The 57,671-nt window shown below is 32.5% G+C and carries 41 protein-coding genes (2 of these 41 running past the window's edge); 6 read left to right on the forward strand and 35 right to left on the reverse strand.

Going from position 1 to position 57,671, the window contains the following annotated elements; all coding sequences use genetic code 11:
* The 12 genes from QO263_RS18590 to QO263_RS18645 all read right to left on the reverse strand — a co-directional run.
* On the reverse strand, positions 1-416 hold the beginning of the coding sequence (locus QO263_RS18590; protein WP_285624775.1) for a phosphoenolpyruvate carboxykinase (ATP). 646 nt of this gene lie to the left of the window's left edge; the window shows 416 of its 1,062 coding nt (coding positions 1-416); its start codon is at positions 414-416; its stop codon lies beyond the left edge, outside the window.
* A 1-nt stretch (position 417) separates the two neighbouring features.
* Positions 418-1,653, reverse strand: coding sequence for a glycosyltransferase family 4 protein (locus QO263_RS18595; protein ID WP_285624777.1), 1,236 nt, complete (start codon positions 1,651-1,653; stop codon positions 418-420).
* A gap of 4 nt (positions 1,654-1,657) precedes the next feature.
* On the reverse strand, positions 1,658-2,851 hold the full coding sequence (locus QO263_RS18600) for a LegC family aminotransferase (protein WP_285624780.1): 1,194 nt from the start codon (positions 2,849-2,851) through the stop codon (positions 1,658-1,660).
* 75 nt (positions 2,852-2,926) lie between these two features.
* Complete coding sequence (locus QO263_RS18605; protein ID WP_502928726.1) at positions 2,927-3,544, reverse strand: sugar transferase; 618 nt, start codon at positions 3,542-3,544, stop codon at positions 2,927-2,929.
* A 3-nt stretch (positions 3,545-3,547) separates the two neighbouring features.
* The gene (locus QO263_RS18610) at positions 3,548-4,549 is read right to left on the reverse strand and encodes a lipid II:glycine glycyltransferase FemX (protein WP_285624785.1); all 1,002 of its coding nucleotides are present in this window, start codon (positions 4,547-4,549) and stop codon (positions 3,548-3,550) included.
* 137 nt (positions 4,550-4,686) lie between these two features.
* The gene (locus QO263_RS18615; RefSeq protein ID WP_285624787.1) at positions 4,687-6,018 is read right to left on the reverse strand and encodes a tyrosine-protein kinase domain-containing protein; all 1,332 of its coding nucleotides are present in this window, start codon (positions 6,016-6,018) and stop codon (positions 4,687-4,689) included.
* A 155-nt stretch (positions 6,019-6,173) separates the two neighbouring features.
* A complete protein-coding gene (locus tag QO263_RS18620; RefSeq protein ID WP_285624791.1) occupies positions 6,174-7,412 on the reverse strand; it encodes an amidohydrolase family protein in 1,239 nt (412 codons plus the stop codon).
* Positions 7,413-7,565: 153 nt separating this feature from the next.
* Complete coding sequence (locus QO263_RS18625; protein ID WP_285624794.1) at positions 7,566-8,354, reverse strand: IclR family transcriptional regulator; 789 nt, start codon at positions 8,352-8,354, stop codon at positions 7,566-7,568.
* Between the two features lie 131 nt (positions 8,355-8,485).
* Positions 8,486-9,271 carry a tyrosine-protein phosphatase gene (locus tag QO263_RS18630; protein WP_285624795.1) on the reverse strand — a complete coding sequence of 262 codons (786 nt, stop codon included), beginning with the start codon at positions 9,269-9,271 and terminating at the stop codon, positions 8,486-8,488.
* Between the two features lie 125 nt (positions 9,272-9,396).
* Complete coding sequence (gene galU / locus QO263_RS18635; RefSeq protein ID WP_285624797.1) at positions 9,397-10,278, reverse strand: UTP--glucose-1-phosphate uridylyltransferase GalU; 882 nt, start codon at positions 10,276-10,278, stop codon at positions 9,397-9,399.
* A 193-nt stretch (positions 10,279-10,471) separates the two neighbouring features.
* Positions 10,472-12,085, reverse strand: a complete 1,614-nt coding sequence (locus QO263_RS18640; protein ID WP_285624800.1) for an S-layer homology domain-containing protein — start codon at positions 12,083-12,085, stop codon at positions 10,472-10,474.
* Positions 12,086-12,153: 68 nt separating this feature from the next.
* On the reverse strand, positions 12,154-17,322 hold the full coding sequence (locus QO263_RS18645) for a CehA/McbA family metallohydrolase (RefSeq protein ID WP_285624804.1): 5,169 nt from the start codon (positions 17,320-17,322) through the stop codon (positions 12,154-12,156).
* Positions 17,323-17,606: 284 nt separating this feature from the next.
* Here QO263_RS18645 and QO263_RS18650 point away from each other — a divergent pair, with 284 nt between their 5' ends.
* From QO263_RS18650 to QO263_RS18665, 4 genes are all read left to right on the forward strand, one after another.
* A complete protein-coding gene (locus QO263_RS18650) occupies positions 17,607-18,749 on the forward strand; it encodes a YibE/F family protein (protein ID WP_285624808.1) in 1,143 nt (380 codons plus the stop codon).
* 172 nt (positions 18,750-18,921) lie between these two features.
* Positions 18,922-19,683: a MerR family transcriptional regulator gene (locus tag QO263_RS18655; RefSeq protein ID WP_285624810.1), complete on the forward strand. Its 762-nt coding sequence runs from the start codon at positions 18,922-18,924 to the stop codon at positions 19,681-19,683.
* A 63-nt stretch (positions 19,684-19,746) separates the two neighbouring features.
* Positions 19,747-20,478: an ABC transporter ATP-binding protein gene (locus QO263_RS18660; protein WP_285624812.1), complete on the forward strand. Its 732-nt coding sequence runs from the start codon at positions 19,747-19,749 to the stop codon at positions 20,476-20,478.
* Positions 20,465-21,208, forward strand: a complete 744-nt coding sequence (locus tag QO263_RS18665; protein WP_285624814.1) for an ABC transporter permease — start codon at positions 20,465-20,467, stop codon at positions 21,206-21,208. The genes QO263_RS18660 and QO263_RS18665 overlap by 14 nt, the downstream gene beginning before the upstream one ends.
* Positions 21,209-21,408: 200 nt before the next feature.
* On the opposite strand, the gene QO263_RS18670 is transcribed toward QO263_RS18665, so the two are convergent.
* From QO263_RS18670 to QO263_RS18680, 3 genes are all read right to left on the reverse strand, one after another.
* A complete protein-coding gene (locus QO263_RS18670; RefSeq protein ID WP_285624817.1) occupies positions 21,409-24,549 on the reverse strand; it encodes an AAA family ATPase in 3,141 nt (1,046 codons plus the stop codon).
* A 1-nt stretch (position 24,550) separates the two neighbouring features.
* Positions 24,551-25,717 (reverse strand): exonuclease SbcCD subunit D, encoded by a 1,167-nt coding sequence (locus tag QO263_RS18675; RefSeq protein ID WP_285624820.1) that lies wholly within the window; start codon positions 25,715-25,717, stop codon positions 24,551-24,553.
* Positions 25,718-25,886: 169 nt separating this feature from the next.
* Positions 25,887-28,421: an aminotransferase class III-fold pyridoxal phosphate-dependent enzyme gene (locus QO263_RS18680; protein ID WP_285624823.1), complete on the reverse strand. Its 2,535-nt coding sequence runs from the start codon at positions 28,419-28,421 to the stop codon at positions 25,887-25,889.
* 201 nt (positions 28,422-28,622) lie between these two features.
* Between QO263_RS18680 and QO263_RS18685 the strand changes: the two genes are divergently transcribed.
* Entirely contained in the window at positions 28,623-30,296 is a 1,674-nt protein-coding gene (locus tag QO263_RS18685) for an MASE3 domain-containing protein (RefSeq protein WP_285624826.1), read from the forward strand.
* A gap of 2 nt (positions 30,297-30,298) precedes the next feature.
* Here QO263_RS18685 and QO263_RS18690 read toward each other — a convergent pair whose 3' ends face one another.
* Positions 30,299-31,162, reverse strand: a complete 864-nt coding sequence (locus tag QO263_RS18690) for a DUF4438 domain-containing protein (protein WP_285624828.1) — start codon at positions 31,160-31,162, stop codon at positions 30,299-30,301.
* Between the two features lie 152 nt (positions 31,163-31,314).
* Here QO263_RS18690 and QO263_RS18695 point away from each other — a divergent pair, with 152 nt between their 5' ends.
* Entirely contained in the window at positions 31,315-31,449 is a 135-nt protein-coding gene (locus QO263_RS18695; protein WP_285629358.1) for a hypothetical protein, read from the forward strand.
* A 51-nt stretch (positions 31,450-31,500) separates the two neighbouring features.
* Here the strand turns inward: QO263_RS18695 and QO263_RS18700 are convergent, their stop codons facing one another.
* From QO263_RS18700 to QO263_RS18790, 19 genes are all read right to left on the reverse strand, one after another.
* On the reverse strand, positions 31,501-33,387 hold the full coding sequence (locus QO263_RS18700; protein ID WP_285624830.1) for a polysaccharide biosynthesis protein: 1,887 nt from the start codon (positions 33,385-33,387) through the stop codon (positions 31,501-31,503).
* Between the two features lie 235 nt (positions 33,388-33,622).
* Positions 33,623-34,810: an N-acetylglucosamine-6-phosphate deacetylase gene (nagA, locus tag QO263_RS18705; protein WP_285624833.1), complete on the reverse strand. Its 1,188-nt coding sequence runs from the start codon at positions 34,808-34,810 to the stop codon at positions 33,623-33,625.
* A 12-nt stretch (positions 34,811-34,822) separates the two neighbouring features.
* Positions 34,823-36,157, reverse strand: a complete 1,335-nt coding sequence (locus QO263_RS18710; RefSeq protein ID WP_285624836.1) for a family 4 glycosyl hydrolase — start codon at positions 36,155-36,157, stop codon at positions 34,823-34,825.
* 5 nt (positions 36,158-36,162) lie between these two features.
* Positions 36,163-36,918, reverse strand: a complete 756-nt coding sequence (locus QO263_RS18715) for a MurR/RpiR family transcriptional regulator (protein WP_285624839.1) — start codon at positions 36,916-36,918, stop codon at positions 36,163-36,165.
* A 2-nt stretch (positions 36,919-36,920) separates the two neighbouring features.
* Positions 36,921-38,492 (reverse strand): PTS transporter subunit EIIC, encoded by a 1,572-nt coding sequence (locus tag QO263_RS18720; protein WP_285624842.1) that lies wholly within the window; start codon positions 38,490-38,492, stop codon positions 36,921-36,923.
* A 234-nt stretch (positions 38,493-38,726) separates the two neighbouring features.
* Positions 38,727-39,752, reverse strand: coding sequence for a DarT ssDNA thymidine ADP-ribosyltransferase family protein (locus QO263_RS18725; protein WP_285624845.1), 1,026 nt, complete (start codon positions 39,750-39,752; stop codon positions 38,727-38,729).
* Between the two features lie 14 nt (positions 39,753-39,766).
* A complete protein-coding gene (locus tag QO263_RS18730; RefSeq protein WP_285624848.1) occupies positions 39,767-40,621 on the reverse strand; it encodes a macro domain-containing protein in 855 nt (284 codons plus the stop codon).
* Between the two features lie 339 nt (positions 40,622-40,960).
* Positions 40,961-42,277, reverse strand: coding sequence for a reverse transcriptase domain-containing protein (locus QO263_RS18735; RefSeq protein ID WP_285624850.1), 1,317 nt, complete (start codon positions 42,275-42,277; stop codon positions 40,961-40,963).
* 425 nt (positions 42,278-42,702) lie between these two features.
* Complete coding sequence (locus QO263_RS18740) at positions 42,703-43,158, reverse strand: VanZ family protein (protein ID WP_285624853.1); 456 nt, start codon at positions 43,156-43,158, stop codon at positions 42,703-42,705.
* Positions 43,159-43,167: 9 nt separating this feature from the next.
* The gene (locus QO263_RS18745) at positions 43,168-43,656 is read right to left on the reverse strand and encodes a COG2426 family protein (protein ID WP_285624855.1); all 489 of its coding nucleotides are present in this window, start codon (positions 43,654-43,656) and stop codon (positions 43,168-43,170) included.
* A 110-nt stretch (positions 43,657-43,766) separates the two neighbouring features.
* A complete protein-coding gene (locus tag QO263_RS18750) occupies positions 43,767-46,748 on the reverse strand; it encodes an O-antigen ligase family protein (protein WP_285624857.1) in 2,982 nt (993 codons plus the stop codon).
* A 48-nt stretch (positions 46,749-46,796) separates the two neighbouring features.
* Positions 46,797-48,107 carry a GumC family protein gene (locus QO263_RS18755; protein WP_285624859.1) on the reverse strand — a complete coding sequence of 437 codons (1,311 nt, stop codon included), beginning with the start codon at positions 48,105-48,107 and terminating at the stop codon, positions 46,797-46,799.
* A 1,451-nt stretch (positions 48,108-49,558) separates the two neighbouring features.
* Entirely contained in the window at positions 49,559-51,103 is a 1,545-nt protein-coding gene (murJ, locus tag QO263_RS18760; protein ID WP_285624862.1) for a murein biosynthesis integral membrane protein MurJ, read from the reverse strand.
* 48 nt (positions 51,104-51,151) lie between these two features.
* Positions 51,152-52,363 carry a glycosyltransferase gene (locus QO263_RS18765; RefSeq protein WP_285624864.1) on the reverse strand — a complete coding sequence of 404 codons (1,212 nt, stop codon included), beginning with the start codon at positions 52,361-52,363 and terminating at the stop codon, positions 51,152-51,154.
* A 5-nt stretch (positions 52,364-52,368) separates the two neighbouring features.
* Positions 52,369-53,715, reverse strand: coding sequence for a hypothetical protein (locus QO263_RS18770; protein WP_285624866.1), 1,347 nt, complete (start codon positions 53,713-53,715; stop codon positions 52,369-52,371).
* 176 nt (positions 53,716-53,891) lie between these two features.
* Complete coding sequence (locus QO263_RS18775) at positions 53,892-54,881, reverse strand: glycosyltransferase (RefSeq protein ID WP_285624868.1); 990 nt, start codon at positions 54,879-54,881, stop codon at positions 53,892-53,894.
* The gene (wecB, locus tag QO263_RS18780) at positions 54,878-56,005 is read right to left on the reverse strand and encodes a non-hydrolyzing UDP-N-acetylglucosamine 2-epimerase (protein WP_285624872.1); all 1,128 of its coding nucleotides are present in this window, start codon (positions 56,003-56,005) and stop codon (positions 54,878-54,880) included. Before wecB ends, QO263_RS18775 begins: the two co-directional genes overlap by 4 nt.
* A gap of 17 nt (positions 56,006-56,022) precedes the next feature.
* The gene (locus QO263_RS18785) at positions 56,023-56,874 is read right to left on the reverse strand and encodes an SDR family oxidoreductase (protein WP_285624874.1); all 852 of its coding nucleotides are present in this window, start codon (positions 56,872-56,874) and stop codon (positions 56,023-56,025) included.
* Positions 56,875-56,893: 19 nt separating this feature from the next.
* Positions 56,894-57,671 carry the 3' portion of a polysaccharide biosynthesis protein gene (locus QO263_RS18790; RefSeq protein ID WP_285624877.1) on the reverse strand. 281 nt of this gene lie beyond the right edge of the window, so only the last 778 of its 1,059 coding nucleotides appear in the window; its start codon lies beyond the right edge, outside the window — the gene reads right to left on this strand; its stop codon occupies positions 56,894-56,896.

Genomic DNA, 57,671 nt, shown 5'->3' on the forward strand with positions numbered 1-57,671 from the left:
TTTACCAGCAAAAGCCCTGATACTAAATCTGTTAATATGTATCCTAGTGAATGTAAATTCATAAATCTATACTTTATGTACTTAAAATAATTTTTGCTGACTATTACATTCAGTTGATTATTATTTTCTACTTCAATTGAATATCTTAGCTTAGAGCTTAAGAGAAAGCTTCTATCATAATAAATCTTGTTTTCATTTTTCCTAGCAAAGAAATGACTATATTTATCATAATCACTTATATCCATTGCTTTATCAAAAACGTCCTTAGTCTTCCTTATATCTAAAGTCACCTTTATTCTACATCTGTTAAATTCAGCCTCAGTTGACTCAGGAGCTACTTTACCATAAACCCATTTGAATTTGTTTGCATTAGTTTTAACTCCAAGAAGTCCATCTACATACACATAGTAATTCATATCACACCTCACATGATTGATTGTCTTTAGCACTTATTTCTTTAACTAAATCTACTATGGCATTATAGCTTACTTTCCTGTCAAAGCACTTCTCTGCAAGCAATCGTGAATTCCGTGAATATTTTTTCATTGTTTCTTTGCAGCTTATCATCTTTAAAATAGAATCCCTCAATGAATTGATGTCTTCAGGAACATAATTGATACCTATTTCCTTATTATTTATTAAATCTAAAACTTCTTTTTCTTGACATGAATTTAGAATAGGAAGTCCAGATGATACATAATCGCTTAACTTATTTGTTATTGTCTGCTTTGCACTTCCTCTTATAGCATTTAGTGCAATATCAGATTTTTTCAAAATGTGAATCATTTTTTCGTATTTGATAAACCCATAAAAATACACATTTTTGTCATATACACCTAATTCCCTTGCTAATTTGATTAGCCTTATATCATCAGGACCAGTGCCTAAAATATTTAATTTAATATTTTTGCATTTCTTTAGCTGAGCAAAGGCTTTAATAGCAGTATCTATATCATAGCTATGGCTTAATGTCCCTATATAAGTAACCCAAATGTCTTGTTCATTTTTATTAATTTTCTCTTCCTTAGAAAGAACAGCATCAAACTTTTCAAGCTCTGCCCCAATATAGACTGGTATGAATACCTTACACCTAGTTCCTTTTACATTTGCCCTCTCTGCATATGTTTTAGACACACCAATTACGCCATCTGCCATTTTATAAATCCTATTAGCAAGCTTAGTAAAAGGCCACATTAGTAATTTTACTAAAAGCTTTTCCGTATCAATAGCTGATGATATGGATTCTGGCCATGTGTCCTGTATATCTATAATGAAAGGTATTTTGTTTTTTCTGGCATATCTACCCACAGCATGTGCAGCACTCATCGTAGGATATGCTGAGTATATTACATCTGGCTTTGGCATTCTTTTTATAAGCTTTTTTATATTACATGCAAATTCTATATGACTAATGATTCTTTTCATTGAAACATTTTTTTTATATCCAGCTTCATGTATTATTTCTACTCTATAAGGATATTCCTTAGAAACTTGAATATCTATATGCTGTTTTTTCATATGACTAAAATCATTAGTAAAAAGAATAACTTCCATGCCTTCAATATTTAATCTATTAGCTAAATATTGAAATCTGTCCCTCACTCCCACTATGTCTATATCAGCAAATGGTGCTACTATCCATATCCTTTTCATATGGCTAATCTCCTCGCATAACAGTTTTTTTATTGCCTTTTAAAGCTTCAATAACTACTTCAATATCTTCTACCTCAAGATTAGTGCTGCATGGTATATTTATAAGGTTTTCTTCAAAAATAAGAGCTTTTTCTATTCTATAGCTTTCATTATCCAAATAAGGCTTCTGTTTGTGTATCAATCTCCATAAAGGCCTAGTCTGAATATTACTGTCAATTAGCCTTCGTAATAATTCATCCCTATCTATACCATACCTTTCTTTGTCTACCATGACTGAATAAAACCAGTGATTTGCCCTTGTATCTTCTCTAAAATGCAATAATGTCAATCCTTCTATTCCTTCTATCTCTTCCTTATATAAATTGTAATTTCTAATCTTTGTCTCAACAAAGCCCTCTAGTCTATCTATCTGAGCAGACCCATAGGCTGCTTGAATGTTAGTCATACGGTAGTTATAGCCTATGTCATCATGTATGAAATGCAGCGAATCTGTTTTAGCCTGAACACTTAAAAATTCTATTTCATCCAGCAGCTCCTGATGATTGGATACTACCATTCCTCCGCCACCTGTAGTGATTATCTTATTAGCATTAAAGGAATACACCCCAATGTCTCCAATGGTGCCACAATGTTTTCCTGCATATTTCCCCTCTAGATAATAGGAACCTAATGCTTCAGCAGAATCTTCAATTATCCTCAGGTTATATTTTTCTTTAATGGTCATCAACTTTTCCATATCCACTGGGTTGCCAAATACATGAACTAAAATTATAGCCTTTATCTGTTTACCTGTTTTCTTATTGACTACTTTTCCATCTGCATAAGTACACTGATTTTCTAAAAATTCTTCTAGCTTGTTCATATCCATATTCAAGGTATCGTCGCAATCCATAAATATTGGCTCTGCATTTAAGTATTTTACTGGATTTACTGTTGCTATAAATGTAAGAGTAGGCACTATAACTTCATCTCCCTCCCCAATGTCTAATACTCTTAATGCCAGATGAAGGCCTGCAGTGCCACTTTGACAAGATACTGCTCTTTTCACACCAACATATTCTGCAAGCTTTTCTTCAAATTCCTTTATAAATCTCCCACCAGTTGATACCCAACCAGTCTCTATTGTTTCTTTTATATTATCCAATATATCCATCGATAAATTTGGAACTGATAGTGGTATCATTCTAGAATCTCTCATAGGTCACCCCTTTAATTATTTAGAATATAGGCAATCAATAGTTGTTTCAGCTTCATAACCGATAAGCTGCCGTATCTACAGTACTTTAGAACCAGTAAACTCCTCCATAGTATAATCATCATTTTGATTAATATCTTTTCTTATAAAAACCTTATATATAGTTAACCAAAGTATCTTTAAATCCAATATCAAGCTAACGTTATCCACATACCATACATCATATTCAAATTTCTGTTCCCAAGTAAGCTTATTCCTGCCATTTACTTGAGCCCAGCCTGAAATACCCGGCATTACTTCATGCCTTCTCATTTGCCGTGGCGAATAGTATTCCAGATATCCAACTAATAGTGGTCTGGGACCTATGAAGCTCATTTCTCCACGTAAAATATTAAATAGCTGTGGAAGCTCATCTATACTCGTTCTTCTTAAGAATGATCCAACTTTTGTAATTCTCTCTATATCATTGAGTGCTCTGCTATCGTAAGTCTCAGTCCTCATGGTTCTAAATTTATAAATCCTGAATATTCTCCCATGCTTACCTGGTCTCTTTTGGGTAAATAGAATAGGACCATTTGATTCAAGCTTTACTGCCATAGCCGCAATTATCATAATGGGTGATGTAACTATCAACAATATAAGTGCAAAAATAAAATCTAATATTCTTTTAGTAATTATATAAGTCTTCACTGGTATCACCTACCTAATAACTGGTGAACGGTACAAAGGAAAATAACTTCCATTCAATTTACCTAATTGCATATGCTTCTCTACTAACCTGTCATATGTCTTTTGGTTTCGTATTTTTTTCCCTAAATAAAAATCAATCTCTCCATTTTCATTTAAAGTCTTCTTAAATCTAAGCAAGCTATCATCAGGTCCGCTATATCCTCCACCTAAGTGAAACTTCTTATAGCCATTTTTACAGCCCCACCTAGCTACTTCAAAAAATAAAATATTATTAGGTGACATTGAATAGTACTCTGGGTCTGTAGCACCTAAATGGTAGTGAATATATTCATCTCCAATTAGAATTAACATACTGGAAATTGTCTTTCCGTCATAAATCGCATTAAATATTTTAGAAGAATTATTCTCCTCATTTATTAGCTTGTAAAAATATGATTTGTCGAAATAATACATAGAATCAGCTGAATTTTTATCCATTGTTTTATAATATAATTCAATAAATTTAGAAATGCTTTTATCAGATGTGTCTTCTTCTACATTTATATTGTTTTTTTTAGCTTTTCGAATCCTATTTCGAGAGGTTAATTTCATATTGTCCCAAATTGCTTCCTCGCTAGTTAAATCAATATATATTGTCTTTCTATTTAAAGAAATATCATATACACTGTCAAAATAAATATGATTCTTCACCAATGGATGGAATCTAATAAACTCCGAAACTATGTTGTTTTCTTTACAATAATCTTCAAAGTCCTTATTAAAATCTGCAGTCAATTTATCTAAGGATTGTTCTTTGTAATTTATAATAATAGGTCCACCATATCCATAAGGTGTTGTTATATCATATAACTCCTCATTAAAGCTATCAGTACTAATTTCCCTTTTTAAAAACATATACGATATTTCACCGTCTTTTGAACAATATGTGTATTTTTCTAAAACATTTTTGTCCTTTTCCTCGTATAATCTTCCATAACTTTCTTTAAAGTATATGTCTAGCTTGCTCCTCAAAAAAAACTCCCCTTCTTAAATCAACTAGCCAAATATGATATGCCTAAAATACATTAGCTGCTTTTTTATAATACCTACATTTTGTTAACTAGTCTGACTGCTCACTTCACCATTTTTGTAATATTATAAAATAGTAGCTACAGATAATGATAATTGTAATATTTGCCCTTTTTTAAGGGTATTTTGTTCATCACAACACCTAGTATATTTCCATTTACTATTTGAATTAACTTTTTAGTGTCTATTGCTAAATTAATGATAGATTGACCTACAGCGCTAACTATCATGACACCGTCACATTTAGCAGATAGCACGGTAGCATCTGTCACTAATCCCACTGGCGGAGCATCTAATAAGACCATATCATAGTCATCTTTTACACTTTCTAAAAAATCCTTCATTTTTTTTGAGCCTAGAAGCTCTGCAGGATTTGGAGGAATAGGTCCTGAGGCCAGTATGTCTAAACCACCTATCCCTGTAGATATCAAAGCAGCCTTATAATCAAGATTTTCTGAGAGGATATTAGTAATGCCATCAGAATTAGATATTCCAAAAATCTCATGTATTCTTGGCTTCCTAAGGTCTGTATCTATTAAAAGTATTTTTTTATCTGTCTGTGCCACTGTAATAGCTAGATTAGAAATAATTGTACTCTTACCTTCATTAGAGCTAGAACTGGTAATTACTATGCTTTTAATATTTTCATCAACGTTTGAAAATTGAATGTTTGTTCTAAGTGTCCTGTAAGCCTCTGATACAGGAGATTTAGGAGTACTATTTGCAATTAGCTCTTGCTTTGAACTTATGGGTATCATCCCAATAACAGGAAGCTCAAGATATTTTTCAACATCTGCTGCGGTTTTTATGGTGTTATCAATATAATCTAAAAAAGTTACCACCGTTATACTAATGATAAAACCAAGTGCTCCAGCTATTGCCATATTTAAAATAGGTCTAGGCCTTACAGGTTTTATAGGTACTTCTGCTTTGTCTATAATTTGGATATTTTCTATTTTCATAATATTAGCTATATTTTTCTTAAAAACTTCGGCAATTTCATTTACAATTCTTGCAGCAAGCTCAGGACTTTTATCATCTACAACTATTTTTATAATTCCAGTATCTTTAACTAATGAAACATTCGTTTTTTTTCCAAGTTGATCTGTACTAAGGTTTAATCCTAAATTTTCAATGACTTCATTAGATACTAATTTACTTTTCATTATCTCTCCATATGTGGATGCAAGCTTTTGATTTACAAGTAAGTCATCATACTGTATAACCCCATCTGATATAACACCCATATTCTGCTTGCCCAGCATAAGTGTAGTAAAGGTCTCGTATTCAGGAACTAAAACAAAATAGCTAACTAAGCCACTGGCGGCTAAAAACAATATAGTTATAAGTATAATAATCCACAACCTTTTCCAAATAATATAGAAGTATTCTTTTAGCTTGATTTCTTCCATGAACAGTACCTCCACTCTTAATTTCATTAGGTTAAAAAATATAATAAATAACTAATCCATACACTAGTTTATTAGGCTCTGAGAAAAAATATATTTTGTCCAAAAAATAAAAAAATGACAGAGAAGCTATCTCTGTCAATATCAATCAATAAATCTTATTTAAAATATAGCTCTTTCTGACTTTCACTTTTTGCAATAATTCTTCCACCCTTTATTACATACAATCTTGTAGGCTGTAGTCTTATAGCATCATTAGTAGTAAAGGCATCCAGTATAACTATATCTGCATCCTTGCCTTCTTCTAAGCCGTAGCTTTGAAGTCTTAAAATCTTTGCCGCATCATAGGTTATCATATCAAATACTTTTTCAATTTCATGAGGAAGGCTCATTTGAGCAGCATGTGCTGTAATTAAAGCAATTTGAAGCATATCAGCACTGCCAAATGGATAGAAGGTATCCTTTACACAATCTTGACCAAAGCTTACATTTACACCTGCTTCTAATAATTCTTTAACTCTAGTAATTCCACGTCTAATAGGCTGTTTATCATTTCTTCCCTGTAGCATCAAGTTAGTTACTGGATTTGTTATCACATGAATTCCAGCATTTTTTACTTTATCAATTACATATTTTGCATAATGATCATCATAGGCTGCAAGAGCACAAGTATGCCCTGCTGTAACTCTGCCTTGCCATCCCCTTTTAATAGTTTCATCGGCTAGCATTTCTAATGTTCTATAAAATGGGTCATCAGTTTCGTCAACATGCATGTCCACATCAGCATCATACTTTTCTGCTATATCAAAGCATAACTCTATATGCCTTTTGCTATCCTCAGGTGTATTCTCATTGGCAGGCATACCTCCAACAATATCCGCTCCCATCTCCATTGCTTCCCACATAAGCTTGTCACATCCAGGGTCCTTTATAATACCCTCTTGAGGAAAAGCTATTGTCTGTATATCCATTATGTCCTTATACTTGTCTTTCGCAGCTATTACACCTTCCAATGGCTTTAATCCGCCAATTGTATCTATATCTACATGAGTTCTCATACTTGTTGTACCATTTAAAGCTGCTCTCTTTATAACATCTCCAGCTCTATCTACTATATCCTCAATTGTATACTTAGATTTTTTATCCCAAATAATTTCTATAGCTTCCTTCAATGTACCAGTTTTGTTAGGTTTGACTACATCAACTATATTAACCTTATCCAAATGAATATGGGGGTCAATAAATGAAGGCACAGTAAGCTTACCCTCTGCATCTATTTCTTGCTCTGCTTTTTCAGATAAATTGTTAGCTAATGCTTTTATTTTCCCCTTTTCTATACCTATATCCCAAAGACCTTCCTTGCTTCTAAGCTTTGCATTTCTAATTATAAGATCCAATTATAATCTCTCCTTTTTCATATTGTGAAATATATATTTCATATTGTGATATCATTTTTTTCTATATTCTATAAATATGAGTAAAATCCTGCTTTTTAAAAAATATTTTTCAAATAAAAAAGCTCTATTGCAAAAACAATAAAGCTTTTTGTCCTAATAGAATACTTCTCCCATTACCTCTGTAATCTGTTTAGAAGTAAGCATTAGTTCCTTGGATATAGATTTGATTTTTTCTTCATCTACTCTTGTACTAGGAGCAATAGTAGATATGGCACATATAACTCTTCCACTATGATCAAAGACTGGCACTCCTACTGCAGTAATCATTTGCTCATATTCATCATTTTCTATGGTATAACCTCTCTCTCTCGATATAGATAGGTCTTTTAAAAGACTTTCCGGATCCATTAATGTATTGGGAAGATACTGTTTAAACTTTACTTTAGCTATTAGTTTTTTCAATTCCTCTTCTTTGATATAGCTTAAAAATACCTTTCCTGCTGCTGTACATGTAAGTGGAATTCTTCTTCCTATCATAAGAAATGCTCTAAGGGTATGCTGTGATTCGCAGCCTGTAATACATATAGCCTCATTTCCATCTCTAATAAATAGATTAGTTGTTTCACCAGTTCTTTTAACACATTCCTCTAGTATTGGTGTAACTCTATAGAAATATTTTTCTGGCTTTCTTCCACCTAGCCATGAAAAAAATATTTCTGGACCTATATCGTATTTCTTTGTAATTTGATTTTGACTTATAAAGCTTTCTTCCATCAAGGTTCTCAGCAAACGGTGAGCAGTACTGACATTGTATCCTAAATCCTTTTCTATGTCTGTAAGAGATACTTCACTATCTGAATCTATAATATATTTAAGTATTTTCAAGCTTTTTTGCACAGATTTAATCAATCCACTACTAGCATTATCATTTTTTCTCTCCATATAGTTGCACTCCCTTCGTAAATATTAACGTTTTTAATTGCATCTCTATAATCGTATAACATTACTATTATCATAATTCTTTAACAGGAGTCAATCAACATGAAATTTTTTAAACGTTTCACTATAAATTATTACCCTATAAACCTTTTGAGAAGTTTTTTTACACCTTTTTCTGGTTTATATAGCTTTGGTTCGTCAGTTTCTATATCAGTTCCCGTGATTACTGCCTCAGGATTAATCTCAGTAATCTTTAAAGTTTTTTCTCCGCCTATTAAGTCATTTAATATATCTAATACTTCATTAATTCTATAATACCTTTTACTCGGTTTATGAGCATCTGTTCCAACAAAATGAATCATATCATGCTTAAGGAGCACTTCAGCTGTATTCTTTACACTTTCTCCATACATACCTAGTAAACTTGGTAAATTAAGCTGTGCTAGAGCACCTTTTGATATAAGGGTATGCAAAATATTTGGATTCTCAATTATTTTAGTATTTCTTTCAGGATGGGCTATGATAGGAGTTATCCCTTTCAACTTGAGGTTATATATCATTGTCTCTATATAAATAGGTATATCATGCATAGGCAATTCAATTAGCATATAGTTTGAGCTGTTAAGAGTAGCTATTAAACCTTTCTCTAAAAGCTTCAAGGCATCACAAGTGGAGTATACCTCGCAGCCAAGATATATTTTCATATCAATATTTCTTTTTTCAAGCTCAGAGTTTAATTTTTCTAAAGCTTCTCTATTGTAGCTAGAATCCTTATAACCTACTCCTTCAATATAATGAGGTGTAGCAAATATAACCTCTATACCATTCTCTTTTGCCATTATAGCCATATTTATAGCTTCTTCCATGCTATTTGCACCGTCATCAATTTCAGGGAGTATATGACAATGGATATCATACATTCAATCAACCCCTTCCACTAAAATATATTATCACTTATTTTGAAATATTTACTGAGTTGAACATCAATCTGGACTTATTAATTAAAAAGCTCCTTTAAAGAATTAATCCTTTAAAAGAGCCTTTGCTAATTTGTGTTTTTTTCCTTTTCTACTATCTTAAATAAATAATCTAAAAACTCATCTCGTAAATCTTCACGTCTCAAGGCATACTCTATAGTAGCCTCTAAGAAACCCTGCTTATCTCCTACATCATATCTTCTTCCTTCAAAGCTATATGCATACATGGCTTCTCTTTGAGCTAATTCTTTTAAAGCATCAGTTAGCTGAATTTCTCCACCCTTTCCAGGCTCAGTATGCTCTAGTATTTCAAATATGGCAGGATTAATAATATACCTTCCAAGTATGGCCACATTAGAAGGAGCATCTTCTACATCGGGCTTCTCCACTAATCCCTTTACCTTATATACTCTACCCTCTATGTGTTTTCCATTAACTATGCCATACTTGCTTACATCTTCTCTAGCTACTTCCTGTACTCCAAGAATAGTTGTCTTGTACTCATCATAAGCTTCTATCATTTGCTTTAGACAAGGTTTATCCGCATAAACTATATCATCGCCTAACAGAACAGCAAAGGGTTCATTTCCTATAAAGCTTTTAGCACAATGTATTGCATGACCTAACCCCTTTGGTTCCTTTTGTCTTATGTAGTGAATATTCACCATATCGGAAATCTTTCTTACCTCTTCTAATAGCTCATTCTTACCTTTTTTCTCTAACTCAAGCTCTAATTCTACAGATTTATCAAAATGGTCCTCTATACTTTTCTTATTTCTGCCTGTTATAATTAATATTTCTTCAATACCAGATTCTACAGCCTCTTCAATAATATATTGCAGAGTTGGCTTATCTACAATTGGAAGCATCTCCTTCGGCTGTGCCTTAGTCGCAGGTAAAAATCTAGTTCCCAGACCTGCTGCCGGGATGATAGCTTTACGAACTTTCATAGTATTATCTTACCCTTTCTATTTTAATTTATATTATTTAATATAAGTAACATTAGTATTATAAATAATAACTTTATCTAATCTATAATTCAACAAAAACTATTTTTTCCCTTCCATGTATTTCACAAGAAAAAGGGATTCAACTATTTAAGACTAAGTCTTGTAGCTGAACCCTTCAAATTTTTAGTAGTTATTATAATCTATCTAATAAATCTAACATTCTGTATATTATTACTGCCGCTTGAGCTCTTGTAGCCTTTTCTTGTGGCCCAAAAGTTCCATTCCCTAATCCTTTAACTAATTCTTTGCTCGCTGATATTTCAACTGCTTCCTTTGCCCATTCTGATATTTCTCCATAGTCTGTAAAGCTTGGTGCCCCACTTGTATAGCTTTCATTTGGTTTTATATATTTTAGTGCTCTCACTATAATCGCAGCCATCTGTTCTCTAGTTATTTGACCATTTGGATCGAATTTTCCATCATGACCCGTTACTATCCCTAAGCTTGCCGCTGTTTCCACTGACTCTTTGTACCAAGCTCCTGCTTTCACATCGCTAAAACTTACTATTTTGCCTTCGGGTTTTAGTTTCAATCCTTCCACTATAAGTTTTGTAAATGCTGCCCTTGTTATATTATCATTTGGAGCATAGTTTTTATCATCTACACCATTTATTATATGCCTTGCTGCTAGTATCTCTATTTGCTTTTGTGCCCAAACTACATTACTTACATCATTGAAGGTTTTTCTATATTCTATTACTGCAATTTTACCTAATTTATCTATAGCAACTTTTATTTCTCCCTCTTTTACTACTTTACCCCCGATGTATTCCCATACTTTTGCGACTTCATTAAAATAGTATACACCAAGCTTTTGTGGCTCCGTTACCTTGCTTATATCATATTTAATGGTCAGTGTAAGTGGCATATCCAGTCTTTTTGAGGACTTAACGTCGAATATATCTGATAATAGTTGATATTCTGCTGAAGATAAGTAGCTAACTATTTCTTCAGCTTCTTTTTCATCTAATATCTCTACTATTAGAGATGTTTTTAAATCTCCCTCAACTACTATTAATCCAAGCTCTATAGGTGATTTTTCTTTTTTCTCCTCCTTTGGTTTTAATGGTGCAGGATCATCATAATCTGGTGGACTTGACTGCTTTATCACTTTCATTTTAAAAGTAGCTGACAGTTCTCCTACTTTGGCTGTAATTATTACTTCTCCTTTTCCTTTTCCTGTTACAAGTCCGTTACTGTCTACTGCTGCTACCGAAGCATTTGAACTTGACCACTGAACGTCTTCTAAATCCTCCTTAGTAGCATCTGAGCCATCACTCATTTTACCTTTTAAACCTAACTGTATCTTCTCATTTACCTTTATCTCGGTTTTACTTCCTGTTATAGTTATACTTTCTAGAATAATGGTAGAGATTTCTTTTTTTATTTTGAAAGAAGCTATTTTTTCTACACCATAGCTTTTTAGCTTAATATAGTAAGTCCCATTCTCAATAGACTTTACCATCCTAAATCTAACATTAAATTTGCCTTGGCTATCAGTGGTATATTGGTCAACATCATATATAGATTTGCCATCTTCATTTTCGACTGCCATGGTTATCAAAGCGTTAGGAGCTGGGACTCCATTATTATATACAGTACCAGTACCCGCAACATATTCATCTATATTATAGTCAGTTTTATTTAAACTAAAGTCCATAGTATATATGCTTTCCCCAAAGGCTGGTAATCCATTTACTGCAATCAAAGCAATAACTAATAAACAAATTAATATTTTCTTTGACAATTTTTCCTCCTCCTATCTTATTTAAATGGTTTAGTGTTATTAGTGAAAAGGGCAATGCCCTTTTCACTTTACTTTACTGTAAACTCAACAATTCCTACTTCTGATAGAGGAGCTTTGTTAGTAAAGCTATCCCATACATATACCTTGGCAGTATGTTTTCCTTTACTTACACCATTTACATGGAAGCCCATAGATAGAGTCTTTAATCCTCCAACATTAAGCTCGACACCATTCATAAATCCTATAGCATATGTTCTGTCTTCAGAGTCAACTAGTTTGAAAATAACTGTTCCGCTCTTTGACTCCTCTGATTTATTGGTGATAACCGTATTTACCATTACCATATTACCTAGCTCAAACTCTGTTCCTAGATTTCCGTTAACATCTGATGTCTTAACTATTTCAATGCCTATTGGGTAGCTGGTTTCTTCTATTCTTACTATTTCTGTTGTGTTTCTTACCCTAAGTCTAGCCCCTACAGAATCAGTTGAGGCTAGACCTATAGCACTTACAGTATCTCCTACCCTTATAGCTGGGTCCCATATACCTAATTTTTCCCCGTTTTTTGTCCCGTCACCTATATATCCCTCTAGATATACTCTTGCTTCACCTGTACCATCATCTATATATAAGCTATTACCCTCAGCATCTATTCTAGTTACTTTACCTTGTACTCTTACTAACCATCCTTCATTATCTTTTAGCATACTATTTTTTGTACTCATTAGCTTAGGTTCTATTACTTGTATTGCACTATCAAGTACTACTAAATCAGTATTTTCATTCTTAATTTGAAGCTGATAATCTCCCTGATATTGACCAGCAGTGCCTGTGACTCGTACCTTTGCACCTAAGGGCAGCTTTGTTTGAGATACTCCAAATACTGTTATACCTCCTGTTTCATCTTGAACATATATTACTTCGAAGAAAGCATTATTTAATTCATGCTCTTGTGAGTATGCCTCTGACATAGAAGTTATTCTTCCCTCTATAATAAACTTTTCACCAAAATTACCTGGCATTCCATCTCTTACTTCTTTAATGGTCTTTACTTCTGACTCTGGTTTCAGCTCTAGCCAGTCTAATACTTTATCTGCTATTTGAATATTGGAATATCTATTATCTCCTGACATCTCAAAGTCAGAAAAGAATGTAGTGCCAGAAGCTATTATTTTTGCTCCACTTGAAAGCACTTCTGCCGCTAACCCATATACATTTCCTGCTGCTATTTCAATAAATCCTATAGGAGTGTTACCAGCATTTTCATTTTTAGTAGTAGAATGGCCTTTTACTATAAAATCTACATTTTCATCATTACCACCATCTTTTAATAATACTGAACAGCCACTATAGAAGCTATATAAATCTTCCTCATTTAAACCGGAAGTCAATTTGTATTTTGTTGATGTATATGTGTTAAAGTATAGTCTATATTGTTGTCCGCCATTTTGTGTATAGTCCACTACCTGGTCAGAATTAAATATAATATTTGAGCCTATGGCATTTAATAGTTTATTACCTTGGATGGAGTTTTGATAATCGTCTTTTCCATCATTGTAGTTTGCTCTAGAGGTAACTATTAAAGACCCTCCTTTGTCTGTAAATCTTTTTACTGCTTGTATTTCTTCATCACTTAATTTTGATCTCTTTATTTCACCATTATCGCCTCTATCTATTGGCTGTGGAGAAGTAATGATCAATATGTCAATATCATTTAATGCTTCATCAGTTATGGTATCATGATTTTCTACTATAATCATGTTCTTATTCTTTAACATTTCTCTGAAACTTTCTATTTTATTACTATAATCTCCACCACTTACGTAATGGTTCTTATGAGCGTAGTCTATCATTACCTTTGTAGCAGAACCTTTTGGTACAACTTCTATTCTTGTACTAGCTGTGAAGGTCTTATCTGCTCCTTCTATTGTAGCTACTGCATATATATTGTATTCTCCTACATTTTCAGGCTTCCATGTGATTTTAGCTAAAGCTGTTGCTCCTTGTCCAATATTAGTTACTGTACTTGAGCCTATTTTATTTTCTGGATTTATAGAGTCAACATAAAAATCTACTACAGCTTTGTTTAGCATATTTGATTCATTGTTGAATACTGTAGCAGTTATATCTACATTTGAACCTAATTCTAGTAGGGACTGCGAAGCCTCCATATTCGACAATCCAAAAGCGCTTACTTCTCCAACCCAAATAGGTGCTGTTACAGCTATATCCTTGTCTTCTTGAGTAACTCTTACATAATAATAGCTAAATCTAGGATCCAGTTCAAAATCCCAGTCAACTTTATTTGAGCTAAATGTTCTTGAGGCTGATATGGCTCCACCATCTGAAATTAGCTCTACTTTTGCAATATTGTCATTAGCATCTGGATCGAGAATTGATATACTAACGTTTAGCTTATCAGGATCATTTAACTGTGAACCCATGGGCTGATCGTTAACCTTATACATTATTTCTAGATTATTGTCCTCAGTAGAATAAACTCTTAAATCTCTAATTGCATCATATAGACTATCTCTTGTAAGAGCTTCAGCTACTATTACAGTTCTTGCAGTATTGGCAAGTATCCAGTTTCCCTTATGGTTATCTTGATTGTTTGAAGGTGCTAAATGCCATCCCTTATCTAATGCTCTAGTATAATACCCATAGCTTGGGAAATAACCGCTTCCTCTTACAGGGCCTTCTCCATTCCCAACCTCTATTAATTGTACTACCTTATCAACATTAGGTGCGTAAAATCCAAAATCTGCAAAATCTCCAAAGGTTTTACCTGGATGATTCAATTGATTTATTGATTCTGGCCATTGTGCTATTTTATTATAATATGCCTGTAAATTCATAGCAGAATTTGACCTTGAAGCAAACCAAGGAGTATTAAATGTATTTATATGTCCCCATCCACCAGTACTGCCACTCCAAGTCATTTCATAGCCAGGTATACCAACAAATGCTTCTGTAGTAGAGGATAGAGCTGTACTATTTAGCTGTTTCCATTCAGCACTATTGGATTGACTAACATCCGTTATATTTTCATTCATTAAATCTTTTTCATTGTCAAACCAATTTGAGTGGTCTGTTACCGCAAAAAAATCCGCTTTTGCTTCGTCTCTTGCAAATCTAAATGCTTCGTTTACTGTTCCTGTACCGTCTGATAGATTTGTATGGCTGTGTAATTGTCCGAAGTAGAAATTAAAGTTTCTTTTTCCAACATAGAAACCCCATTCTACTATAGATTTCTGTGGTACCGATGCCATGTCTGATACCTCAAGCTTTGCTGTATGATTTCCTATTGAAAGGTCAGTCTTAGGTACATAAGTTATTTTGCTTTCAGTTATGTCTGCTTCCGCTGTTATATCTATGCCATCTAAATAAAGTTTTATTGAACTTACATCTATTCCCGATGTATCGCTATATTCTGCACTTATTTCTGGTCTTAAATTGTCATCTGTAGATGTTCCATTTACAGGTGTTAAATTAATGATAACTGGTGGTACTATGTCTTCATCTGATATTTTTACTTCATATGGTATATTTTTATCTTCTGGTGCTGTTACTGTATTTGTTCCATCAGATGCTTCTATATAGTATTGAAGCTCTCCTAGTACAAGCTGCGATTTAGGGATCTTGACTGAATAATTTTCTCCATCTTTAAGCATTGCAAGATGCTCATATTCATCTTGTCCTTTTATTCTATAATAAAGAGTAACTAACTCAACTTTCCTGTTATCTGTAACTTTCGCAGTTATCTCTAGGTCAATTTCTATATTTCCCTTCGTTACAGGTGTGTGTGCTATAACAGGATTTTCAGTATCTGGCCCTAATATTTTCTGAATATCATCTGCTTTCCTTACCCTAAGTTGATAGCCTGGTGTAGTATTTGGATCTTTAGTGAATCTTGATAGTATTGCTATTAATTCTACTTCATCACCCTCTGATAATTCTGTAGAAGGTATTCTAAAAATATTTATACTTCCAGTTGAATCTGTTAATACTGTATCCCCACCTGTGTTAATTGTACCAATAGTTGCCTTTTCAATTTCTATAAGCTGTGATTCATATGTGTCATTATTTGCTTGTTCTATTGTAATTTTTTTGGGGACTGGAAGTGTGTTATTTTTAGATTCAATTCTAATTGCAGCTGGATTAGGAGTTATTGTAATCAATTCATTAAATGCATTCAAATTACCTGTTACTTGTATAAAATCTCCTTCCTCTACTTCAGGAGCGCCTGTGATTTTATAATAATCTATCACTATTCCAGCTGTATCGTCTTGAATATATTTCTTATCTCCATCCACCCATGTTACTACTCCTCTAACCGTTGCTTCTTGACCTTTAGGTAGGTTTCTAGCTTCTGCTATTGTAATGACTGTAGCTGGTGCTTTTATAGTATAAGAAAATTCTGTTATGTCACTATCTTCTAGCCCTTCCTTAGTTGCATATGTTTTTATTGTCAACGGCTCATCTACCTGTATAGGTTCAGCATATTCCTCAAATACTACATCTTCATTTGAAAATGATTCCTTGTATACTGCATAGAATACTGTTGCGTCTATTGTTGAGGTAGATAAAATGACTTTAGTACCTGCCTCCACTTCTCCCGATGAAGGATTTGCAGTTACTGGCAAAACCTTCGGGTCTCCTCCAGACCCTCCATCGTCATAGTTAGTCCATGTTATGTTGTCAATAGTAATTTGAGCATTTGCACTTCCACCAGATAGATGCCTAATTTCAAGAATAAATTTACCTTCAATATTAATACTGTCAACAGAAAAATTCTGGACTTCACTATTGTTTTCTAATGTGTAGGACTCTATAAGTTCATCATTTATAAAAAGTCCAACTTCTCTTACTGTACCAGTTGTGAAAGCCTTCTTTAAGTCAACAGAAAAATTCTTTATTCCTCCATTGATCTCTGCAAATATTTTGGAATTGCCTCCAGATCTTCTAAGCATAAGGCCTTTTCCATCTATAGAGTAGTCGTTTCCTTGGTCTATTAGACCCCCTCTAGCATGTATATAGCTCCATTCAATACCATTTACACCGATGAATTTCCCATCTACATAGCTACTTCCTGTCAGTTCTAAATTATCAAACGTCTCTACGAAGGTCTGTGTATCAGCCTTTACTAATGCAGTTGGCACAAAACTAAACACGCTTGTAAAAGTTAAAACAAACACAAAAAATAAACTTAAGCTTTTTGAAACTTTCTTATTCAAAACTCTATTCCCCCTTTTGTAATTATTTACTTTATTATGAGCGAATAAAACTTTCCCCCTTTCTTGCTTATTTTCAAGACTCTTTTAGCTTTGATATTGCAATCCCCTGTAATACCCAATTTGCAATATTTCATTACAGCATATAGTCGTACATATTTTATAGCTGGACTTTAATAATTCTACATTTATTCAAAAAATCCTTCTTATGTAAAATTTGTTATTAAAATTGATTTTATCTATATAATAGAATATAATCTAGTTAAATACTTTTCTAAGGAGGACCTATGAGAACAAAGATTTTAAAATACTTTCCAATCATAGTAGTAGGTATAATTATTATTTTAATATTTACTTCACCTTTAACTTCAAAAAAGGAACATCATTTTGATTTTGAAAAGGCTGAAGTAATATCTATAAATGAAGAAAACTTAGAAGAAGATGCGGTAATCCCAGACCTTATGCTTGGATATCAGCAGATAAAAATAAAAATATTGACAGGTAAATATATAGGGGAAGAATTTAATATAAAAAACCCTATGAGCAGGACCTATAATGTACATACAAAAATAGGAAGTAAAATAATAGTAAGTATTGAAGAACAAGGGGAACAAGTAAAAAGTATATCAGTTTTTAATTATAAAAAAGAATATGTTTCATATATCTTAGTTGCCCTTTTCTTTTTAGTACTTTTAATATTTGGCGGCATGAAAGGATTAAAGTCATTCATATCATTAGTATTCACAGGAGTACTTATAATATTTTTCATGATACCTCTCTTCTTTAAAGGCTATAGCCCAATATTGCTGACTATAATAACCGTAGCTATAACTACAATTGTAACTATAGTGATGGTAGATGGGTTAAATAAAAAAACTATATCTGCAATAGCCGGGACTATCTTGGGAGTTATCATAGCAGGCATTATATCATATATAGGCAGTAATATGGCTCACTTATCAGGTTTAACAACTAACGAAGCTGAAGAGCTTATGTATGTAGCTGGTATTAAGGATTTGAAAGTTAGAGGACTGATGTTTTCTGCTATATTGATAGCAGCCCTTGGTGCCATAATGGATGTTGCCATGTCAATAGCCTCTTCCACTTTTGAAATACATAAAACGAATCCTAATATTTCATTTAAAAATCTTATGGCATCAGGATTAAATATAGGAAAGGATGTCATGGGAACCATGTCCAATACTTTAATCCTAGCGTTTATTGGAAGCTCATTAAATATAATAATACTTTTAATGGCTTATGAAATGCCTTATACTCAGCTAATGAACCTTGATTTAATAGTTACAGAGGTAGTTCAAAGCATATCAGGAAGCATAGGGATTATTCTTACCGTCCCAATAACTGCTCTAATATCTACTTATTTAGCCCTTAAAGCAAATATCAAAAGAAGTTCTAAGATAGGTGTATAAATTGTAAAAAAACAGACTACAGTTTTCCTTCATAAAACAGTATAAGAACAAAATACATATGAACACTCTTGTGCTTTTTGTTCTCATGAGTTACAATTAAAACCCTCCACTATAACACCAGACTTTTATACGATGATATTATGGTGGAATAGAATGGTGGTGATACAATAAAATGAATACCTACAAGACATCAGAAATTGCACATAGTATTGGAATTCATCCTAACACAGTACGACTTTATGAGGAGCTTGAGCTTATTCCTAAGCCAGAACGAAAGGCAAATGGTTATCGTATTTTTACAGATTTCCATATGGAGCAAATTAAGTTTGCAAGAACTGCGTTAAAGGTTGAGGTTCTGCAAAATGGCTTGAGAAAGCAAGCCATTACTATCATTAAAACCTCGGCTTCTGGAAGTTTTAGCAAGGCGATACTCCTGACTGAACATTATTTGCATCAAATAAAAAACGAGCAAAAAAACGCCGAAGAAGCCATAGAAATTACCAAAGATCTATTATCAGGCAATGATCAAGGAATAGGCACAGCTTTTTTTACCAGAAAAGAAGCGGCTAATTTTCTGCAAATATCAATGGATGCTTTAAGAAATTGGGAAATGAACGGCCTGCTAACTGTAAAGCGAAAACAAAATGGGTATCGAGTTTATACCAATGAAGATATTCTACGGCTAAAAATCATACGTTCCTTGCGCTGTGCTAATTACTCTCTTTCAGCAATTTTACGAATGCTGAATACTTTATCCAACAACCCCGAGGCAGATATACGGCAAGTCATTGATACTCCAAAAGAAAACGACGATATTATTTCTGTATGTGATAAGCTCCTCACATCTTTACATTATGCTGAACAAAATGCGGAGATTATGCTCACACATCTTGAGAAGATGAAAAAACAATTTGCAACAAACCCTACATTTTGACACCAGACTTTGTTCTGGTGTTATTATTTTTATGCAAAGAAAAAAATAGGAGGATTTAATCGCATGGAAATAACCATTAAAGTAGAAAAACTATGTAAGTCTTATGCCCATGTTAAAGCGATAGAGAATATTAATATCTCAGTTTGTCGCGGAGAAGTATTTGGTTTGCTAGGCACAAACGGTGCGGGCAAAAGCACCACAATTGAATGTATTTTAGGAACAAAAAAACAAGATAGCGGAACTGTATCTATTTTAGGTATGAATCCGCAAAAAGATCGAAAAAGACTTTTTGAAAAAGTTGGTGTTCAATTCCAAGAAGCCAACTATCAGGACCAAATAAGAGTGTCTGAACTTTGTGAAGTTACTGCTTCGCTTTATAAAAACTCTTTGGATTACGGTACTATTCTAAAGCAATTTGGGCTTTCGGACAAGTTTAAAAGCCAAGTCAGTGAGCTTTCGGGAGGTCAAAAACAACGACTCTTTATCGTACTGGCGCTAATTCCAAATCCTGAAGTTATGTTTTTAGACGAGCTAACAACCGGATTGGATGCTAAGGCACGGCGGAATGTATGGAAAAGCCTCTCTGAGCTAAAAGCAAAAGGGATTACGGTTCTATTAACCTCACATTTTATGGACGAGGTGGAAGCCCTTTGCGACAAAGTCATGATTCTGAAAAACGGGAAAAGTATTTTCTACGGGACAGTACAAGAAGCAATTGAAGCAAGTCCTTATGAAAAATTTGAAGATGCATATCTTTGGTACACAGACAAGGAGGAAGAAAATGCGAACATTTAAAACATTATTAAAAACAGAAGGCAGGCTGTCCCTTCGTGGAATGGACATGTTTATTTTCGCCATCTGCATGCCTGTCGTTGTCGTTATTATCTTAGGCGTAATTTTTGGAGATAAGCCTGCTTTTGAAGGTGCGGAGTATACCTTTCTGGAACAGTCCTTTGGAGCAATATCTACTATTGCCATCTGTGCTGGAGGTGTGATGGGACTTCCTTTAGTCGTATCCAGTTACCGAAGCAGAAAGATATTAAAGCGGTTCAAGGTAACACCTACCAGTCCTGCCCTTATCTTGACGGTACAGGTTATCATTTACTCACTTTATTCTATTGCTTCGCTTATTCTTGTTTATACAACAGAGACGATTTTTTTCGGCTATCAGCTACACGGCTCGTGGCTTCAATTCTTAGGAGCATACCTGCTGGTTATGCTATCTACATTCAGCATTGGGCTGTTAGTAGGAGGAATAGCACCAAATATGAAAATAGCAAGTGCTATAGCAAGTTTGTTATATTTTCCGATGCTTATTTTTTCAGGTGCTACTCTGCCTTATGAAGTTATGCCCATTGCACTTCAGAAAGTGGCTGACATACTGCCATTGACACAAGGGATTAAGCTTCTGAAAACTGCTTCGCTTGGCTTGCCAATGGATAGTGCTTTCATTCCCATTGTCGTTATGATTGCAATTGCGGTGATATGTATAGGCATTTCTCTTCGGTTTTTCAAATGGGAATAACAGATTATTATGAATCGCCAAGTAGAAGTATGGTCTTCCAGTAGCAATAATGCAATTGAAGGACGAAAAATGGCGTAGATTTACACTACGCCATTCTTTCCAAATCAAATTCAATACTGTTTTACAAAAGACTGCATTATGGTAAACTACTGAAAAGCAACAGAAGATAGCTGCTCCTTCTTGGTTCTGATTCTCTATTCTCAATAAACATACCTAACCCTGCTGCCTTCAACACTTGGCTCTATTTCTATTCTTGAGGTTATTCTTTCCTGCAATTCTTTCACATGTGATATTATCCCTACTAGACGTCCTGAGCTTTGAAGTTCTAAAAGGCAGTTAATAGCATCATCTAAGGAAGCTGAGTCTAGAGAGCCGAAGCCTTCGTCTATAAACATGGTATCTAGCTTAATTCCGCCTGCATATGACTGTACCACATCTGCAAGACCTAAGGCTAGGGAAAGTGAAGCTTTGAAGCTTTCTCCACCTGAAATATTTTTTATAGGCCTGTATTGTCCAGAATTACCGTCCATCACATTTATATCTAATCCTCTGAATGCATTTCCTCTCCCTTCCTCTTTTATCCTGTCCATTTGGAACCTGTTCTTAGTCATTTTTCTAAATCTTAAGTTAGCAGCATCTATAATATCTTCAAAATATGCTGCAAGTACATAGGTTTCAAATGTAACCTTATAATCATTTCTTCCATTTGCTGTACTTGATAATTCACCTACAAGTGAGTATTCCTTTGCTTTTGCAGAGACCTTCTCTTTGATTACCTTTATATTATCAAGTATGACTTTATTTTGATTTAGTCTTGAAAATACCATAGTCCTTTTATCATTTGAAGAATTCTTTTCCTGCTCCTTTAATACTAGCTTATTCTCTAAATCTGATATATCTACAGTCTCCATATCCCTTGCCTCTTTTAATATCTGCTCATATCTATCCTTTACTGATATTAGCTTTTCATTATATTCTTTTATTTGATTATCTATATTTGCTATCTCTTCCTCTGTCAGCTTAGCATTTCTGTACTCTTCTTCGTCTATGAAACCCTGCTTAAAAATTTGTTCTTCAAATTTATCCCTTAAGTCATCGCATTCAGCTTTAGCCTCTATTAAGTTTTTTTCTCTTTCTTGTTTTGTGTTTGTTAATGCAGTGTATCCATCCTTACATTTTTGCTGTTTGTCCTGAGCTTCTTTGATAGCAGCTTCCAAAGAGTCGATTTGTGCTTCTAATTCGGTTATTTTCTTCTTTAATCCATTCTCAGTTCTTACTTCCTCAGGAAGCTCCTTTTCTAGCTCTTGAATTAGATTGCTTTCGCTTTCTACTTTGGCAAATAAATTAGTATAAAATGTGTTTAAATCTTCCTTTTTTCTTTCTGTACTTTCCTTTTTATTTTCTAATTCATTCAGGTCCGATTCTATCTCTTTCCCTTCCTCTATTTCTTCATTTAGCTTAGCTAATTTAGATTTCATTTCATTTATTTGCAGCTGGATTTCCCTTTCTTTTTCTATGGCAAACTGTGATAACTCTTTTCCCTCTAAAGAATCAATGTCTTCATTCAATTCTTCACTAATTTCCTTTTTCTTCTCTGCTATAAGTTGTTTTTTTACATTGCCTTGATTTCCTATTTGACTTACATTATCGCTGCTTGCTTTACATCTTTCGTCTAGCTCATCTAATCTCTGCTCCATAAGCTTTAATTCATCTTCACTGGGCACGCCCTCTATAGGCTTTGCTGGATATGGATGATGAATAGAGCCACAGACTGGACAGGGCTTTTTATTTTCTAACTCCTTGGCTAGTTTTCCAGCATATCCTTCAATAAACTTTCTTCTAGTATCCTCAACATCTATTTTCAGGTCTGTATACTGCTTTTCTAAGAAAAGATGTTTAGATTTTCCATCCTTATATTTCCTTCGTAATTGCTCTAGTTCAGTGATTAGTGGAATAATGCTTTCTATCTTTTTATATATACCTTCTTTTTTCTGTAGCTCTAGCTCTAACTTATTATGATCTTTTTCGCAATTCTTTAAGCTTTCTTTCCTCTCCTTAAGCTCATTAGCTGTATTCTTCATGTGGTCTAGGCTCTTTGTAATGACGTCTAATTCATTCTTAATCTTTTTAAGGGATTTATCTAACTCCTCTTTATCTTTTTTCTTATCCTCATAATTTTTTACTTTTTCAATAAAAGAGCTATAAAGCCCTAAATTCCCTTTTAACTTATCTATTTCCTCACTTCTACTTAGCTGCTTAGTCAATTCATTTTCTGCTAATTCCAGCATTTTCTCTGCCTTAACTAAATTTTCATATGCATCCTGTATCTCTTTTTCCTTTGCCTTTACCTTGACTAGGCTTTTATCATAGCTGTCCTCTAAAATTTTAATAGATAAGGCTTTCTTACCTTTTACCAAGGAAGCCTTCAGCATTTTAATTTCTTCATGTCTACTTTCTAATTGAGCCTTTTCATCTTTTATTTCTCTTTTCCTTTGGAGCTTATCATTTATGTACTTTCCTTCTGTTATTTTCTTCTGAATCTCTTTGGATTCTTCTTCTAGCTTGCTCAGCTTCTTTTCATAGTCTTCGATTTCATTTTTATCAGTTTGAATTTGGCTGATTAGCTCTATCTTAATTTGTTCACTATTTAGATTATCTTTAGCTATGAGAGCTTTCAGATTTTCATTATTCCCAGTACTTATATTTCTAATATTGGTTTTTAAACCTTCCTCTAGCTTTATAATATCTTCACGCAGGCCCTTTGTCATTTTTTCAAGAGCATCCTGAAGCTTTCTATATTCGCTTGTACCAAATATCCTTCTTAGTATTTCTTCCCTTTCTTTGCTTTTCGCTGTTATGAGCTGTCTAAATTCTCCCTGCGGTATCATTATAATCTGCTTAAACTGATCATATTCCAACCCGACCATCTCTACTATCTTATTGTTTACTTCTGAAACACTAGTAAGCACTTCATCATCGCCAATTATATTTAGTTCAGCTGCTGCTGCCTGCTCTGTATATCCATCTCCCCTTACTTTTTTTCTACGCTGAGCAGGGCTTCTCTTTATATAATAGGTTTTTTCCTTTAATTCAAATTCTAGTTCTACATAAGTCAAGATGTCATCATCTGCAATATCGTTTCTTATATAGCCCTGATCCTTGTCAGAGCTGCTGACAAAGCCATATAGTGCATAGCATATTCCATCAAATATAGTAGTCTTTCCTGCTCCTGTAGGTCCTGTTATGAGAAATATATTTTTATCATAAAATCTAGTGAAATCTATGGTTTCAACTTTTGCATAGGAGCCAAAGGCAGACATTGTTAGCTTAATAGGCCTCATTCTATTCACTCCTTCCCGCTTTATTCATTTCATTTATCAGCTTTTCTATAATGCTGGCTCTTTCTGGAGTAAATTCATTGCCTGTCATGCTTTCATAAAAGGCTTTAAATAATTCCAATTTAGTTTTTTGTCTAAATCCTTCTCCTGCTGAAGTTCTGGAATCCTTATTTCGATTAACAGCTTTCCCTCTCTCCATTGACAGGATATTAGAGTAAACCGACCTTAGCTTGCCTATAGGATCCATAAGCTCCCCTTCGTCTGTTAATACTGCATGTATATAATCATCTGTATTAGTTCCTCTATATGTATCTGGTGCCAGCAATTCATCTAGGCTGCCCTCTATGATTCTTAAATCCCTCATTGGTCTTAGTTCCTTAAATCTAATGTTTGCATTTCCAGCACTATCTATATCTATTAGCTTTATACCTTTGCTGTGTTCCGTCTCAGAAAATGAATATTTTAAAGGTGAGCCTGAGTACCTTATTCTTTCATCTCCTGCCTTTTGCTGTCCGTGCAAATGCCCCAATGCAGTATAGTTAAACTGTTTAAAATACTCGTAGCTTACAAAATCCGTCCCGCCAACATATAATATTCTTTCAGATTCACATGTCTCTGGCTCTTCAATGCCTGTAATAAATCCATGAGTTATGGCTATATTTCTTTGGTCAGTATTCATTTCCTGATTAATACCGCTAATTATTGCTTTCATAGCATCATTGTAAGTCCTAATATCTTTATTACCATGTAGTTCTCTTACGTAGGCTGGATCTGCATAGGGTATTACATAAAAATTCACTGGACCGTGATCGTCTTCTATAACTATTTTATTTACTCTTGGCTTTAATCTGCCTTCTATATATAATTTGTTGTTTTTTAAGATGCCGCTAGCAAAGCTTAGCCTGTCTCCGTTGTCATGATTGCCTGCTATGGCTATAATCGGGATATTTAATTCTAATAAAATCCTATTGAAGGCCTTGTCCAACAATTCAACAGCTTCTACTGGTGGTATGGATCTATCGTATATATCTCCAGCTATAACTAAAACATCTGGTCTCTCTTCTTCTATTATCTCGATTATTTTTTTCAATATGTATTCTTGATCCTCTATTAGGCTTGTATTATTTAACTGTTTACCTATGTGCCAGTCCGCTGTATGAAGTATTCTCACCTATTTTCCCCCCATTTTTATTCACACAAAAGGATGATTTTATATCCTTTTGTACCTATAATCTATTACTTTAATATTATCACAATGAGACAGTCAGATACCACTATAAAAGTCTGGCTTTTACTTCCTAAGGTGGCAACAGAACTGTCTCCTATGATTTCCATCTCATTTAAATACTAATCTTAAATCCATGTTTATTCCCTAGTTTTCTTGTTAAAAGAATATTTTCTATAGATATTCCCGAAGCTCCTAGACTTGTGTGCTCATAATGTTTTTCCAATGCTAGCATCATGGTCTCAGCCATACAAGCAAATGCATATCCTTCCTTTAGCCCAACGTTTACACCTAAGGAAGGTCTTCCTGGTATTTCTATGACTCCACCCTCAATTACCAATACATCGGGTCTGAGAAGCTCTACATCTTCGCTTACATTTCTAGGCCTTGACATATCACAAACTATAGCACCTTGCTTTAAGTGCTCCGGTCTAATTATCCTTGCAACTGAACTTGTTGCACTTATGACGATATCAGCCAATAGTAAATCCCTGTGAATATCTGTAGTGATAATTATAGGTGATTCATGCCTATCTAATCTATGTGCAAATTCTGTAAATGATTCTACTGGAGCATCCCAGCTTGGAGGATTGTATTCCTTTATTCTTTCCCATATAACGCTACATTTATGGTAAGTATGTATATGTTCCATAGTGGCTAAATGTTTATATATCTTTCCTGATATTTTATACAATCTTTTTATACTGGACTCTGCATTAGACGGATTGCCTATCAATATCAATTTCGATACCTTTTCTGAAATAAGCAAGGCTGCTCCATAACCAATAGAGCCTGTTGCACCTACGATTGCTGCTATAGAGCTTTCAGCTTTTTTATCTAATCCTTCTAATGCTTTCATCACTGCATCAATGGCTGATACTATTGTGTAGCTATTTCCAGTAGTTATGGAAATGCCTTCATCCTTGACATATAATCCTCCGCCTGAAACAACTGAGGTATATGCCCCTAATCCTACAATCTTTGCTCCTCTGTCCTTAGCCAATTTAATTGCTTTCTTAATCTCCCCTATTGCCTCTCCTTTTGGCAGTGTAGATATTTCCTCTGCTGTTCTAGGTACAACTATGAATTCTCCATAGGCTTTTCCACCGTTTTGAGATGTTATTTTAGTTTCAGATACCACAAAGGGCTCTACCATATCTCCCCACATTCCAGTGAGCTGATTCAATTCATCTTCACTTAATAAGGAAAGTGAGCTATCAAAATCTATATAATTTTTTAATTCCAATGGATGAATTAAAAATCCAAATCTGCCATAATCATTTGTTGGAGGCTCTAATCTAGGTAAGATTGTGTTATTTTCAGCTTCGAACTCTTTGTCAAGAGTTTTGTCTATTAAAAACGATAAAAACTTAGCCGTATTGCCTTTGTTTAGAACATATAGCATATTTTCTATAGCTTCTAATGCTATTTTTATGTCCTTTTCACTGATATTTAAGCTTGGCTCTATACGTATGACCTTGTTTCCATTTAAGGTTGGAGCTACTCTTACCTTCTCTACATTTAGCAAATAACTGGAAATGATAGGAGTTAATAGGTCCTGCTCTGCCATTATACTCAGTAAACTATTAGGAAATGTCTGTCTTTGAATATCAAATTCTATTCCAAGCATTAGTCCTCTTCCTCTAATTGACTTTATTATATTAGGATACTTTTCTTTTAGCAGAATAAGTCTATCTTTGAATAGATTTCCCTTTTCATTTACATCATTTAAAATGCTTTCATCTTCAGTCAATAACTCTAGTACTTTTAAGCCTATTTTACATCCTAATGTATTGTTTGCAAAAGTCGATGAATGATTTAATGCAAATTCTTTATTATATACTTCTTCAGCTGATATGCAGGCACCTATTGGGAATATACCTCCCCCTAGTGCCTTTGATAATAGCAGCACATCTGGCACAACCTCCTCATGCTCTATGGCAAATAGTTTGCCAATACGTCCCAATCCTGTTTGAATTTCATCGACAATTAGCTTTACGCCATATTTTTCACATACTGTTTTTACGGCTTTTAAATATCCTCTCTCAGGCTCTATTATCCCTCCTTCTCCTTGAATAGGTTCAACTATAAAAGCTGCATAATAATCTGGTTTGCTTTGAAGCTCAATGACTAGCTCTTCCAAGCTTCCATATTGGATATGATTAAACCCATCAGCTGGTGCACCAAAAGAACTGTGATATTTTTTATTACCCGTTGCTGAAAGTGCTCCTAATGTCTTACCATGAAAGCTATTTGTAGTTGAAAGTATCCCTAATCTATTTGTAGCAGATCTGCATAGTTTTATTGCCGCTTCTACAGCTTCTGCACCACTATTAGTAAACGTTACATATTTAAGCTCCTTTGGTGTCACTTCAATTAACTTTTCTGCCAAGGCTCCGGCAAAATTTAATGTTGAAGGCTGCATAAAGCTAGGCTCTTTATTAGCATGCACTTCAAGAACTACATCCCATATTTCCTCAGGATTATAGCCAAATGGCAAAGCTCCATAGGCAGCAATTAAATCCAGATACTTATTGCCTTTAGCATCGTATAGATAACTGCCCTCTCCTTTTATATATGTCTTGTCCATTTTTAAATTTTCTAATAATCTCCCTAAGTATGGGTTCATATGTTCTTTAAATAAATTCAAGTCAAGCACCTCTTTTTTAGATTCTATACATTTAGTTATTATTGGAATATTTGATAATATTTATTCATAAAAATATGGAGATATACGCCTAGGATATGGGCCCTAAAAATAAAATTAAAGGATTATTTTAAAGGATTGTGACGATTTATGTAGAAAATATATCATAAACAGAAAAACTGTAGAATCAAGGAGAATCCTTTTATGATATTAGAAAAGAGAAAATTAAATGTTGACCCTAAAGAATATTTGAAGATAATAGCACTTTTTATAGCAAATCTATCATTTTTGAAGATAATAGGAGTTTTCGAAGAGCAGATATATGGAATTATAAATATTCCAGAATTTCTGGCAATGCATATAGTCCTTGAGTTTTTGGGGATACTTATTTTCCTTATGACCTATGTCATCACATATTATACCTTCAACAAAAATAAGAGATTTAGGCTACTAATTTACAGCAGTACATTTTTCATAAGCGGATCTGTAAGCTTCTTTCATACCATGAGCTATAAAGGCATGCCTAGCTTTTTTACAGCAAGCTCTGCACCAAAGGCTACAAATTTTTGGATTATCAGCAGACTTATTATGGCAATAGGACTCTTTGTGGCTGCTATTATACCAGCAAACAAAAAAACTAACTTAAAAAGAGAGTATTTTCAAGCAGGGAGTATTTTTGTCACCATAATAATCTTTTACATAGGTACATTTAAACAGCATTTAATTCCTTCTATGTTCGTTGATGGACAGGGACTGACTCAGCTTAAGATACTATTAGAATACTTTATTATGTCTATCTTATGTATAACTGTATTTATCTACGTAAAGGATTATGTACATACTGGAAATAAAACTTATAAAACATTTTACATAGGCCTGTGTTTCGCAGTTTTTACTGACTGTGCATTTACATTATATAGAAGCGTATATGATACATATAACCTTTTAGGCCACATCTTTAACATAATTTCTGCCTTCTTTATTTTTCGAGCGATTTTTTCTTATAATCTAGATCATCCCTATGATGAGCTTGATAAGGCCAACGAAAGAATCAGCAAATATGCAGATAATCTAGAGGAAACAGTTCAACGTAGAACTGCTGAGATACAAGCTGTTAACAGAAAAATAATGGAGGATTTGGAGTACGCAAAGACAATACAGCAATCCTTACTTCCACCGAAATCATTGAATATTTTTGATACTAAGTTTATTTCAGAATATATTCCATGTGAAAAGTTAAGCGGTGATTTTTATAATATCCATGCTTTAGATGAAGAAAATCTGTCAATGTATATCTCAGATGTTTCAGGCCATGGGGTATCAGCCGCAGTGATAACTGTATTTGCAGATAGAATAATGAAGCCTACAGGCTTATTTAACCCTAAAGAAAATATTATATCTCCCTCACAAAAATTAGCTAACTTTTATGAGGAATTTAACAAATCTGACTTTCCTGATGAAATGCATATAGTAATGTTTGGAGCTGTATACAATATAAGAACAAAAACGCTGTCATATTGTTCAGGTGGCATGAATGTTCTGCCAATCTTAGTCAGAAAAAACGGAGAATCGGAGTTTTTAGATAAGAGCATTGGATTTCCTATATGTAAATTTGGTGAATTCTATAACCCTGAATATAAAAATGGATGTATCCATTTAGATAGCGGAGATAGAATTATATTTTATACTGATGGATTAGCAGAGTTTTTTAAAAATAATTCATTGCTTAAAAAAGAAACTATCATTGGCATTATGAAGGAAAATAGAAATAATGACATAAAACTATTAAATGAAAAGATACTCCTAGTAATTAAAGAAAATACTAGGAGAGGCTATATACATGATGACGATATTACATATTTTATTTTAGAGGTATGATTTTAAACACCTAAATAGTATGCTATATTTGCATCTTCTGTCTTTATGCCTTTTATTTTCGCAGTCTTTGAACTCAAGATAACAGTAATTCCAGGGCCATGACCAGATTTTATACAATCGCTGTGTACAACTACCCCAATTGATACAGAGCCTTTTAGGTATTGACGTCCATTTGTGTTGTCACAGTCTCTCAACAATACTAAATCTCCAAATCTAAGCTTATATATTTCAAACTCCTTATTTGCTTCTTCATCTCCTGTCATTATGTCGTAGTCTCCTAAAAAAGCTGTGGAACTGCCTACTCCTGAGCCCATTAAATATGCAGGAATTTCTGTAACTACTGGCACCTCTAATATTCCGTCTGCATTTTGTTTTATACCTAATTTTTCAAATAGGTTCGGATCTATATTCATACATTTAACATCATCAAAGCCTTCTATCTTTAGCCCTTGTCCATGAGCTTTAACTAGAATCATATCTCCTATAGCCATTTTCTCCATGTCTTCTTCACTGAAGTATATTAGTACATGGTCTATTCCGCCATGCATACCAGTTACATAGCCTTTGGCACCTTTAGCATCTCCCGAAACAACTCTGGCCTCATTGCCTATGCATGATAAAAGCATAAGAGCATTGTTTTCATTAGCATTGTCATTTTTAATGCTAACTCCTGGCTCTATATGGTCTCCTACTAAATCCATACATGAATCCCCTATTTTAAAATTGTATGTAATCCCTCCAGTAGCTGGAAGTATTTCAGCTATACCGTCTCTATTTATTCTATAAGGATTTAGTGAAACTATAGGGCTATGGATTTCGCCTTGAACAGATTGCATTACTATCTTTTCCCTATTTGTCTTTAACATAATGTTGCCTCCCTCTATAAAAATATCTCCTGCTCCTATTTTATCAAAAGATACTGAAGTTCTCAAGAAGCTAAGCAACTTGCCATTATCCTTTGAATAAACTTATTTTTAATTGCCTATAATAACAATAAACTGTATGAGGAGGAATGATTGTGGAAAAGAAAAACAATCTTGATCAAGTGGCTTTAGGTAATGTAAATGATAATGAATTAAATCAAATACAACAACTAGAAAAGCAGTTAGGCGAGAAATATTATCTAATAGCCTTCGAAAAGGCTGGTAAATAGGTACTTATAACAAAAAACTGAAGAGAGTATTCCCTTGAATACTCTCTTTGTCTATCTACTTGCAGAGACCTCCACATACGCTCCATTAGAACTTACATTAGTATCTCCTGTATTATTTTTATTATATGTAGGTACTATTTGCTGAACGTAATCTCTGAGAGCTGAGCCATCGCAGCTATCTATTATTTCTTTCAGAGTATCTATAGACTTTAACATCAGCTTATAGTCAGCAAATATTGGTTTTCCAATAAATATTTTTTCATGAGCAGTTGACTGTATACCTTCTTCATCAAGCAATAATTCTTCAAAAAGCTTTTCGCCCTGCCTGAGTCCAGTAAATACTATAGGGATATCTGCATCAGGTTCAAAACCAGAAAGTTTTATTAAATCCCTTGCTAAATCTATAATTTTCACTGGTTCTCCCATATCAAGAACGAATATCTCCCCACCCTTTGCCATTGCTCCAGCTTGTATAACTAACTGGGCTGCTTCGGGTATAGTCATAAAGTATCTAATAATTTCTGGATGAGTTACTGTAACAGGCCCGCCCTCCATTATCTGCTTTTTAAATAGAGGAATAACACTCCCATTGCTTCCTAGTACATTTCCGAATCTGACAGCTACAAACTCAGTTTCGCTTTTCTTATCTATGGACTGTATTATCATCTCACAAATTCTCTTAGAGGCTCCCATAATATTAGTTGGATTTACGGCCTTGTCTGTAGATATCATGACAAATCGCTTTACTCCATATGTATCTGCTGCTTGTGCTAAGTTAAGAGTACCGAAAACATTATTCTTGATAGCTTCTTTAGGATTATCTTCCATTAAAGGTACATGTTTATGTGCTGCAGCATGAAATATAACATCCGGCCTTATGTCTTTCATAATTTCATCAATACGCTTCTTGTCACGTATAGAAGCAATAAAAACTCTGAGATTCAAATCCTCATATTTTCTTTTTAACTCATTCTGTAAATCATAAGCATTGTTTTCATATATATCGAGAATACAGAGTTCATTGGGATTAAATTTTGCAATCTGCCTGCAAAGCTCTGAGCCAATAGAGCCTCCGCCACCAGTGACTAGAACTCTTTTTCCTTTTAAGTACCCGCTTATCTCATCAATGTCGAGATTGATCTCATCTCTTCCCAAAAGATCCTCTATCTGCACTTCCCTAATCTCTTTTATACTGACCTTGCCATCTATAAGCTCGTACATTCCAGGCAATATTTTTAGTTTACATTTTGTTTTTTTGCATTCATTTACAATACTTCTTATCTCACTTTTACTAGCAGAAGGTATAGCAATTATTATTTCATCAATGTTCATTTTATCTGCTATGGTAGCTATATCCACTCTTCTCCCCATAACAGGAACCCCATTTATTCTTTGGCCCTCTTTAAGAAAATCATCATCTATTATTGCCACAGGCCTGCTGTTAAGCTGAGTATGGTTTTTAAGCTCCCTAATGACCATTGCTCCTGCATCTCCAGCTCCTATTATCATAATATGCTTATAACCATTTCCATTGCTAAGTATGCCTCCATTAACTCTCCTTAGTGCCCTATAGCTGAATCTGACTCCACCTATTAATAGCATATCCAGCATAATAGTAATAGCGTAAACCCCTCTAGGCAAATGGGTCTGTAGTGCAAATAGATAGCTAATTACTCCAGCATTGGCTACTATAGAGGCTACCACTACATTTAATAGCTCGTCTATACTAGCATACCGCCATAGGCTTTTGTAAAGCTTGAAATAATGAAATACTATTATCTTTAATAATGTGATAATAAGTGCATTGTTTATGTACACCTTAAGGTAATTAGCCTCAATATTTCCGTCAAATCTTAGATATAGTGCTATGTAATAAGAAAGGTTAATTAAAAAAGCATCTAAAAGGATTAGGAAAATAACTCTAGCTTTTTTTTGCATAGTAAAGACTCCTTCTAAAAAAATATATACTTTATTAACATGCTATGATTATTTTACCAAAATATTAACTATTATGCTAGTGATAAGAAGAAAAGTTATATACAATACCTCCAATAGTCATAGCTTTACTCATGAATCTCTTATATCCTTAAGACCAGTTATATTAAAGGGACAAAGCATTTCAGCTTTGTCCCTGCTCGACCATATATTCAAAATAATTTAAATGTCTAGCTTCTTAGTTCCACTGCTTTATTCCTTTGACATACACATCTTTTAGATTCCACAAGCCATCTATAATGAGTAAATCGGCATCCTTGCCTTCCTCTATTGAGCCTTTTTTATCATAGACTCCAATATATTTTGCTGGATTCTCTGATGCCATCTTGACTATATCTCCTATGGATGCATCTATATTTTTAACTACATTCCGAACTGAGCCTAAATATCCTAGCTCCAAATCCTTTACCTTTTCATAATCATATTTATAGATTCTGTCTTCCCTGCCATCATCATAGATCAGCCTTAAATAATCTCCATCAGGTGAAAAGGTACATTGTCTAATATAATGGTGAAATGGTTTCTTCACATGGGCAAGACCTACAGCATCTGATGTTAAAAATACTTTTTCAGGTCCCTTTATCTTATACATTATTTTAAAAGCTTCGGGTTTGACAGTCATACCTGTTTGCTTTGCAAACTCTGCATACATATCATCAAAATACATAGCAGCTCCAGCCACTCCCAGTCTTCTATGATGGAATCCTCTCATGCCACTGAAGGTATGAGTAAATCCGCCTAATCCATAATCCTTTAATGCCTTTATATCTTCAAACTCAGCAGCACTATGGCCTATAGACAACTGTATACCTTCATTATTGGCATATTTAATAAACTCCAAGGAGCCTTCTAATTCAGGAGCAATTGTAATTAATTTTATATTTTCTTTTCCACCGCTTTCAAAGAATTGCTCAAGTATTTCTATAGAAGGATTTAAGCAATATTCTTCTTTTTGCATGCCTTTAAATTCTTTGTTTATAAAGGGGCCTTCTAAGTGAAAGCCTAATATATCAGCACCTTTTTCAGGACTATAGTTTCCTATAGCTTTCTTCCCTTCCACAAGCTGCCTATTTATTTTCTCCAGTGAGTCAGTTCCTGTAGTTGGTAAATAAGAAGTCACTCCTTCCTTTACCAGCTCCTTTGACATATTTTCTAAGGACTTTTCAGTACCTTCATGGACAAATGATCCTGTAGCCCATCCATGGATATGAACATCTATAAATCCAGGTACAATTATACTATCTCTATAATCCACAAAATCTTCATTAATATCTTCAAGAATTCCTTTAATTTTTCCATCTTCTATTTTCAAATATCCCTCTCTAAAGCCTTGAGGAGTGTATATTCTTTCAGAATACAAATACATAGTATCCACCTCCTACTTTAAATTCCAATAATCCTTATTGACCTCCATTAAATCATCTAATACAGCCCTAGCCTTTTCAGGCTTTGTAACTGCGCGATTTAAAGTAAGAGCTTCTAAGGCTTTTTGATAATTAGATTCTAAACATGCTTCTACAGTTAATTTTTCATAGGCATGCTGGTTCTCCATTAAGCCCTTATAGAAAGTCTTTATTTCTCCATATGGGTATAGCTTTGCTCCATCCTTTGATAATTCTCCAGCCACTTCTACAAAAGCATCCTCTGGCATATTAGGTATTATATCTCTGCCTTTATTTACACCCATTATTACGAATACCTTCTTTAAATCAAAGGCTATAGATTCAGCTACCTCTACCATCATATTGCCATGGACCTCACCTATTAGCAATGGTACACCTTCTAGTGAGCCCTGCTCTCTAGCTTGTTTACAAATATCTAGTACTTGCTTTTCACGGCCTCTCTTTGCTTCTTCAGCTCTAGTGAATTCAGGATTGCTGGCCTTTGCAATATCATCTGCAAAAAAATAATACTGTAAATAAGTATTTGGTAAATATTCAGGAAAGAATTCCATCATTCTATTTACATTTTTATAGGTGTCCAGCCACGACTGATCTCTTTGCTCTGCATTAAATGGTTTAAATTCATGGTCCAATAAATAATTCTTTAGCTTCGGTAAAAGATCTTCACCTGTTTTTGAATTGTATAGCTTAGTGAACCAGCCAAAATGATTAAGTCCAAAGTATCTAGGCTCTATATCATACATATCTACTTCTAATATTTTTGCAAAGGACTTTATCATAGAGTAAGGCTGATCGCACATGTTTAATATCTTATCATCATGTGGAAATACTTTAGATAAAGCTAATCCAACTATGGCTGCCGGGTTAGTATAGTTTAAAATCCAAGCATCTGGGGCAAATTCCCTAATCTTGTTTACCATATGAATCATAGGCTTAATAGATCTCATGCCATAGGCAAAGCCTCCGGGGCCACAGGTTTCTTGTCCCACTAGTCCATATTTTAGAGGTATTTTCTCATCATGGCTTCTCATCTCAAAGCCGCCAACTCTCATCTGCACAAATGCATAATCCATTCCTATATATGCCTTATCCTCATCATCTGTAAATATCAGCTCTACATCTGGACAATATTTTTGCATTGTAAGTCTGATGTAGTCTTCCTGTACATCTATTCTGCTTTTATCTATATCAAATAAAATTAATTTCTTAAGAGGAAATCTTTCTCTATAATTAACTAGACTACCAATGAGGGCTGGTGTTCTAGTACTTCCAGCACCTACAATAGTAACTGTTAATGGCCTGCGTTCCACTATAATCACTCCTTGTCTGTCATCTCAATGTAGGATATCAATATTTGCACTAAAGTGTGCAATCCGATTCTAGAAATCAAATCATTGTACTTTGTCTGAGTATCATCAGCAAAGCAAAACATATTATAATTTGCAATTTTCTGCAATGAGTTATTTGTAAAAGAGGTAAGGGCCACTACATCTACTCCCCTTGCTCTTGCAGTCTTGGCTATGGTCAAAATCTTTTCTGTCTCCCCAGATAAGGACATGACTATTATGGCCTCATCTAGGGAGAGAGAATCACCTAATACATCAATTATATTTGGGTCTGAAATCAGTATTGCCTTCACATTAAGCAGAGCAAGCCTAGAGCACAATAAATCCGCCATTGGCTTAGAAGCTCCTCTCCCTATTACATATACTATTCTTGAGCCCAGTATTTTCTTTACTATCTCTCTAATATTGTCCTTGCTTTGAAGAGATAAAGTCTTAGCCACTTCTGTATTGATGCCGTCTAATATCTCTTCAAAGGACAAATTAGGACTGTTCTTTTCTCTATCTTTTAGATAATCCTTTACATAGTACCTAAGCTCGCTATATCCCTCAAAACCAAGCTTTTTAGACAGATTGATAATAGAGGTTTTGGATACATAAAGAGCATCTGCTACTTCACTTGCAGAGGATCTCTGTATATTCCTCGGATTATTCATTATATATTCGACTATTTTCTTTTCAAGATCAGTTAACTCATCGTATCTCTCTGTCAATTTGCTCAGCTTCAATTCTATGCCAGCTCCCCTCTTAATTCCTTATCTACAGCATTCTTTACAAATTCCACATTTGGACCAAATACTATGTGGATATGATTCTTAGCTGGGAAGAATATTCCCGAAGTACCAGATTCCTTAAGTTTTTCCTTATTCACAATATGCATATCATTTAAATCTATTCTAAGTCTAGTAACGCAGTTTTCTACATTTACTATGTTTTGTCTTCCGCCTATGGCTTCTATTACTATCCGTGCAACCTCATCATATCTCTTTTCCTTTAATAGAGTATTATATTCTACTTCATCCTCTTCACGTCCAGGTGTAGGTATATGCCACTTCTTGATTGCCCAACTAAATGAGAAATACGTAATTATAGCTAATGGAATACCTACTATAAATAGATTATACCATGAAGTATTTTCATACATGAGACCAAATATTGCGAAGTCAAAAATAGTTCCTCTAATGTAGCCTACTCCCGTTTTTAAAGCTGCCAATGCTACTGCACCAGAGGCTGCTAAAACCACATACCAAACATAAAGTAATGGAGCAATAAATAAAAATGAAAACTCCATTGGCTCAGTAATATTACCTAAGAATGGTGTTAACACCATAGTCAAAATAATACCTTTTACGAATTTCTTATTTTTATGAAAAGAAGTTTTATACATTGCAAGACCTATGGCAGGAATCATAAATAGTGTAACCAGCATTTGGTTTTGAGCCATAAATCTAGTCAAGTTTGGTACCATTCCCCATGCCTCATGGGATGGTCCTAAATCAAATAGTATCTTATTAAGTGCAGGCAATACTCCTACAAATTCTTCACCTGCAATCATATATATTCCACCAGCTGGTGTAAATCTAAGCATTGCACTCCATACATGGTGTAGTCCAAAAGGTATTAAAAGCCTTACCATTACAATATTTAAAAATACTCCTATATATCCATTTAGAATAAGCGAAGACATGGATATAAGCCCTTTGGTTATAAACTGCCAGAAAAATGGGATTACAAGTCCAGCAACAATAGTAACTCCAATAGTAACTATAGGTACAAATTTCTTTCCGCTAAAGAAGGCGAAAGCTATTGGCAGCTCCTTCTCATGATATCTGTCAGTCAGCCATGCAGCTATAAGTCCACTTATAATACCACCTAATACATCAAGTCTAAGGGTCTGAATACCTAAAACCATTCCTTGACCAACTTGTGCCATTTGATCTGATGATGCCAAGTTACCTGTTGTCTTTAGCCATACATTGATAGTTGCATTTAAGATTAAATAAGAAATAATTGATGAAAATACAGAAATGCCTTTTTCCTTTTTAGATACTCCATAGGCAACACCCATGGCAAAAAGTATTGGAATATTAGTAAAGATTACATCTGCAATACTTCTTAAGCCAACTAAAACTGCTTGAAGAGCTGGATTCCCTAAAAAAGGCACCCTTTCAATCATGTACCCTTGCACCAAAGCCCCTGTCAGCCCTAATGCCATTCCTACCGGTGCCATTACAGCAATAGGCAATAGTAAAGAACGACCAAACCTTTGAATATTTTCACTAAGTCTCCCCTTCTTTGTCAACTTCCCCGCTCCTTTTCAGAATATTTTGAAAGCGCTTTCATAATAAGATTAATATATATATACTCAGAAAACAACATTTTATTTGTATTTGTGTCTTTGACCGTGTAGTTTTGCTTTGGTCAGTTTTTGTGACTAAAGTAAAAGCCCATATATTCTAAGGAATATTCATAGAATATATGGGTTTTCATTGTAATTTTTTCTTTGTTTTATTCAATACTAAGTATACCAATTTTACTACACTAATTCAAACTCATCTATTTTTAATGTATTTAAATACATTAAACAATTATCAAAACTTACCTCGAGCAATACTAAATTACTTTTCACCTTTGTTTTTGGTGCATAAGCTAATTTTATAGTATCACTATAGTCAAGCTTGGTATATCCTGATGTTCTTTCTAAAAATTCGAAATCATTTCCTAACCAATCAACATTAACATTAAATTCAATGTCTTCTCCATTAGCGGCAACATAATTATATCTATTGCTATTATCATTCAAATAAAAACAGAATCTACCTTCTTCATATTTTACATTTTTTATAAATATTCCATTGTTGAAAAAAAGGTCTGTCTCTGGCTTGTACATTATAATATTTTTATATTTGTTATATTTTTTGATTGAAGTCTTTTTTAATAAATATAATAATGTCTGTTTTTCTGCAATGCTCCTACAAGCTATCCCCCTAATGATATCTGAGATAGGGATTCCATTTTCTCGAACTACTTCTGTATGACGATATTGTTTTATATCACTTCCCTGTGAAAAAGGTCCATCATGAAATATTTTTTGAAAGTTTAAATATGCAAAATTTTCCGCTCCATCAAGTAAGTTTTCATTGTTATAAGCTCGCCCTGCTAGCCCCTTTTCTATAAACTTAACTCCATCCATTGATAAAGTTTTTTCCGCATCAAGTAGGAAGAAAACCGGAACAGGACAATTAGCATTTAAGTTGGTTTCTCTAATATGGGGTGGCTTATATCCTTCATTGTGATACTGCGTTGGCGTTTTAGGCCTCATGTATAACCTTGCGTATTTTGAAACTTCCTCATTTGTAATCTCAATTACTTGAGAACTCGCATTATCGGTAATCATAAGTTTTTCCTCATTAGCTTGTTTTCTTCCTAATATATATTCTCTATCAATAATACTTACTGCATTATGCACATCAGTAAAATGATATAAATATAATGGCCACCAGTTAATATTTTTATTTAATCTTTCCCTCTGCTCGTTTATAATTTCATTATAGGTCGTCATAAAAGCTCACCTACCTATTCACTAACGTATTGATATCCATTACTTTTCAGTAAGTTCTTATCACTATTGTTTACAATAATTATTGGTTGAACATATTCTAAACGTCTTAAAATATCTAACATAATCAAGCCATAATCTTCAAATCTATTCGGTAGCCTCTCAATATCTATAACCCCTACATCACGAATATAATTCCAAAAATCACACATGTCTTCTTCTGTTATCAATATCTCACTTCCATTAATCAGGTGAATCCCATCATCTTCCCACGATATATGTTTTAGCTCACCCTCTTCTACAAAAAGTTCATTATTAGTATTTATAACTTTTTTTATCTCTTCTTTTATAAAAGAAAATCCAAGGGATTTAACATTACTTCTTAACCAATTCTCCATTTCTAATGGCTGTTTATGTTCTGGATTTTCTTCTTTATAATTATCTAAATATATATATACTTGAATTGGAAGGTTTTTAAGATATTTTTCCATCATTGGTCCTACAACATCCCAATCTAAGCCCCCATTCCCACATCCTAGCTTTGGAAATGCAATCGATTCGACTCCAAGTTTCTCATAAGACTGTACAAATTTTTCTAGCCCCTTTTCTATATATTCTATTTTAGATGGTGAACGCCAGTGTCTTTTTGTCGGAAAGAGTAAAATCCACCTTTTATCTTTTTTCCATAACATAAGTTTTCCAATTTCTAAGTTATTATCATCGCATATTTCTTGATAGACTTTAAACATTTCAGGGTATCTATTCTTAAATTCCAAGGCTATACCTTTTCCCATAACACCTACTGTGTTAACCGTATTAACTAATACCTGTGCTGGGCTACTAAATATATCTCCTTTTATATATGTAAGCATATATAACCTCCTTCACGAAAAAAATCTAATCATAAAATTCATTAATTAATATTTTATCCATTATACTTTACAATAAATTACACTACTATTAATTAAGTATACATTCTTTGTTTTATTATATCATTCAAGCTCAATTAGAACAAGAGTTCGGAAAGATATCAAATGACACTCTGCGTAGTTTTTTAAGTAAGTAATTGAATTTTCAAAAATGTTCTAACCCAGTTATTTTTTTGTTTTCTTGGCTAAAAGTTAACATATAAGATTAAAAACATTTACATTAATATGAAATATTCTTAGGATACTACAACATTTTATATTATATCTTTTTTTGCATACTACCTATTCATCCTGGAGCCTTTTATGAATTTTTTGCCAATGTCTTTTAGTCTGATCATTTATTCTATTCTCCAAATAATTACTCTCCTGAAAGACTTTTTCAGACTTTCTTGCATATGTTATGAAGTTTCCATATCCTTTGTTAGATTTCTTGTCACCTAAATGAGTATATAATCTATACAATGACTTTTTAACAGCATTTCCTTCTTTTTCATCCTTGTATTTCTTAACAACTTTAACTTTTTTATAAGCTCTAGAATAATACTTGAATAGAGTCTTATCTCTTATCTTAACAACTTGTCCGTCAAAGCTAAATCCTAAATAGTTAATCACATCTTTATTGGAATTTAAATTAACTAATTTTCTGTCTGAATTTTTATTATAAAAAAAGTGTTCAGTTTTATCCATATTTAAGTTTAGCCTAGGTATAGTTCCTTTTACTTTATCAATCATTTCTATATGATGAATATGTATATCTTTATTTATATCTATTTCTTTCATAGGAATGACTATAATTAAATCATCACAATATCTTCTATATAAGCCTTTTCTACTTGTAACATAATCATTCATCTGTTTATCAAAGTCAATCATATAGACATTTGAATAAACAGAACTAATTGATGAACCTTGAGGTATTCCATAAGAGTTTTCATTTTTTTTCAAATATTCTTTTTTAAATTGTCTCAATTCTTGCGTATTAAAATATTTGAGGTCTCTTCTCATCTCCCTACTTTTTTTACCTTTTATTTTCTCTATATCTTCAAGCTCTATGTATGTATAATTAGTTATGTTTTTTAAAACTGAAAAATGATCATGTGGCAATCTATCTACCTTTAATATTTGTTTTAATTTCTCTTTTAGATATTCATGATCCAAATTATCAAAAAAACCTGTAAAATCACCAATAAATATAAAAGCGCTTTCATATTTTACTATAAATTCCAATGCTTCTCTTGCAAAATGAATATTGCATTTACCAGGTAACGTATTTCTATATGCCGTAGCTACTTTGTTTATTCCTTTATCTATTGCTATTCTATTATAGTAATCATTTGTAATCTGTCCATAATACTGATAAATAAATCTATCTATATGCGAAGAATAGAAAATATCTCTCTCTTTTATTTTTTCTTCTTTTGTTTTAGTATCTTTATTATAAACGTATTTATTAAATTTAATAATATAATGAATAAATGGATAAAACCCATGCGACTTTATCCATTCAGGACTTTCAATTAACTTTTTATATTTTTGATGGTTTTTCTTTATATCTAAATGAGTATACCGTTTGCTTTTAAAAACAGTTTTTTTCTTCATGTATTTCCTCCAAAAGAGCTTGTTAGCTATACGACCGGTAGATATCTAAAGCTAACAAGCATTTTAGTTACTGAACAATATTAAGTATTGATCTAAATCATACTAAATATTGTCCTCTACCATCCTCCAAAATACGATTTGGTATATGATTACATTATCAATAGTTATAATGAAATTGAACCATTAATAGGAGGTCATGGAATGTACAATATAACTCTTATACAATTCACATTATTATTCATAGTCAGATTCTTACTTGACTACGGATACAATTATCCCTTATGACAATAGTAAATATGATTTCATAAGGCATCTTCATTATATACTAAATAATCTATTTCTTCAATGTTTTAGCAATTTTATTTCCAATTATACAAACTATTTAGGGATTAACATAAATAACAAAGTGTTAAGATCATTTTAATTCATTTTTTACTAGATACTGAATAAACTATAATTCCAAAAATAGCTCCAACAGTATCAATAAGTACATCTTTAAACTGCCCACTTCTGCCAGAAATAAATAACTGGTGAATTTCATCACTTATAGCATAAAAAACGCATATTGTTAAAGCTAAGACTATTTTTCTATATCCATGCACATTTCCATATCTCTGAGTATTTATCACTAAAATCCCCAGTATCAAATAAGCAAAAAAATGTGCATTCTTTCTTGTGATATGATTAAAGTTCCCTAAATCAAGCTCTAAATCTGGGGCGACCCTTTCCACCGTTCTTATGATCTTCTCTGTTATCCCTGTACTTAAATCATTAGACTTCGTTGCTGACTGATGTGATAAATAAAAAATTAAAGCCATCCAAATAATAACTGCTATCCAAGAAAGTTTTTTTCTTAAGTTTATTCCATTACATTCTGTCATAATCCGTCTCTACCCAACAATCACCTTAAACACTTCGTAGCTGACTCCCATGATAATAATTCCAGCAATTAAGTTCCCTACAAATATAGCAGGAAATGCCCATTTGAATCTCATATCAAGAAGTGCTGCAGCTAGACTACCACTCCATACTCCAGTCCCTGGAAGAGGAATAGCCACAAATACAAGTAAACCCCATGCACCATACTTCTGGATTTTTCCGCTTTTATTGAAGGATTTAACTGTAATTTTATGTACTAGTTTTTTAAATGCTCTAGTCTTTTTCAAATGATTAAATATAGGGCGAATGGTGAACAAAATAAAAGGTACAGGTATCATACTTCCTATAAAACTTAATATAGTGGAATGAAGAGGAGACAACCCTAATGAAATACCCACTGGAATAGCTCCTCTAAGTTCTATAATAGGTAGTGCTGCTGTTAGCATTACTGTGAATTCTACTGATAAGAAACTAAATATCTCATTTAAAAATGATCCCATATACCATTCTCCTTACATGACTTAAACAAGTCCCTTAAAATCGTCTTTGAAAATAGACCCCAGCTATTTAGGAATAATCCCTTATATGCTGAGGTCTTTATAATTAAAAACTATTTTTTAAACATAATCACTTCTTCTAAGTCAATATAGCCGTCATCATTTCCGTTATGCTGAAATCCTAAATATTGAGTACCTGGCTCAATGTCTGAATCTGTCTTAAAGTCTAATTCGTACACAGTCCAATTTTCACCAAGTGCTAAATATCCTAAATCTCCTTGTGTCTTCTTTTCAGCATTATTATCATATACAAAAAATCTAAATGTATCTTCTTTTACATTACCTCTAGCTTTAAATAAGACCCTATATTCTGTATCAGGTTCTAATTTTAGATCATATGGAAATACTAAACCATACTTACTTCCATCATTAGTTACTCTAATGAAGCTACCATCTTGCTCCTCTTTCAGCTTATATTTGATGTTTCCACCTCTAGAATTATATGTAACTAACTTATCAATCTTTCCATCATCATTTATGTCTAAGTTAAAGTAGTAGGCAAAGTCAAGTGCATAGTTTTCGTCTATAATATATTCTTGGTTATTTAGATTCTCATAATTAAATTGTAAAAATCCTATTTTATATAATAGGTCTTCGTTATATGTAAGAGGTCTCAACGCTATAGAATTGATATTTTTTATCTGTTGTTTTACTCCATAGCCCTTTCCTAAAACATCTTTAGCTACATCTATATTACCTTGATCTACATAATGATAAAACGCAGTTAAATATGCATCACATTTTTGAGTATAGTTTTCTACTCTCATTGGTTGAAGATCTATTGACTTTTCTACTAGTTCTAAAGCTTTATCAACCTGTCCTATGCTCATAAAGAATGAACTTCCTACTGCATTCAATCTTGAATTATAACTTGCTAAACTTAGTCCCTTATCTACCGAATCTATTGCTTTATCTAGATAATCACGACTACCTGTTCCCTGATACATTGCCCTATAAAATGCACCTAAGTCCATCTTGTATTCAGCCATAAATGGATCAAGCTTTGATGCTTTTTCAAAATATTTAAGAGCTTCATTGATATTTTGTCTTTCATTTGCAGCCAATCCTTTTTCTTTGTAAGAATCACTTAATGCAAGTGATGATGAACCTATTATCACCAATATTAAAAAAGCAGAAAATATAATATCCATATAACCATACTTGGATTTAAGATTTTTGTCTTTTGGTCTATTAGGTATTACCTCTTTTCCTGGTATAATCAAAGCACTACCAGATAATATGCCAATAAATGCCCACAGTATATTTGTTAAAGAAACTAATGATAAATCAAAATCCATAAATGCATGTATAAGTATGCCAACTACTGCTGTAAAGATTGCAGAGACAACTATCTTATTATTTTCTAATTCTGCAATTCTATATAATTTAAAAAGTTTATATACTAAAATCAAAATTAAAACTATAAATAGCGCTAGTCCAACTATACCAACTTCTATCCACATCTGTAAAAAGTAATTGTGGGCTTGGGTAGTCCAATATGAGTATGATTGGTACATTTGATATAGTGTTAGCCAACCACCGCCACCAGTTCCTAATATAGGATAATCTTGTATTACCTTGAATGCATCTTTATAAAAAGCTATTCTGGCTTGAGAGCTATTTTCTCTTAAACTAATATTTTGAAATCTATTATAGATGTTTTCTGGTATATATTTGTACCTTAGAGGTACTTCTTTAATTAGTATACCATTTTTATCAAAAAGTGAAGCCTCAATATAAGTAATACCTGTACCTACATAGTAGTTATCAAAATTAATCCTAAGACTTTCTGTATTGTCTAATGTAATCAGTGGGATATTTAACTCTCCTTGGGGCTCCTTTATTTCAATCAAACTTACATTATCTACCTTTTCCTTATCATCGTCCAAGCCCACAAAATTTATTCTTACTCTACCAATATGCGACTTGTCTTTTGTATTAGTCCCTGTATATTTTATCTTTAGTTCATACTCTTGATTTGGAAGTATACCGCCTATACTTCTTGTAATAATAGTCCAATTATCCTTATCTGTATTGTTACTTAATGTAAGCTCTGTAGTAGTATTAAGTGCAATAACAGCTCCTATTCCCAGAAATATTAATATAGACATAACAAAAGTAAAAAGTAGCTTCATAGACACCTGCTGAAGCTTATGAGATATTAGTGACACTACATAGGTAAGTAATGCTGAAACTATTATTAGGCCAATAACTATCATCCAAAGCCCTGTACTTTTTCCATTCGCTAGCAACGCTGTAAACAAAAAAGCTAAAGGAACTGCTACTACTACATTAGTAGCTGTATATACAATAAGTTCTAGCTTTCTTTTGTTTGGAATAATGAAGAATAAGAGTATAAATAATATAGGTAAAATCAGCCACATTCCTCTTGAATATGTAAGTATAAAAGTAAATAGCATTAAAGAAGAACTTATCCCATATAATGCCTTGGTTTTTTTATTATCTTCTATAATAATTAAACCTATTATCAATACAAATACTGCTGCTAAATATGAAGCTAAAGTATTTGGGTATTGAAAGGTAGAACTTATCCTACCACTTATAACAGCACCATTGTACTCCCATGTTCCAATAGCAGAACCTATACCTACTAAAGTTATGCCTACAGCACTTAGGATTATAGTATTAAGTAAATATCTTTGATGCTTTTCATCGGATATTAAATCTCTAGCTAATATATATATAGCAAAATAATTTCCATACTTTAAAGCCTCTATAATAGCAAATCTTGTATTTACACCATATATTATAGAAACAAAGTACATTAGAGTTAAACATAAAACTAATATGTCTATACTAGATTTTATGAGCTTATAGTTTTTATCTTTATATTTATATGCTATCCATATCAAAGCTAATAAAAAAGAAAATATTTGTGCAGGTAGTAGTTCTGTTTCAAAAAACAGACCTCTAAAATATGGACCTAAAAAAAGTAATAAACATAGTCCCCAAAATACTAAATATTCAGTTGTAGAATTTGACTTTCTATTTATAGAAGCAGATTTTGCTACCATAGAGTTACCTCCATATATTACTAAAATTTCGTATTAATTTGTCTAAAACTATAATTGAACAGCTGATTTTTGCCAGTATTCTTTGAAAAATGCAACAAATATTCCTACCATCACACCTAATATTCCCGCAATAGCTACATTAAGCATTTTCCTAGGAGCCACTGGTCTTATAGGTACAAGTGCATGTGAAACTATGTTTATGGTGGATTCTCCCATTTCAGTTGCTTCTACAACCCTAGTTTCTTCATATTTTTTTAGAAAAGCATCATAGGTTGCTTGTGCTATATCTACATTTCTTTGCACAAGATTAAGCTGATGTTTCTTTTCTGCTAAGTCTGATTGAATCGCTTCTATTTCTTTCTGTGTTTCATCTATTTTTGCCTTCATCATTTCTAATTCTTCAGAAACTTCTGATACCATCATTTTATATTCCGCTACTTTTGTTGATAGTTCAAAGTAATTTATATTTATTTCTTCGTTTTTCATTGTAATACTAGCTGTTTCAATAGCTGATTTATTTTTCTCTTCTGATATTATACTACTTAGTAGCTGATCCTCCGATACAGATTTGTTTGTTACAAGTATCTTAGGAGTGTCTTTAAGTTCTTCTTCTGCTGCTGTTAGTCCTGCTTTTAATTTGCTTAATTCAACTTCCTTTTCTACTACTCCAACCTTGTATTCACTTAATAATATAAGCTTGGCTTCTTGCTCACTTACCAATTCATCTACTCCTCTTGGCTGCGCCATTAGTTTCTTAAGCTCTAGGGAAGCCTCGTCTAGCTTTTGCTTCTCCGATTCAATTTGTGTTTTAAGAAATTTAGATGATTTAGATGCCTGTTCTCTAGATATATCTGTAACAAATTCTGTGAACCTTTTTGCTACTGCATTAGCTATATCAGCAGCTAACTTTGGATCATTATGTGTTACCTTTATCTCAATAAGATTAGTATCTTTTATGGCTTCAAGACTTATCATATCTCTTAGCCCTACTCTTGTTATCTCTTTTTCAGTAAGACTTAATTCCTCTATTACTTGCTGTAGCACCTTAGGACTTTTTATTTGCTCTTTATATGTTTGTATAGTCAACACGGGGTATGTAGATATAGTACTTAGGATAGCTTCCACACTTTCTCCATTTTTGCTTATATTAGCTAGCTTGTCCGTTGCAAGAGATGCCATAAGTACTGATTTTGCTTCGTATGTAGGTTTTATTATAAGGAAGCTAAACACTCCAGACATTAGTACACATATAGCAGTTATGATAGCTATTAGCTTCCAACCTTTTAATAGGATTTCTATGAGCTCTCTTAGTGATATTTCTTCGTAATCATATTGTTGTATTAGTTCTTGTTGCTGCATATGCTAACCTCACTTTCTATATTTCATATCATTCATTATAGCATATGTTTAATTTATTTTGTAAATTATTAATTCATTTTTACTTTTTCTTCAAAACTCTAAAGTCAAAAATATAGCTATAAGTATTATTTTAGACGTAAACTATGCTACATAGATTCCAGTAAAAATATCTAATAACCGCAGAATAATGAGTACAGCACCCACTCTCTTCATCTAATATATTCGCACATAATATCCATTTTAATTCTAAGTTCAAGTATCTCCTATCTATCATAATTATCTATATCATTGGCAAGCACATTTACTCCCTCTCTTAATTGATCTATAATCTTTTTAATTTTGCTCATATGTAAACCATCAACTTTCTTATAAAATTTACTTATAAAACAGACTAAGCGATTGAGCTTGTTCCATAATCAAGTTTATAAATGAACCATTTAAGAAACTTCTTATAACCAACTAATATGATATAGCCAATTAAATGATAGAAACTTAGCAGACGACAGTGCTCATGGAGCGGCGACACGATACTATGCCAAAACAACTCAAACAGACCTCTTGACCCGTATTGATAGAAGAATTGAGCTTGAAAAACTATAATTTCCAAAATAGTGATAAAATCAGAATCAATTAGAGCAGTTCTTTAATTAATTCTAACTTTTTCAATGAAGGATTGCACTTTTCTAATTTTTTCAATCCTATACCTCTAAATTTGCTATTTTATTCTTATTTGATAACAAAAAAATTTCAACCATTAAACCTATACTTGGTACTAAAAAATCACTTCATAATGACTCTTTTCTTTATGCTTCAAAAACTCCTATAGCTTCAAAATGTAAAAAGGACTTCTTCTGAAGCAAACTCAGTTGTTCCTCAAATTCATCGCTATTTATAATTAATTTAGAAATGAAGCAATCACCATGGATATAGTTTAATTCCTTATTATCGATATTATAAAGTATTTCCATCATCTCTTCATTTCACATATATAAATCTTTAAACATTATCCTCATAAATTGAGTCCTATATACGAATAAGTGAAGTAATATAATCAGCTATTTTATCTATTGAATTGCTCTTTTTATTATTCCGTGTATACCTGTTATAATTATTCTATGAATTCTCCCAATTTACTTCACTTATACATCATTACATAGCAACTTGCCCTTAGTAAGAGATAATCTCAGAATATTATAAGTTGTTAATTTAAGTTATCAACACTCCTTTATTTTTAAAGAAAATTACTCTCTACAGAACTCACTTTAACATTTTTTTACTGCTCAGTTTCCTATGTTATTCTGCTGCTTACTTTGTTAAATAAACTAAACTATTAAAGAGATTGTATTGATATTTATGTATTACTCCATAACTTGCGATATATGTACCTATCCTACTCAGCACTCAACCTCACACATTCCACTATACCCTATCATTCTTGGTAAATAAGCGAATTAAAGGGTCTTATTGGTACCTTGATTTATCATTCTATCAATTTTTTTCTTCATAGCTCCAACTATTACGTCAACATCTTTGAACTTCATAAAACAGATAATTACAAAGTATGATACCGCTCCAAATCCAATAGCTATAATAAGCGAAAAATTATGTGACAAAATGGTTATTAGATAATTAAAACTAAGTTTAGCTAGCAAGCCCATAACCAATGAGGCAAATAGGATTTTTAAAAATGAAATGAATATTTGTTTCATTCCAAATGGTCCTATCTTCTTGCGAAGGCTTATGAATAATAAAAATGTAGTGAACGTTGCTGATATTGATGTAGCTAATGCCAATCCATTGATTCCAATGTAACGTGAAAGAATAATATTTAAGGTAATATTCATTACCATTCCTAATGAGGCATTAATTACAGGTGTTTTTGTATCTTGCATTGCATAAAATACTCTAGATAGTATCTCTCGTAACCCAACCCCAACAATTCCTAATGAATAAAAAAATAATGCAGACGAAGTGAGCTTGATTGCTTGCGAATTAAATGCTCCTCTTCCAAATAACATTTCAATAATAGGCTTAGATAATATCATCAAGCCTATAGCTGATGGAATAATTAATAAAACCATTCCTATTATAGATTCCTGAATTGATTTTTTAAAGCCAACTTTCTCATTTTGAGCAAGCATTTTAGAAATCCTGGGATAAAAAACTGTAGCTATTGATGTCACAAATAAACCCTGTACAAAATAAATTAGTCTATTAGAATAATTTAAAGCTGCAATACCCCCAATTATTAGATTAGAAGCAATTGTTCTATCAATCAAAACATTTATTTGGTCCACAGAAACACCTAAGCTTGCTGGTAATGCTAGCTTAATCATTTGTTTTAAATGATTGCTTTTAGGATTAAATCTCATTCTATATTTATAACCATTTTTGTTTAACGATGGAGTAAGGAACAAAACTTGGGCAAATACAGCTAATACACTCCCTATAGCAAGTAAGCGAGTACCAAATGCACCACTTAAACTAATGGATGCAATTACAATAAGATTGGAAGGAATTCCTATTAATCCAGGAATCACAAAATTATTTTTTATTTGCAAATAACTTTTAAAAACAAATACTAATCCTGTAAAATATATGCCAAATACACTTATCCTCGTTAAAGAAACAGTTAAATCTAAAACTTCATTATTAAACCCAGAAGCAAATAATTTAATAACTGGAACTGTGAATAACAATACTATAATAACAATAATAGAACATAAAACTAAAATAAAATTCACAACATCATTTGTAAATTTTTCTGCTTCACTTACCCCAAAATCATTTTCTATGCTATTATATAAAGGAATATAGGTTGTAGCTATTCCTACACCTACAAAGGCAAATATAGTAAGTGGTAATGTTGTAGATATTAAGTATGCATCTGCAACAAAAGAGATTCCATAATAATATGACAATACAATATCACGTACAAAACCTATTATTTTAGATGAAATTGATATAATTATTAAAATTAATACTGTTTTCTTCAATAACTTTCTCACCACTTTTCACTATTCTAACTTGTTTATTTAGCTATTCTATAAATTCTCGACTAATTCATTAATAAAGTCTCTAATGCTTTCAGCTTGCTTTTCCCATGTGAAGTTATTAATTATGTACTCTCTTCCTTTCTTAGCTTTAATTAAGTAATCTTGATACACGCTTTCATCGCTAGTGATAGAAATGACTTTACTTAATATTGATTCAGGAGTATTATTATCTATAAAATTAATGTACCGATGTAACTCATTTGGTATAGATGAAATCTTCGTTGAAATAATTGGTGTTCCACTTGCCAGGTATTCAATAATCTTTGAAGGTAATCCATATTTATTTAATTCCTCATTAGTTCTAATAAGAAGCAATAATGAAGCATTTGTTTGTGCTTCAATAGCTTTATCATTTGCTACTAATCCATGAAAAATAATTCGTTTATTTTTTTTGCTCTTTTCATCTATGTAGTCAACTAATGACCCCTTACCATATAGATTAAGATAATAATTTGAGGGAAGACTTTCTATCAGATCAACCATTTCTTTAACTCCATAGTATTCTTCTAAAGCCCCAGTAAAAACTATATTAACTTTATTATTTAGTTTCTTCTCTATAGATGGAATACTTTCAATTTTTTCCAAAGAATAATTTATTAATTTATATGGCACTAAAGGTGCAAAGTCTAAAACTGTTCTTTCAACTAAAGTTACCATCCCATCATATTTCTTAAAAGTTCTTAAAGATATAAAATTATCGATACCTTTAGCAATCATGAAATATAATTTTCTTTTTTTTTGAAAAGTTATTGGTATATCAACAACAAGACATATTTTGCAAAACTTTGCAAACATTGACGTAAAATATACAGGTAAAGATAAGATAGAAGCTGAATTGTATGTCATAACTATAGTTTTTTCTCGTTTACTACAATTTTTTTTCATTATAATTTTATTCATGAGTATTGATAGAATAGAAATCATAATAGACAATTGTTTTATAAATGGGATATTAATATATCCAACTGAATGAAGTAACAATCCATTTTCTAACATTAAGTTTCGTCTTTTATTTACTATCATTTTACTTCTTGGAAAACTTGCTCTTGGAGTTACACTTATAACAAATAAATCATTTCCATATATTCTATATAGATTTTTTAATAATGCTTTTTCCATGTTATTTCCTGCAACCGACACTGCTCTTGATTCTTTTACAATATTATCTGGTACAATATATCCAAGATATATAATATTCATATTTATCACCACTTAATCCTTATTCTACGAACACTCATAACCCACACTGTTATCCAAAATATATTTCCTACTAAACCTTCAAAAAATTGAAACAGCTGATTATTTGCTGGTAAATAAAAAATCATAATCATCAGTTGAGTAAACACAATTACAGAAATATAGTCTCTGTAATTAATTAGCCTATTCCATGATCTAGCAAGTATATATCCTAAAATTGATATAATTATTAATACTCCAAAAAAAGAAACATCTGATGCTACCCAAACATAAAAGGATGACCACTTACCATGCCAGTCCCAACCATTTTCAATATAATTTCTATATACATAAGTTCTTTCAAAAATCTTATTAGTATCAAATAAGTTAGATACATTTATCAACACAGCCATTGAACTTCCAATTCCGAAAGTAGGCATAAATTCTTTTTGCATGGCCAAACCAAGTGCATAGTAACCCTGGGTAAAATAACTAATTAGCGAACCAAGTGCTAATCTTACATCATTAGAACTAAATAAACTAAGTAATTTGTGATTAACATCTATCATATATTCATTATTAGGCCCATATATATTTACACCATACCTTTTGGGAGCAGTATTAGAAAAATAATATATAAATCCAATGAATCCTAATATTGAAATGAAGATTGTTGCAAATATTCTTTTGAGAAACAATAAATTTCTATTCTGCAATTTATATTGTATAATACTTTTTCTTGGTATTCTAGCTTTATATATTGAATTAATTAGTAATATAACCAAAAGAACTATCAAAAAATCTGCTATAGATTTATTTGTACCTCTAAAAAAATCTAAACCTAATCCACCCAATAATCCTAGAACATAGATAGTTCTTCTTTTGTTTGTCAATTTACTCCAATAAAATAAACCTAGTGGAACATATGCCAATAGAAACGGTGATAATATTATTCTTAAATACGAGATTACTGTAGCTATACTTCGACCTTGTCTTATTGTATAAGAATCCTTATAAGCTTGTCCTAAGTCAAATACTGCGTTAAGGTTAAAAATAAACGAACCAGTATTTAAATAATTTGTAAAAGGGATCAAAATTATATAAATGACCATTGCCTTTCTAAAGACTTTTAGACCTCTCCCTTCATTCATAACAACCAACTCTTTTTTATTAATCCCAATCATATAACCTAATGTTAACATTAAATTAACCATTACTAAAAAGGAATAGAAGTATAATTTATTCTCAACAGGATAATTTATCGGTCCAAAAGCAAATAATAATACAGTTAAGCTTAAATATAATACAGCAATAACTAGGGGGATATATTTTTGTAATTTTCCTTTTTCAAAATTAGTTTTATTCACAGTTGCCAATGGAAACCTCCTGCTAAATAATTTAGATACAACTCGTAGCTAATTAATTCTATATGCAAAAAATTATATAGTTATATAACTGTTAACGATAATAATTTTATGAATTACATTATCATTTATAAGTTTATTAAAATCTTTACTCTACTAATTTCCTCTGTCGTGTAATTTGAAAATTATTAGATTATATAATCTTTCATTAAACTATAAAGCTGGTCACTGTTAAAAGGATTAAAGAATCTAACCTTATCATAATCATCTAGTATTTCATGAGAAAAAGCACAGTCTGAAGCTAGTATAGGACTATTATGCATCTTAGCTTCAAGCAATGGTAGCCCAAATGTTTCTATATATGAAGGAAAAATTAAAACTGATTTGCTATAGTATTCATATACTTCTTCTATGCTTATATATCCAATAAAATCAATTGGAATATCATGCTTTTTTATATCTCTATATAAGTCTCTAATGTTTTTATTCTCATCACCTTTTAACGTAAATATTATTCTGAAATTTAATATTCCCTCCCTAGTCATTTTATGAGCTGCTTCCACAATTACTCTATGATTCTTATATATTAATGCACTTGAGGGGAAAAAAAATAGTCTAAAATTATCTTTATCTTGTTTATAGAAATTTTCAACTTTAATGTTCATCTCTGGTTGAACTAATTCAAATTTATTTGGGTCAGTATTTACCTTCTTTAAGCAAGCCTCTTTTAGCCAGTTTGTTTGTATTATTACCTTATCGGCTTTTTTAACTGAGTTATATATCATTCTGCTAATTATATTTTGATAAATCCAGAACTTATAGTTTTCAACAAGCCCATATTTTTTTTCTATAAATGGTAATGGTTGATGCAAGTATAAAGTCTGCTTAACCTTTACATCTTTGATAACTACATTCTGTAAAGATATAATTTCATCTATATCACTTGTTTTAGCTAATCTTTTTGCTACCATCTTATCAAAATATAGCCTATGAATCCAACTCTTTTTGACCCATGGATAACGTAAGATTTTTACATTATCTGTACCTTTAAGCTCTGGGGTGCTAATCACAAATATCCACTCGTTACCTCTATCATTAATGGCTTTTTCATAGTATTGTTTCAATATTGTTAAAGCTCCTCCATTTTCGGCTGGAACATCAAAGACCATTATCCTCATAATTTTCTCCACACCATTTTATTCACTATACCTGTATAACTTTGAATAATTTTTACTACCTTTACACTAACATTTTCATCAATATAATTAAGTACATCAACACCTAAGTCACCATTAGAGTTCATCTCTACAGCCATGTCAACAGCCTGCAATACCTGCTCTTTTGTAATACCACCAATTATAAAATTACCTTTATCTAAAGCTTCTGGACGTTCTGTACTTGTTCTTATGGATATAGCTGGGAATTTGAAATAAGAAGCTTCTTCAGCAATGGTACCGCTATCTGATACTACACATAGAGCGTTACGTTGCAGACTGTTATAATCAAAAAATCCAAATGGCTGTAGACTTCTCACATTGGAGTGGAACTTAAACTCACGTTGCTCGATAAATTTCTTACTCCTTGGATGTGTACTATATATAACAGGAATACCATATATTTCTGCCATAGCATTTACTGCATTCATAAGTGAAAAAAAGTTCTCTTCATTATCTATATTTTCTTCTCTATGTGCTGATAATAAGATATATTTACCTTTTTCAAGTCCAAGAGTTTCCAATACTTTACTACTATTAATCTTATCCGCATTAAAACTTAAAACTTCTGCCATAGGTGATCCTATAACATAAGTTCTTTCCATTGGTATCCCTTCTGCGTTCAAATATCTCCTTGCATGCTCTGTGTAGCAAAGATTAACATCACTAGTATGATCCACAATTCTTCTATTAATTTCTTCTGGCAGGTTTTCATCAAAACATCTATTTCCAGCTTCCATGTGGAATATTGGAATTTTAAGTCTCTTTGCAGATATAACACTTAAACAAGAGTTTGTATCTCCTAATACTAGAACAGCATCTGGTTTTTGTTCAACCATAATTTCATAAGATTTAGCTAAAACATTTCCCATAGTTTGCCCTAAATTATCTCCTACAACATCTAGATAAAAATCAGGTGCTCTTAATCCTAATTCTTCAAAGAACATTTCATTGAGTGTATAATCATAGTTCTGTCCTGTATGAATCAATATATGTTCAAAATGCTTATCACACTTTTTGATTATCTCTGATAGTTTAATGATTTCTGGACGTGTACCTACTATTGTCATTAATTTTAATTTATTCACCTGTTTCCCTCCTCATATTAAAAATAATGTGGATAAATCTCTTTGTGATTTTCTATCCACTCTTTCATTTCAACAATCATATGTTCATAACTTGGTACAGTAAATATAAAATCATTTCTATTGTTAATTAAAGATTTATCAAGTACAACTACATCACTTGGTAAAATCATAATCCTATTATCTTTCATGTGCTTGTTAAAGAGTCTTAATAAGTCAAACTTGCTAATTTTCTCATTATTAACTAAGTTATATAAACCAGTCAAGTTTTCTTCTAAAGCCTTATCCATTGCTTTCGCTAATGTTAAAGTTGTAACACCAGTCCATATAGATCTTGTAAATCCATTGATTTGCCCCTCTTGCTTCATAAACCAGTTAAAAAGTCCTATACCGTTTTTATTTAAATCAGGCCCAATAATTGAGTTTCTGAAAGTTAAATCTTTATCATTTTCTAGTTCCCCTAATGCTTTAGATCTATCATAAAAAGTCTCGCCGTCTCTAAAAGATGTCTCAGTATAACTACCTTTTTTTCCTGAAAAAACACAGTCTGTACTCATATGAATAATTTTAGTTTTCATATTCCTAGTAATATTGCTTAAAAAATGTGGTAGATAGCTATTTAATAAAACCGCAAGTGATTTATGATCTTCTGCATTTTTATTTAGAATACCGATAGCGTTAATAATTGCATCGTATTTTCCTTCTTTAATAACATTTTTTACAAAATCGAAATCCGTGATATCACCAATAATAGTATCACAATATTTAAATTCACGTCTACTAAAAGCAATTACATCATGTCCCGCCTCCATAAAGTAAATTGCTATTGTGTGACCTGCCATACCAGTTGCACCAAGTACAAGTATTTTCATTATAAAAAAATCACCTCTCTTAGCCTATATCTGTGCTCTCTTTGGCAACAGCGGCTTCATTTGTCTGGAACTTATATAATTCTTCCTTAATGTAGTCAAGTTGAAGTAATTTTTCTTTTATCTGGTCGATATTGAGGATCTGAGTATTGTGAGAATTATATTCTCTCTCAGTAGATAACTTTTTATCGCCCTGAATAAAGTATTTATCATAATTAAGACCTCTTTTATCAGCTGATACTCTGAAAAATCCACCCATATCTTCTGCTGTTAGGTATTCTTCTTTTGTCAAAAGAGTTTCATATAGCTTTTCTCCATGACGTGTACCAATTATTTTTATTTCATTATCTGCATTGAATAATTCCTTAATTGCCTGTGCTAAATCTCCTATAGTTGACGATGGTGCCTTTTGCACCATAATATCTCCAGCTTCAGCATTTTCAAATGCAAAAACAACTAATTCAACTGCCTCTTCTAAGCTCATAAGAAATCTCGTCATATTAGGATCTGTCACTGTTAATGGCTGTCTGTTTTTAACTTGTTCTACAAAAAGTGGTATAACAGATCCTCTTGAAGCCATTACATTTCCATAGCGTGTCCCACAAATAAGAGTTCTTTCTGGATTCACAGTTTTTGACTTAGCCACAAATACTTTTTCCATCATGGCCTTTGAGATTCCCATAGCATTAATAGGATATGCAGCTTTATCTGTTGAAAGGCAAATTACCTTTTTTACTCCATATTCAATGCTAGCAGTTAGAACATTATCTGTCCCTAATACATTTGTCTTTACTGCCTCA

It is taken from the genome of Proteiniborus sp. MB09-C3 (assembly GCF_030263895.1).
Taxonomy (GTDB): Bacteria; Bacillota; Clostridia; order Tissierellales; family Proteiniboraceae; genus Proteiniborus.

Excerpts from the sequence above, each read along its gene's own strand:
- QO263_RS18650 (WP_285624808.1), top strand. The coding sequence starts at position 17,607 with ATGAGAACAAAGATTTTAAAATACTTTCCAATCATAGTAGTAGGTATA.
- QO263_RS18740 (WP_285624853.1), bottom strand. The coding sequence starts at position 43,158 with ATGACAGAATGTAATGGAATAAACTTAAGAAAAAAACTTTCTTGGATA.
- QO263_RS18700 (WP_285624830.1), bottom strand. The coding sequence starts at position 33,387 with ATGCAAAAAAAAGCTAGAGTTATTTTCCTAATCCTTTTAGATGCTTTT.
- QO263_RS18625 (WP_285624794.1), bottom strand. The coding sequence starts at position 8,354 with ATGGAGAGAAAAAATGATAATGCTAGTAGTGGATTGATTAAATCTGTG.
- QO263_RS18725 (WP_285624845.1), bottom strand. The coding sequence starts at position 39,752 with ATGACGACCTATAATGAAATTATAAACGAGCAGAGGGAAAGATTAAAT.
- QO263_RS18595 (WP_285624777.1), bottom strand. The coding sequence starts at position 1,653 with ATGAAAAGGATATGGATAGTAGCACCATTTGCTGATATAGACATAGTG.
- QO263_RS18745 (WP_285624855.1), bottom strand. The coding sequence starts at position 43,656 with ATGGGATCATTTTTAAATGAGATATTTAGTTTCTTATCAGTAGAATTC.
- nagA (WP_285624833.1), bottom strand. The coding sequence starts at position 34,810 with ATGTATTTGTATTCTGAAAGAATATACACTCCTCAAGGCTTTAGAGAG.
- QO263_RS18600 (WP_285624780.1), bottom strand. The coding sequence starts at position 2,851 with ATGAGAGATTCTAGAATGATACCACTATCAGTTCCAAATTTATCGATG.
- QO263_RS18735 (WP_285624850.1), bottom strand. The coding sequence starts at position 42,277 with ATGAAGAAAAAAACTGTTTTTAAAAGCAAACGGTATACTCATTTAGAT.
- QO263_RS18660 (WP_285624812.1), top strand. The coding sequence starts at position 19,747 with ATGGAAATAACCATTAAAGTAGAAAAACTATGTAAGTCTTATGCCCAT.
- galU (WP_285624797.1), bottom strand. The coding sequence starts at position 10,278 with ATGAAAGTTCGTAAAGCTATCATCCCGGCAGCAGGTCTGGGAACTAGA.
- QO263_RS18690 (WP_285624828.1), bottom strand. The coding sequence starts at position 31,162 with ATGTTAAAGACAAATAGGGAAAAGATAGTAATGCAATCTGTTCAAGGC.
- QO263_RS18785 (WP_285624874.1), bottom strand. The coding sequence starts at position 56,874 with ATGAAAATACTTGTACTTGGTGCAACTGGTATGGCAGGTCACACAATA.
- QO263_RS18685 (WP_285624826.1), top strand. The coding sequence starts at position 28,623 with ATGATATTAGAAAAGAGAAAATTAAATGTTGACCCTAAAGAATATTTG.
- QO263_RS18655 (WP_285624810.1), top strand. The coding sequence starts at position 18,922 with ATGAATACCTACAAGACATCAGAAATTGCACATAGTATTGGAATTCAT.
- QO263_RS18765 (WP_285624864.1), bottom strand. The coding sequence starts at position 52,363 with ATGAATATTATATATCTTGGATATATTGTACCAGATAATATTGTAAAA.
- QO263_RS18775 (WP_285624868.1), bottom strand. The coding sequence starts at position 54,881 with ATGAGGATAATGGTCTTTGATGTTCCAGCCGAAAATGGAGGAGCTTTA.
- QO263_RS18750 (WP_285624857.1), bottom strand. The coding sequence starts at position 46,748 with ATGGTAGCAAAATCTGCTTCTATAAATAGAAAGTCAAATTCTACAACT.
- QO263_RS18665 (WP_285624814.1), top strand. The coding sequence starts at position 20,465 with ATGCGAACATTTAAAACATTATTAAAAACAGAAGGCAGGCTGTCCCTT.
- QO263_RS18630 (WP_285624795.1), bottom strand. The coding sequence starts at position 9,271 with ATGTATGATATCCATTGTCATATACTCCCTGAAATTGATGACGGTGCA.
- QO263_RS18730 (WP_285624848.1), bottom strand. The coding sequence starts at position 40,621 with ATGCTTACATATATAAAAGGAGATATATTTAGTAGCCCAGCACAGGTA.
- QO263_RS18615 (WP_285624787.1), bottom strand. The coding sequence starts at position 6,018 with ATGGAAGAAATCAAGCTAAAAGAATACTTCTATATTATTTGGAAAAGG.
- QO263_RS18755 (WP_285624859.1), bottom strand. The coding sequence starts at position 48,107 with ATGCAGCAACAAGAACTAATACAACAATATGATTACGAAGAAATATCA.
- QO263_RS18670 (WP_285624817.1), bottom strand. The coding sequence starts at position 24,549 with ATGAGGCCTATTAAGCTAACAATGTCTGCCTTTGGCTCCTATGCAAAA.